General features: G+C 73.5%; 53 protein-coding genes (2 of these 53 cut by a window edge). 29 read left to right on the top strand and 24 right to left on the bottom strand.

Translation table 11 applies throughout. The features are described 5' to 3' along the window. The 4 genes in view from GA0070214_RS04720 to GA0070214_RS04705 are tightly spaced (at most 47 nt apart) and all read right to left on the bottom strand, a layout consistent with a single transcriptional unit that may run on beyond the window. Positions 1-171, bottom strand: partial view of a P1 family peptidase gene (locus GA0070214_RS04720; RefSeq protein ID WP_208602635.1) — the 5' portion only. 879 nt of this gene lie to the left of the window's left edge; the window shows 171 of its 1,050 coding nt (coding positions 1-171); it begins with the start codon at positions 169-171; the stop codon falls past the left edge of the window. Further along, the gene (locus GA0070214_RS04715) at positions 168-1,736 is read right to left on the bottom strand and encodes an amidohydrolase (protein ID WP_091259331.1); all 1,569 of its coding nucleotides are present in this window, start codon (positions 1,734-1,736) and stop codon (positions 168-170) included. The genes GA0070214_RS04720 and GA0070214_RS04715 overlap by 4 nt, the downstream gene beginning before the upstream one ends. 47 nt (positions 1,737-1,783) lie before the next feature. Beyond that, positions 1,784-2,251, bottom strand: coding sequence for a hypothetical protein (locus GA0070214_RS04710; protein WP_091259329.1), 468 nt, complete (start codon positions 2,249-2,251; stop codon positions 1,784-1,786). After that, positions 2,244-3,563, bottom strand: coding sequence for a molybdopterin-dependent oxidoreductase (locus tag GA0070214_RS04705; protein WP_091259326.1), 1,320 nt, complete (start codon positions 3,561-3,563; stop codon positions 2,244-2,246). The genes GA0070214_RS04710 and GA0070214_RS04705 overlap by 8 nt, the downstream gene beginning before the upstream one ends. Positions 3,564-3,754: 191 nt before the next feature. Here GA0070214_RS04705 and GA0070214_RS04700 point away from each other — a divergent pair, with 191 nt between their 5' ends. Continuing rightward, positions 3,755-4,816 (top strand): NAD-dependent epimerase/dehydratase family protein, encoded by a 1,062-nt coding sequence (locus GA0070214_RS04700; RefSeq protein ID WP_091259324.1) that lies wholly within the window; start codon positions 3,755-3,757, stop codon positions 4,814-4,816. Positions 4,817-4,900: 84 nt separating this feature from the next. Here the strand turns inward: GA0070214_RS04700 and GA0070214_RS04695 are convergent, their stop codons facing one another. After that, the gene (locus GA0070214_RS04695) at positions 4,901-6,352 is read right to left on the bottom strand and encodes a hypothetical protein (RefSeq protein ID WP_091259322.1); all 1,452 of its coding nucleotides are present in this window, start codon (positions 6,350-6,352) and stop codon (positions 4,901-4,903) included. Positions 6,353-6,497: 145 nt separating this feature from the next. Here GA0070214_RS04695 and GA0070214_RS04690 point away from each other — a divergent pair, with 145 nt between their 5' ends. Genes GA0070214_RS04690 through GA0070214_RS04680 form a run of 3 tightly spaced genes read left to right on the top strand, consistent with a single transcriptional unit; the run spans position 6,498 to position 8,481 of the window. Then, positions 6,498-7,172: a glycosyltransferase family 2 protein gene (locus GA0070214_RS04690; protein WP_091259320.1), complete on the top strand. Its 675-nt coding sequence runs from the start codon at positions 6,498-6,500 to the stop codon at positions 7,170-7,172. Continuing rightward, a complete protein-coding gene (locus tag GA0070214_RS04685; RefSeq protein WP_091259318.1) occupies positions 7,169-7,855 on the top strand; it encodes a TIGR04282 family arsenosugar biosynthesis glycosyltransferase in 687 nt (228 codons plus the stop codon). Before GA0070214_RS04690 ends, GA0070214_RS04685 begins: the two co-directional genes overlap by 4 nt. Then, positions 7,852-8,481 (top strand): methyltransferase domain-containing protein, encoded by a 630-nt coding sequence (locus tag GA0070214_RS04680; RefSeq protein WP_091259315.1) that lies wholly within the window; start codon positions 7,852-7,854, stop codon positions 8,479-8,481. The genes GA0070214_RS04685 and GA0070214_RS04680 overlap by 4 nt, the downstream gene beginning before the upstream one ends. Positions 8,482-8,532: 51 nt before the next feature. Here the strand turns inward: GA0070214_RS04680 and GA0070214_RS04675 are convergent, their stop codons facing one another. The 4 genes from GA0070214_RS04675 to GA0070214_RS04660 form a co-directional block, all read right to left on the bottom strand. Then, entirely contained in the window at positions 8,533-9,558 is a 1,026-nt protein-coding gene (locus GA0070214_RS04675; RefSeq protein ID WP_091259313.1) for a sensor histidine kinase, read from the bottom strand. Continuing rightward, the gene (locus GA0070214_RS04670; protein WP_091259311.1) at positions 9,551-10,249 is read right to left on the bottom strand and encodes a response regulator transcription factor; all 699 of its coding nucleotides are present in this window, start codon (positions 10,247-10,249) and stop codon (positions 9,551-9,553) included. The genes GA0070214_RS04675 and GA0070214_RS04670 overlap by 8 nt, the downstream gene beginning before the upstream one ends. Before the next feature lie 102 nt (positions 10,250-10,351). After that, positions 10,352-11,014, bottom strand: a complete 663-nt coding sequence (locus GA0070214_RS04665) for a response regulator (protein WP_091259310.1) — start codon at positions 11,012-11,014, stop codon at positions 10,352-10,354. 43 nt (positions 11,015-11,057) lie between these two features. Further along, on the bottom strand, positions 11,058-12,188 hold the full coding sequence (locus GA0070214_RS04660) for a sensor histidine kinase (RefSeq protein ID WP_244167542.1): 1,131 nt from the start codon (positions 12,186-12,188) through the stop codon (positions 11,058-11,060). Positions 12,189-12,331: 143 nt separating this feature from the next. Between GA0070214_RS04660 and GA0070214_RS04655 the strand changes: the two genes are divergently transcribed. From GA0070214_RS04655 to GA0070214_RS04645, 3 genes are read left to right on the top strand one after another with little or no spacing between them, the layout of a single operon-like run. After that, positions 12,332-13,321, top strand: coding sequence for a carboxymuconolactone decarboxylase family protein (locus GA0070214_RS04655; protein ID WP_091259306.1), 990 nt, complete (start codon positions 12,332-12,334; stop codon positions 13,319-13,321). Positions 13,322-13,330: 9 nt separating this feature from the next. Next, positions 13,331-13,783: a DUF6220 domain-containing protein gene (locus tag GA0070214_RS04650; RefSeq protein ID WP_091259304.1), complete on the top strand. Its 453-nt coding sequence runs from the start codon at positions 13,331-13,333 to the stop codon at positions 13,781-13,783. Further along, complete coding sequence (locus GA0070214_RS04645) at positions 13,780-15,519, top strand: multicopper oxidase family protein (RefSeq protein ID WP_091259302.1); 1,740 nt, start codon at positions 13,780-13,782, stop codon at positions 15,517-15,519. Before GA0070214_RS04650 ends, GA0070214_RS04645 begins: the two co-directional genes overlap by 4 nt. 33 nt (positions 15,520-15,552) lie before the next feature. Here the strand turns inward: GA0070214_RS04645 and GA0070214_RS04640 are convergent, their stop codons facing one another. From GA0070214_RS04640 to GA0070214_RS04615, 6 genes are all read right to left on the bottom strand, one after another. Further along, on the bottom strand, positions 15,553-16,053 hold the full coding sequence (locus GA0070214_RS04640) for a MauE/DoxX family redox-associated membrane protein (protein ID WP_167364192.1): 501 nt from the start codon (positions 16,051-16,053) through the stop codon (positions 15,553-15,555). A gap of 4 nt (positions 16,054-16,057) precedes the next feature. Next, complete coding sequence (locus GA0070214_RS04635) at positions 16,058-16,369, bottom strand: S24/S26 family peptidase (protein ID WP_091259298.1); 312 nt, start codon at positions 16,367-16,369, stop codon at positions 16,058-16,060. Further along, positions 16,366-18,144 carry an ABC transporter ATP-binding protein gene (locus GA0070214_RS04630; RefSeq protein ID WP_091259296.1) on the bottom strand — a complete coding sequence of 593 codons (1,779 nt, stop codon included), beginning with the start codon at positions 18,142-18,144 and terminating at the stop codon, positions 16,366-16,368. The genes GA0070214_RS04635 and GA0070214_RS04630 overlap by 4 nt, the downstream gene beginning before the upstream one ends. Positions 18,145-18,146: 2 nt before the next feature. After that, on the bottom strand, positions 18,147-18,629 hold the full coding sequence (locus GA0070214_RS04625) for a thioredoxin domain-containing protein (RefSeq protein WP_091259294.1): 483 nt from the start codon (positions 18,627-18,629) through the stop codon (positions 18,147-18,149). 72 nt (positions 18,630-18,701) lie between these two features. Further along, positions 18,702-18,941, bottom strand: a complete 240-nt coding sequence (locus GA0070214_RS04620; protein WP_091259292.1) for a hypothetical protein — start codon at positions 18,939-18,941, stop codon at positions 18,702-18,704. Between the two features lie 69 nt (positions 18,942-19,010). Further along, positions 19,011-21,932 carry an AfsR/SARP family transcriptional regulator gene (locus GA0070214_RS04615; RefSeq protein ID WP_091259290.1) on the bottom strand — a complete coding sequence of 974 codons (2,922 nt, stop codon included), beginning with the start codon at positions 21,930-21,932 and terminating at the stop codon, positions 19,011-19,013. Between the two features lie 364 nt (positions 21,933-22,296). On the opposite strand from GA0070214_RS04615, the gene GA0070214_RS04610 reads away from it, so the two are divergent. The 9 genes from GA0070214_RS04610 (at position 22,297) to araA (ending at position 34,282) form a co-directional block, all read left to right on the top strand. After that, positions 22,297-23,820, top strand: coding sequence for a non-reducing end alpha-L-arabinofuranosidase family hydrolase (locus tag GA0070214_RS04610; protein ID WP_091259288.1), 1,524 nt, complete (start codon positions 22,297-22,299; stop codon positions 23,818-23,820). A gap of 321 nt (positions 23,821-24,141) precedes the next feature. Further along, positions 24,142-25,128 (top strand): LacI family DNA-binding transcriptional regulator, encoded by a 987-nt coding sequence (locus tag GA0070214_RS04605; RefSeq protein ID WP_208602634.1) that lies wholly within the window; start codon positions 24,142-24,144, stop codon positions 25,126-25,128. Positions 25,129-25,560: 432 nt separating this feature from the next. After that, entirely contained in the window at positions 25,561-27,243 is a 1,683-nt protein-coding gene (gene araB, locus GA0070214_RS04600) for a ribulokinase (RefSeq protein ID WP_091259892.1), read from the top strand. After that, positions 27,240-27,920, top strand: a complete 681-nt coding sequence (locus GA0070214_RS04595; protein WP_091259286.1) for an L-ribulose-5-phosphate 4-epimerase — start codon at positions 27,240-27,242, stop codon at positions 27,918-27,920. The genes araB and GA0070214_RS04595 overlap by 4 nt, the downstream gene beginning before the upstream one ends. A gap of 140 nt (positions 27,921-28,060) precedes the next feature. After that, positions 28,061-29,053, top strand: coding sequence for an ABC transporter substrate-binding protein (locus GA0070214_RS04590; protein WP_091259284.1), 993 nt, complete (start codon positions 28,061-28,063; stop codon positions 29,051-29,053). 108 nt (positions 29,054-29,161) lie between these two features. Next, complete coding sequence (locus GA0070214_RS04585; protein WP_091259282.1) at positions 29,162-30,703, top strand: sugar ABC transporter ATP-binding protein; 1,542 nt, start codon at positions 29,162-29,164, stop codon at positions 30,701-30,703. Then, the gene (locus GA0070214_RS04580; protein ID WP_091259281.1) at positions 30,700-31,767 is read left to right on the top strand and encodes an ABC transporter permease; all 1,068 of its coding nucleotides are present in this window, start codon (positions 30,700-30,702) and stop codon (positions 31,765-31,767) included. The genes GA0070214_RS04585 and GA0070214_RS04580 overlap by 4 nt, the downstream gene beginning before the upstream one ends. Next, entirely contained in the window at positions 31,764-32,753 is a 990-nt protein-coding gene (gene yjfF, locus GA0070214_RS04575; protein WP_091259280.1) for a galactofuranose ABC transporter, permease protein YjfF, read from the top strand. The genes GA0070214_RS04580 and yjfF overlap by 4 nt, the downstream gene beginning before the upstream one ends. Positions 32,754-32,779: 26 nt before the next feature. Continuing rightward, positions 32,780-34,282 carry an L-arabinose isomerase gene (araA, locus tag GA0070214_RS04570; RefSeq protein WP_091259279.1) on the top strand — a complete coding sequence of 501 codons (1,503 nt, stop codon included), beginning with the start codon at positions 32,780-32,782 and terminating at the stop codon, positions 34,280-34,282. 52 nt (positions 34,283-34,334) lie between these two features. Here araA and GA0070214_RS04565 read toward each other — a convergent pair whose 3' ends face one another. Both GA0070214_RS04565 and GA0070214_RS04560 read right to left on the bottom strand, forming a co-directional pair. After that, positions 34,335-35,108 carry an inositol monophosphatase family protein gene (locus tag GA0070214_RS04565; protein ID WP_091259278.1) on the bottom strand — a complete coding sequence of 258 codons (774 nt, stop codon included), beginning with the start codon at positions 35,106-35,108 and terminating at the stop codon, positions 34,335-34,337. A gap of 37 nt (positions 35,109-35,145) precedes the next feature. Next, positions 35,146-36,120, bottom strand: coding sequence for an SDR family NAD(P)-dependent oxidoreductase (locus GA0070214_RS04560; protein ID WP_091259277.1), 975 nt, complete (start codon positions 36,118-36,120; stop codon positions 35,146-35,148). A gap of 83 nt (positions 36,121-36,203) precedes the next feature. Between GA0070214_RS04560 and GA0070214_RS04555 the strand changes: the two genes are divergently transcribed. Further along, entirely contained in the window at positions 36,204-37,121 is a 918-nt protein-coding gene (locus tag GA0070214_RS04555; protein WP_091259276.1) for an AraC family transcriptional regulator, read from the top strand. 7 nt (positions 37,122-37,128) lie between these two features. On the opposite strand, the gene GA0070214_RS04550 is transcribed toward GA0070214_RS04555, so the two are convergent. Further along, positions 37,129-38,742, bottom strand: a complete 1,614-nt coding sequence (locus GA0070214_RS04550; protein ID WP_244167541.1) for an FAD-binding oxidoreductase — start codon at positions 38,740-38,742, stop codon at positions 37,129-37,131. 42 nt (positions 38,743-38,784) lie between these two features. Between GA0070214_RS04550 and GA0070214_RS04545 the strand changes: the two genes are divergently transcribed. Further along, on the top strand, positions 38,785-39,246 hold the full coding sequence (locus GA0070214_RS04545) for a YdeI/OmpD-associated family protein (protein WP_091259272.1): 462 nt from the start codon (positions 38,785-38,787) through the stop codon (positions 39,244-39,246). Between the two features lie 79 nt (positions 39,247-39,325). Here the strand turns inward: GA0070214_RS04545 and GA0070214_RS04540 are convergent, their stop codons facing one another. Beyond that, positions 39,326-40,519, bottom strand: a complete 1,194-nt coding sequence (locus GA0070214_RS04540) for an endo-1,4-beta-xylanase (protein WP_091259270.1) — start codon at positions 40,517-40,519, stop codon at positions 39,326-39,328. Between the two features lie 227 nt (positions 40,520-40,746). Here GA0070214_RS04540 and GA0070214_RS04535 point away from each other — a divergent pair, with 227 nt between their 5' ends. Further along, the gene (locus GA0070214_RS04535; protein WP_425255508.1) at positions 40,747-41,784 is read left to right on the top strand and encodes a LacI family DNA-binding transcriptional regulator; all 1,038 of its coding nucleotides are present in this window, start codon (positions 40,747-40,749) and stop codon (positions 41,782-41,784) included. A 39-nt stretch (positions 41,785-41,823) separates the two neighbouring features. On the opposite strand, the gene GA0070214_RS04530 is transcribed toward GA0070214_RS04535, so the two are convergent. Then, on the bottom strand, positions 41,824-42,828 hold the full coding sequence (locus GA0070214_RS04530) for a LacI family DNA-binding transcriptional regulator (protein ID WP_091259267.1): 1,005 nt from the start codon (positions 42,826-42,828) through the stop codon (positions 41,824-41,826). A gap of 142 nt (positions 42,829-42,970) precedes the next feature. Here GA0070214_RS04530 and GA0070214_RS04525 point away from each other — a divergent pair, with 142 nt between their 5' ends. The 6 genes from GA0070214_RS04525 to GA0070214_RS04500 all read left to right on the top strand — a co-directional run bounded on the left by GA0070214_RS04525 (position 42,971) and on the right by GA0070214_RS04500 (position 50,875). Continuing rightward, a complete protein-coding gene (locus tag GA0070214_RS04525) occupies positions 42,971-44,281 on the top strand; it encodes an extracellular solute-binding protein (protein ID WP_091259265.1) in 1,311 nt (436 codons plus the stop codon). Continuing rightward, the gene (locus GA0070214_RS04520) at positions 44,278-45,276 is read left to right on the top strand and encodes a carbohydrate ABC transporter permease (RefSeq protein ID WP_091259263.1); all 999 of its coding nucleotides are present in this window, start codon (positions 44,278-44,280) and stop codon (positions 45,274-45,276) included. The genes GA0070214_RS04525 and GA0070214_RS04520 overlap by 4 nt, the downstream gene beginning before the upstream one ends. Continuing rightward, positions 45,273-46,139, top strand: a complete 867-nt coding sequence (locus GA0070214_RS04515; protein WP_091259890.1) for a carbohydrate ABC transporter permease — start codon at positions 45,273-45,275, stop codon at positions 46,137-46,139. Before GA0070214_RS04520 ends, GA0070214_RS04515 begins: the two co-directional genes overlap by 4 nt. Before the next feature lie 39 nt (positions 46,140-46,178). Further along, positions 46,179-48,503: a beta-xylosidase/alpha-l-arabinosidase gene (locus GA0070214_RS04510; RefSeq protein ID WP_091259260.1), complete on the top strand. Its 2,325-nt coding sequence runs from the start codon at positions 46,179-46,181 to the stop codon at positions 48,501-48,503. Between the two features lie 381 nt (positions 48,504-48,884). Continuing rightward, entirely contained in the window at positions 48,885-49,883 is a 999-nt protein-coding gene (locus GA0070214_RS04505) for a glycoside hydrolase family 11 protein (RefSeq protein ID WP_091259258.1), read from the top strand. An 86-nt stretch (positions 49,884-49,969) separates the two neighbouring features. Further along, positions 49,970-50,875, top strand: coding sequence for an alpha/beta fold hydrolase (locus GA0070214_RS04500; protein WP_091259256.1), 906 nt, complete (start codon positions 49,970-49,972; stop codon positions 50,873-50,875). 7 nt (positions 50,876-50,882) lie between these two features. Here GA0070214_RS04500 and GA0070214_RS31725 read toward each other — a convergent pair whose 3' ends face one another. Together GA0070214_RS31725 and GA0070214_RS04495 are read right to left on the bottom strand one after the other, a co-directional pair. Then, entirely contained in the window at positions 50,883-51,041 is a 159-nt protein-coding gene (locus tag GA0070214_RS31725; RefSeq protein ID WP_167364191.1) for a hypothetical protein, read from the bottom strand. Between the two features lie 88 nt (positions 51,042-51,129). Beyond that, positions 51,130-51,894, bottom strand: coding sequence for an SDR family oxidoreductase (locus tag GA0070214_RS04495; protein ID WP_091259254.1), 765 nt, complete (start codon positions 51,892-51,894; stop codon positions 51,130-51,132). Positions 51,895-52,100: 206 nt separating this feature from the next. On the opposite strand from GA0070214_RS04495, the gene GA0070214_RS04490 reads away from it, so the two are divergent. Then, a complete protein-coding gene (locus GA0070214_RS04490) occupies positions 52,101-52,715 on the top strand; it encodes a dihydrofolate reductase family protein (protein WP_091259252.1) in 615 nt (204 codons plus the stop codon). An 8-nt stretch (positions 52,716-52,723) separates the two neighbouring features. Here the strand turns inward: GA0070214_RS04490 and GA0070214_RS04485 are convergent, their stop codons facing one another. Then, positions 52,724-53,164, bottom strand: a complete 441-nt coding sequence (locus GA0070214_RS04485; protein ID WP_091259250.1) for an OsmC family protein — start codon at positions 53,162-53,164, stop codon at positions 52,724-52,726. 64 nt (positions 53,165-53,228) lie between these two features. Here GA0070214_RS04485 and GA0070214_RS04480 point away from each other — a divergent pair, with 64 nt between their 5' ends. The 3 genes from GA0070214_RS04480 to GA0070214_RS04470 all read left to right on the top strand — a co-directional run bounded on the left by GA0070214_RS04480 (position 53,229) and on the right by GA0070214_RS04470 (position 55,786). Then, the gene (locus tag GA0070214_RS04480) at positions 53,229-54,290 is read left to right on the top strand and encodes an FAD-dependent oxidoreductase (protein ID WP_091259249.1); all 1,062 of its coding nucleotides are present in this window, start codon (positions 53,229-53,231) and stop codon (positions 54,288-54,290) included. A 301-nt stretch (positions 54,291-54,591) separates the two neighbouring features. Beyond that, positions 54,592-55,041, top strand: coding sequence for an iron chaperone (locus GA0070214_RS04475; protein ID WP_091259246.1), 450 nt, complete (start codon positions 54,592-54,594; stop codon positions 55,039-55,041). A 67-nt stretch (positions 55,042-55,108) separates the two neighbouring features. Next, positions 55,109-55,786 (top strand): TMEM175 family protein, encoded by a 678-nt coding sequence (locus GA0070214_RS04470; RefSeq protein WP_091259244.1) that lies wholly within the window; start codon positions 55,109-55,111, stop codon positions 55,784-55,786. Here GA0070214_RS04470 and GA0070214_RS04465 read toward each other — a convergent pair. Further along, positions 55,737-56,174, bottom strand: the end of a protein-coding gene (locus tag GA0070214_RS04465; protein WP_091259242.1) for an ArsR/SmtB family transcription factor. It continues 579 nt past the right edge of the window; only the last 438 of its 1,017 coding nucleotides appear in the window; its start codon lies off the right edge, out of view; its stop codon occupies positions 55,737-55,739. The two genes, GA0070214_RS04470 and GA0070214_RS04465, sit on opposite strands and share 50 nt — an antisense overlap.

The following is a 56,174-nucleotide window of genomic DNA, read 5'->3' as shown; positions in this document are numbered from 1 at the left end:
GAGTTGCGCCGGCACCACCGCGGTGACGCCGGTGTGCAGGTCGGCGCCGTCGTCGACGGTGGTGTGCCCCACGAGCACGCCGGCGACGTCGGTGATCGCGTTGTGCCGTCCGATCGGCAGCGGCCCGACGACGACACCGAGGTCGCGGGCGCGCCGGCCCGGCTGCGTCACGACTGCTGCCAGCGGATCTCGCCGCCGACGACGGTCGTGAGGACCGCGGTGCGCAGGACCGCCTCCGGCGACTCCCGGTAGGGGTCGGTGTCGACCGCGATGAAGTCGGCGAGCTTGCCGGGCGCGAGGGTGCCCTTGTGGTCCTGCTCGCCGGCCGCGGCGGCGGCGCCCAGGGTGTGGGCGCTGATCGCCTCGGCCATGCTCAGCCGCTGGCCGGGCTGCCAGCCGCCGGCCGGCGTGCCGTCGGGGCGCGCTCGCGTCACCGCGGCGTACAGCGCGGCGAAGGGGTTGGGGTCTTCGACGGGGGCGTCGGAGCCGAACGCCAGCGTGACGCCGGCGTCGAGCATGCCGCGCCAGGCGTAGGAGGCCAGGTCGTGGCCGGCCAGCAGGGAGTCGACCAGGTCGATGTCGCTGGTGCAGTGCACCGGCTGCATCGAGGCGACGATGCCCAGGGTCGCCATCCGGGCCAGGTCGGCGGGGCGCAGGTGCTGGGCGTGCTCGATGCGGTGCCGCAGCCCCGGTGTGCGGCCGGCCGCCTCGTAGGCGTCGATGACCAGGTGGTTGGCCCGGTCGCCGATGGCGTGCGTGGCCACCGCGATGCCGGCACCCGCCGCGCGGGTGAACATCTCGACCAGATCCTCGTACGGGGTGACCGCGATGCCCACGTTGCCGTGCTCGCCGGCGAAGGGCCGGCTCATGTGGCAGGTGTGCGAGCCGAGCGCCCCGTCGCTGAAGATCTTCACAGGCCCGGTGCGGATCCAGTCGTCGCCCTGCCCGGTGCGTCGGCCCTCGGCGACGGCCGCCTCCAGGTGCGCCATCGGGATGGCCTTGTGGACGCGCAACTTCAGCTCACCCGCGTCGCGCAGCGCGAGGTAGGCGGCCCGGCAGTCCTCCCCGTCGATGTCGTGCACGCTGGTCAGGCCCAGCCCGAGCAATGCCTCCTGCCCGGTGCGCAGCAGGTCGCGCAGGTCGGGGGAGACCATGAGGTCGCGCAGCCGGTCCGAGGCCGTCTCGCGCAGGATGCCGGTCGGCCCGCCGCTCGCGTCCCGCACGATCTCGCCGCCCACCGGATCGGGAGTGCTCGCGTCGATCCCGGCCAGCCGCAGGGCCGCGGAGTTGGCCCACACCGTGTGGCCGTCCACGCTCGGCAGCGCGACCGGCAGGTCGGGACAGACCGAGTCCAGGGCGTACCGGTCCGGCTGCGCCGGCGGATCCCAGGTGTTGCTGTTCCACCGGCCGCCGAACAGCCAGGCGCCCGGCCGCAGCCGCACCGCGTGGGCGGCCACCATGGCGAGGGCCTCGTCCAGGCTGCGCGCCCCGCGCAGGTCGACGGCGCCCCGGCTCTGCGCGTACTGCGCGGTGTGGATGTGGGCGTCGTAGAGCCCGGGGAGCACGGCGGCGCCCTCCAGGTCGATCAGGTCCGCTCCCCGGCCCGCGGCCTCGCGCACCTCCGCCTCCCCGCCGACGGCCAGCAGGCGGTCGCCGTCCACGGCCATGGCCTCGGCCACCGGGTTGCGACGGTCTCCCGTGTGGATGGCGGCGTTGCGGTACACGCGGATGCTCATGCGGCTCTCACGGTCTCGAGGGGCGATGGCCCCACACAGTAAACCGATCAACCGGCGGGCCGCGAGGGTCGCCGGCGGTGGGCCAGCCGGCGGGCGGCGTAGAGCAGCGCGCTCACGCCGAAGAGCACGCCGCTGACGGCCAGCCACCGGCCCAGCAGCACCCGGGGCTCCAGGCCGGTCGCCGCCAGGTAGGTGCCGTCACCGAGCCCGAGGATCCCGGGAAGGTAGACCAGGAACAGCAGGCCGGCGCCGAGCGCCGGGACCCGGACGTGGTTCAGCGGCGACGGGACGCCACCCCGGCCGAGGGCACCGCGCAGCACCCGGTCGAGCGACGCGTACACGGGGAAGAGGACCAGATCGTGCGCGATCACCGCGCCGAGGAACCAGAGCAGCATCCGGCCGGCCGACGCCCCGCCGGCCAGCCGCAGTGCGATCCAGCCGGTGACCGCGAAGCAGCCGGCCAGGAGCAGCAGGTGCCAGGGCGCCGCGCCGTAGGCACGCCGGAACCTAGCCATCGAACGCGATCTCCGCCACCCACTTCGTGCAGTGCACGCCGGGCAGCGCCGGCACGATGATCCGTGCCGGATAGCCGTGGTCCAGGCTCAGGTCGACGCCGTTGACCCGCAGGGCGAGCAGCGCGTCCGGGTCGGTCACCTGGCCGCCGTGCAGGACGGCCTCGCGGAACAGCCCGGCGCGCTCCAGCGACCGGACCCGGGCGGTGGTCGGATCGACCGGCCCGACAAGGTCGGCCAGGTCGCGCAGCCGGACCCCGGTCCAGGTCTGCGTGGTGGACCACCCCTCCACGCAGGCGACCGGCAGGACGGCCGTGTGCTGCGCCAGGGCGAGCAGCCGGGCCCGGTCCAGGGCGACCGTGCGATCGCCCGCGCGCAGGGTGAGCCGCCAGCCCGGCCCGGTCTGCTCGGGCGTGACCCCGGCCGCCGCGGCGCTGCGGTTGACCGGGAAGCCGGTCGGCCCGTCGCCGATCCGCCGGCCGCGCGGCAGCAGCAGCGCGGTGCGGCGCAGCGCGTCGACGCTCTGCCCGACGGTGAGCGCCGCCAGCAGCAGTGCGCCGCCGCCGACCAGGGCGAGCACCCCGCGCCGGCTCATCGTTGCCGGCCCGGGCCGCCGGGCCACCAGGCCGTCGGGATCCGCCGGCTCCGGCCGGGTCCGCTCCAGCGGGGTACGCGCGAAGCCCGGCCCGCGCAGCGCGGTGACCATCCGGGGCAACTTGATCACCACGTGGACGACCAGTGCCGCCGTGAAGATCCAGGCGCCGTACCAGTGCGCGGTGTAGAAGTCGAAGCCGAACAGGTAGGCGTACTGGATGTTGAGCAGCCCGGTGGCCGTCTGGAAGAGGATGCCGCCGACCAGCAGCAGCAGCGACAGCCGCTCCAGCAGTTGCGCGGCCGAGCGGGCCGGCGGCCAGTCGAAGAGCTTGGGCACCACCGACCAGAGCTTGCCCAGCACCACCGGCACCAGCATGATCCCGAGCGTCACGTGCAGCCCCTGGGTCACCCGGAACAGCCAGGCGGGCCGGGTCGGCCAGTCGAACACCGGCGGGTGCAGCCAGCCCACGTCCCGGGGCAACGCCTGGCCGAGTCGGGGACCGTAGGCGATCCAGTCGAGCAGCCCGGTCACGATCACCAGGGGCAGGGTGGCCAGCAGAACGGCGCCGAACACCGAGGTCAGCCACGGTCCGCGGACCGGGCTGCGCCAGGCCCGGTCGACGGCGTCGACCCCGGGCGGCCGGTGCCGGGCCAGCCCGGCCCACAGGGCCGCCGGTGCGGCCGACGGCGCGTCGTCCGGTGGGGGTGGGCTGGCGGGCACGTCTCCTCCTGATCAGCGGTCCGGGGCCACCCCGTTCCCGGTGGTCCCCTCAGCAGGACGCTAGACGCCGGGACCGCCCACCGGTCCGTTTCGCGGCATTACCGAACCCTTACCGCCGCCGTCCCTTACGGACCGCTGACGTCCGCCGCGAACCGCCCGACCGGGGCCGCCCGGTGCCCTAGCCTGGCCGAATGCGGGTACTGGTCACCGGCGCCGCCGGTTTCATCGGATCGCAGATCGCCGACCTGCTGGCCGCCGAGGGCCACGAGCCGGTCTGCCTCGACGCGCTGCTGCCCCAGGCGCACGGCGGCACGCTGCCCGAGTGGGCGCGCCGGCACGACCCGGTGGTGGGCGACGTCCGCGACGCCGCGTTGCTGGACCGGCTGCTGTCGGGGGTGGACGCGGTCTGCCACCAGGCCGCCATGGTGGGGCACGGGCTGGACCCCTCCGACGCCCCCGCGTACGCCGGCCACAACGACCACGGCACGGCGGTGCTGCTGGCCGCCATGCACCGGGCCGGGGTGTCGCGGCTGGTGCTGGCCAGCTCGATGGTGGTCTACGGCGAGGGCCGCTACACGTGCGCCCGGCACGGCGTGGTCCGCCCCGCCCCGCGCCGGGCCGCCGACCTGGCCGCCGGCCGGTACGACCCCACCTGCCCCGCCTGCGGCGGCACCCTCGACCCGGCCCTGGTCCCCGAGGACGCCCCGCTGGAGCCGCGCAGCACGTACGCGGCCAGCAAGCTCGCCCAGGAGCACTACGCGGCGGCCTGGGCACGGCAGACCGGGGGCGGGGTGTGGGCGCTGCGCTACCACAACGTCTACGGCCCCCGGATGCCCCGCGACACCCCGTACGCCGGGGTCGCCTCGCTGTTCCGTTCGGCGCTGGCCGGCGGCCGGCCGCCGCTGGTGTACGAGGACGGCGGCCAGCGCCGCGACTTCGTGCACGTCACCGACGTCGCCCGGGCCAACCTGCTGGCGCTCACCGCGCCCATCCCGGACGGTCTGGTCCCGGTGAACGTCTGCTCCGGCGAGCCGCACACCGTCGGCGACCTGGCCGCCGCGCTGGCCCGCGCGATGGACGGGCCCGCGCCGGAGGTGGTCGGCGGCGCCCGGGCGGCGGATGTCCGGCACGTGGTGGCCGATCCCACCCGGGCCCGCGACCTGCTCGGCTACACCGCCCGGGTGGCCTTCGCCGACGGCGTGACCGCCTTCGCCAGCGACCCCCTCCGCGAACCCGCCGCCCTGCCCGCCTGACCCGCCCGTCCGCTGCCGTCGATCATGAGGTTGGGCGGCGATCCGCCAACCTCATGATCGCCCGGGCGGCCGAGGCGCGCGTGGTCAGGAGACCGTGAAGAGCAGGTGGTTGACGGCCAGCGCGGTGACGGCCTGGGCGGCCAGCCACCAGCGGCGGGTCGGCGCGGGCAGGTGTGCCACGGCGGCCAGGAGCCAGACCGCGAACGGCAGCCAGATCCGTTCCACCTCGGCCTTGCTCATCCCGGACAGGTCGGCGGCGGCCACGGCCAGCGCCGCGGCGGCCGGCAGCAGCACGGTCGGCCCGAGCGCGGACCACGGCCGGGCGAGCCGGACGGTGACGCCGAGCCCGTCGTCCGGCCGGCCGGGCACCTGGTCATCGCGGGGGCCGTCCGGCGCGGCGCCGGGTGACCGCCAGGCGGCCCGAGCCGCGAGCGCCGTGCGGCGCAGCGCCGGACCGAGCACCGGCCCGGCGGAGAGCAGCAGCGCCGCCAGGTTCGCCCAGACCCAGTACCCGTACGGGCGCTCGGCCGCCCAGCCCTGGTAGTACCGCTCGACCACCCGGTCGTACCCCTCCCACCAGCGGAAGCCGGCCAGGACGAAGAGCGCCGTGACGCCGGCGACGCCGGCCGTCGCGGCGAGCAGCGCAGCTCGCCGGCGGTCGCGGCGCAACGCCAGCACGGCCAGCGCCAGGACCCCGACCAGCACGAACCCGTACGACAGGTGCAGCGCGAAGCCGAGCAGCAGCCCGCCGGCCAGCGCGGCGAGCGGCCCGCGTACCGCCAGCAGGGCCAGCCCGGCGGCGACCACGCCGGTGAAGACCGCGTCGCCGGAGGCGCCCAGCCAGACCGCGCCGGGCAGCAGCACGAGGAACGGCAGCACCGCCCGGGCCGCCTCGGCGGCGCCCAGCGCGCGCAGGGTGACCGGCACCGAGACCGCGGCGGTCGCGCCGACCAGCACGCAGCAGAGCGCCGCGGCGGCGCCGCCGCCCAGGCCGATCCGGTCCAGCCAGACGAAGACCAGCAGGGCGCCCGGCGGGTGCCCGGCCGTGTGGGTGGACCAGGAGTCCGGCTGGAAGTCGAGGATCCGGTCGGTGAAGCCGCTCAGCATCCCGGGAATGTCGCGGACGCCGGGCACCTCGTGCAGGTACTCCGCCTGCACGGTGAGCCGGCGGGCCAGCCCGGCCGACCAGCCGTCGACCAGGGCCAGCGACAGCGTCCAGGCCACGGCGGCCAGCCAGCCGGAGGCCAGCAGCGGACCCCAGCGGGCCGTCCGCGCCCAGCGCAGGCCCGGCCCGAGGACCAGCACCGCGACCAGCACCGCCAGCGGCGTGCCCCACCCGGCGTGCGGCCGCCAGGTGGCGTAGAGCGGCGCGGCGTCCGCGTGCAGCCCCGCACCGCGCCGGTTGAGCACCAGCCCGGCGGCGACCGCGGCGGCCAGCAGCACCGCCTCGACGCCCAGCGCGACCAGGTCGCCCCGGTGGCCGGGAGTGGTCCGCCGCGGGCCGGGAACGCGGGGCAGGGTGGCTGCGGGTCTCATGACGACCGGACGGTACGGCCCGCCGGTGCCCCGCGTGGGTGGATCCGGCGGAGCGTCACCGGATGGTAAGAAATGCCTGCTCGGTAAGGGTTCCGTAAGCACGATCGGGGCCTGGCGCGGCCGGGACCGGCCTAGCGTCGGCGGCATGCCGACACAGATCGACGTGGTGCTGCCGTGCCTCGACGAGGCCGCCGCCCTGCCCGGCGTGCTGACCGCGCTGCCGCCCGGCTACCGGGCGATCGTGGTGGACAACGGGTCCCGGGACGGCTCGCCGGAGGTCGCCGCACGGCACGGCGCGCGGGTGGTGCGCGAGCCCCGCCGGGGCTACGGGGCGGCCGTGCACGCCGGCCTGGAACACGCCGAGACCGAGCTGGTCTGCGTGCTCGACGCCGACGGCTCGTTCGACCCGGGTGAGCTGCCCGCCCTGGTCGCCCCGGTGGCGGCCGGCGCGGCGGACCTGGCGGTGGGCCGGCGCCGTCCGGTGTCGGCCGGTGTCTGGCCGTGGCACGCCCGGGCCGGCACGGCGCTGGTCGCCGCGCTGCTCCGGCAGCGCGGGGTGCCGCTGCGGGACCTCAGCCCCATCCGGGTGGCCCGGCGGGACGCCCTGCTCGCCCTCGGGGTCACCGACCGGGCCTTCGGCTACCCCCTCGAACTGATGATCCGGGCCGCCGCGGCCGGCTGGCGCATCCACGAGCGCGACGTCCGCTACGCCCCGCGCGCCGCCGGGACCCGCTCCAAGGTCTCCGGCTCGGTCCGCGGCACGGTCCGCGCCACCCGGGACTTCCTGGCGGTGCTGCGCAGCGTGGAGGGTCCACGGTGACCGTCCTGCTGGTGGTGGCCAAGGCCCCCGTGCCCGGTGCGGTCAAGACCCGGCTCTGCCCGCCCGCCGAGCCCGCGCAGGCGGCCCGCGTCGCCGCGGCCGCGCTGCGCGACACCCTCGACGCCGTCACCGCCACCCCGGGGGTCGTCCCGGTGCTGGCGCTGGCCGGCCGGCTCGCCGACGCCGAGGACGGCGCGGACCTCGCCGCCGCGGTCGCCGGCTGGCCGGTGCTGCCGCAGCGCGGCGACGATCTCGCCGACCGGCTCGCGCACGCGCACGCCGACGTGGCCGACGCGTACCCGGGGCGGCCGGTGTTCCAGATCGGCATGGACACCCCGCAGCTCACGGCGGCGCTTCTGGCCGCCGCCGTCCGCCGGCTCGGCGCGACCGGGACCGACGCGGTGCTCGGCCCGGCCGCGGACGGCGGCTGGTGGGCGCTGGGCCTGCGCGATCCCCGGCACGCCACGGCGCTGCGCGGGCTGCCGATGTCCACCGCCGACACCGGTCGGCGTACCCGGGTGGCGCTGGCCGGGCGCGGCCTGCGGATCGGGACGCTGCCGGTGCTGCGCGACGTGGACGAGTGGGCCGACGCGCTCGCGGTGAGCGACCTGGTCCCGACCGGCCGCTTCGCCGGGGAGGTCGCCGCCGTGCGGCGGGCCCGGCCGGTCGGCGGCCGGCGGTGAGCACCGACGCGTTCGCCGGCGCGCTCCGGCACGGCGACGCCACCGTGCACTGGCTGGTGCACGCCGATGGGACCCGCCGCCGGTTGCCGGTGGACCGGTGGCACGGGCCGGCCGAGCCGGCGACCGCCACGGTCGTGTCCCGCTGTGCCGGCCCGACGCTGGACCTGGGCTGCGGACCGGGCCGGCTCACCGTGGCGCTGGCCCGGGCCGGGCTGGTCACGGTGGGAGTCGACGTCTCGGCCCGGGCGGTGGCGCTGACCCGCGCCCGGGGCGCCGTCGCGGTCCAGGCCGACCTCTTCCGTCCGCTGCCCGCCGAGGGCCGGTGGCAGCACGTCGTGCTGCTGGACGGCAACATCGGCATCGGCGGTGATCCGCGCCGGCTGCTGCGCCGGTGCCGGGAGCTGCTCCGCGCGGACGGCAGCGTCCTGGTGGAGCTGGACCCGCCCGGCAGCGGCGCCTGGCAGGGCCGGGCCCGCGTGGTGTCGGGACGCCACCGGGGGCCGAGTTTCGGCTGGGCGCGGCTGGACACCCGGGCGGTGCACCGGACGGCCTCCGCCGCCGGCCTCGCCGTCCGCGAGGTGTTTCCCGCCGACGACCGCTGGTTCGCCGAGCTGATCCGGCCGTAGCGGCCTGCGCCGCACGGGTCCGCGTCACCGCGCGGGGCCCGGGCCTCCCGGTCACGCCGCCGACGGCAGCCGCACGACGAACCGGCAGCCGTCGGCGACGTTGCACACCTCGACCCGGCCGCCGTGCGCCTCGACCAGGCCGCGCACGATCGCCAACCCCAGCCCGCCGGAGCCCTCCCCGTCGCCGTTGTCCCGCCGGGGAGTGCGGGCCCGCTCCCCGCGGAACGCGACGTCGAACACCCGGGGCAGGTCGCGCTCGGGAATCCCGCCGCAGGTGTCCGCCACGGCCAGCCAGGCGGTGTCGGCGTCCCGGCCGGCGTCCACCCGGACGGTGCCGTCCTCCGGGGTGTAGCGGATCGCGTTGAGCAGCAGGTTCCCCACCACCCGGGCCAGCTCCGGCTCGCTGGCGGTCACCGTGGGCCAGCCCGACTCCGGGGCGAGGAGCCGGATCCGGCGCGCGGCGGCCAGCGGCGCGGTGCCGGCCAGCGCGTCGGACACCACGTCGCCGAGCGGCACCGCGGACAGCGACAGCCGCAGCGCGCCGGCGTTGATCCGGGACAGCTCGAACAGGTCGTCGACCAGCCGGGTCATCCGGTCGGTCTCCACCCGGATCCGGTGGTGGTACTCGGCCACCGTCGCCGGGTCGCCCACCACCCCGTCCTCCAGCGCCTCGGCCATCGCCCGCAGCCCGGCGAGGGGGGTGCGCAGGTCGTGGGAGACCCAGGCGACGAGGTCCCGGCGGCCCTTCTCGATCCGGCGCTCCCGCTCCCGCGCCTGGTCGGCCCAGACCGCCGCGGCGGCCAGCCGGCGGCCGAACAGCCACCCGACCGCGAGGCTCACCACCGCCGCGGCGGCGAGCGTGGTCAGCACCACCTCGAGGTCGTGCGGGGAGAGGAACATCGCCTCGGCGACCACCGCCACCCCGGCCGCCACGGCGCCGACCGTCATGGCGAGCAGCACGGAGATGTGCACGGTGATCGACCGGCCGCGCAGCTGCCGCAGCGCCACGGCGCCGGCCACCCCGACGGCGAGCGCCGCGACCAGGGCCGCCCCGAAGATCAGCGCCAGGTCACGCACGGGCGGGCTCGTACCGGTAGCCGACGCCCCAGACGGTGACGATGCGGCGGGGATCGGCCGGGTCGGCCTCGATCTTCTCCCGCAGCCGCCGCACGTGGACCGTCACCGTCGACTGGTCGCCGAAGCTCCACCCCCAGACCCGCTCCAGCAGCTCGGCCCGGCGGAACGCCCGCGCCGGGTGCCGCATGAGGTGCACCAGCAGGTCGAACTCCCGCAGCGTCAGGGTCAGCTCCCGGCCGTGCAGGCGGGCCACCCGGGGCCCGGTCGCCACTTCCAGGCCGTCGTCGGCGAGCAGTTCCGGCGGTGGCGCGCCGGCCGGGTCGCCGCCCGCCCGGCGCAGCACCGAGCGGACCCGGAGCACCAGTTCGCGGGGGGAGAACGGCTTGCTCAGGTAGTCGTCCGCGCCCAGTTGCAGGCCGAGGACCCGGTCGGCCTCGTCACCGCGGGCGGTGAGCATGACGATGGGTACGCCGTCGGGCCGCTGCCGCAGCCGCCGGCAGACCTCCAGCCCGTCGAGCACCGGGAGCATGAGGTCGAGCACCACGAGGTGGGGTGGTCGCCGGGCCACGGCCGCCAGTGCCTCGGCCCCGTCGCCGACGTGCGCGACCTCGTAGCCCGCGTGCTCCAGGTAGCGGCAGACCACGTCGGCGACCGTGCGGTCGTCGTCGACCACCAGCACCCGCTGCGCCACGGCGCACCTCCCCGTACCCGGAGGCCAGCGTAGCCACGGGTGGGATGGCGATCCATTGCCGATTCCTTACGGATCTGGACGCATGGCCCGGGAAGGGCTCGGTCAGCGGCGACGCGGTGTGACCAGCCCCGACTCGTACGCCCACACGACCAGTTGGGCGCGGTCGCGGCAGTGCAGCTTCATCATCGCCCGGTTGACGTGGGTCTTCGCGGTCAGCGGGCTGATGACCAGGCGTTCGGCGATCTCGTCGTTGCTCAGCCCCCGCGCGACGAGCTCGACCATCTCCTGCTCGCGTGCGGTCAGCACGTCGCGCCCGGCCGCCGGGTCGGCCGGCGGCGGCCCGGCGACGAACTCGCTGATGAGCGTGCGCGTGACCACCGGGGCGAGGAGCGCGTCGCCGCGCGCCACGACGGCGACGGCCCGCAGCAGGTCGGCGGGATCGGCGTCCTTGAGGAGGAACCCGCTGGCGCCCGCGCGGAGCGCGGCGAAGACGTAGGAGTCGAGCCCGTAGTTGGTGAGGATGAGGACGCGGACCGTGGCGAGGTCGGGGTCGGCGGCGACCCGACGGGTGGCTTCGATGCCGTCGAGCCCCGGCATCTGCACGTCCATCAGCACGACGTCCGGCCGCAGGCGTCGCGCCAGCTCGACGGCGGAGGCGCCGTCGGTGGCCTCGCCGACGACCTCGAGGTCGTCCTCGGCGTCGAGCAGGGCGCGGAACCCGGCCCGCATGAGCGCCTGGTCGTCGGCGATGACCACCCGGGTCATGCCGTGCCGCCCTGAGCTGCCGGGACGTCGCGCAAGCGCGCGGTCATGCCGCGCCGTCCAGCGGGAACGTGGCCCGTACCGCGAACCCGCCGCCGTCGCGGGCGGCGGCGTGCAGCGCGCCGCCCAGCCCGGTGACCCGTTCCCGCATGCCGCGCAGGCCCACGCCCGGCGTCACCGGCCGGACCGACGACGCCTGACCGTCGTCGGTCACCGACACGGTCAGCTGCGCCGGGTCGTACGCGACGTGGATCTGCGCCGTGGCGGGACCGGCGTGCCGGGCCACGTTGGTCAGGGCCTCCTGGACGACGCGGTAGCCGGCCTGGTCGACCTCCTCGGGCAGGTCCCGGGGTTGACCGGTGACGGTCACGTCCACGGGCACGCCGGCCGCCCGGGTCCGCTCGGCGAGCTCGCCCAGCCGGGCCAGGCCGACGCCGTCGGAGTCGGAGGGTGCGCGCAGGACGGCCAGGGTGGCCCGCAGCTCCCGCATGGCGGCGCCGCTCGCCTCCTGGATCGCCAGCAGCACGTCCGACGGTTCCTCGCCCTGCTTGCGGGCCAGGTGCACGGCGATCCCGGCCTGCACCTTGATGACAGAAATGCTGTGCGTCAGCGAGTCGTGCAGGTCCCGGGCGATGCGCAGGCGCTCCTCCCCGGCGCGGCGCAACGCCATCTCCTCGCGGGTGCGTTCGGCCTCGATCGCCCGCTGCTCGACCTGTTCCAGGTACGCGCGGCGCTGCCGCGCCACGAGCCCGGCCACGTTGGCCGCGAAGAACCAGCCCAGCAGCAGGGCGGACCGCTCGACGATCTGCTGGCCGGGCCGGCCGGCGGGCGCGACCGAGATGTCGCGGGCCAGGAAGCCGCCGAGGAAGACGACACTCGCCAGGGCGGAGACCGCCCGGTGCCCCCGCCACGCGGCGACGTAGACGGTGGCGAGGACGGGGAACGCGGCGGACACCCCGGCGTGCACGCGGACGTGGAGGGCCAGCATGGTGGCGGTCACCACGGCCAACGCCACCACCGGGTACCGCCGGCACACCGCCAGGGCCGCCGCCGTGGCGAGGACCAGGGCGACGTCGACCGGTCGTACCGGTGCGGCGTCCGGCGCGATCGCGGCGTTGGCGAGGAGGAGGCCGCCGAGGGCGAGGCCGCCGAGGGCGTACGGCATGTCGCGGCGCATGATCGGACTGTAGAACGGCCGCCGGTGCGGCAGCATCCCCCGTCCGCGGTAGCCGGGACGTACTGCGGACGCGGTATGGGCGCTGGGCAGGTGCCTGCGGTGGCACGACGCTTTCCCGGACCGCCGCGACGAGCATCGAGCCCATGACATACCGCTTCTTCACTCCCGTTCCCGCCCGGTCGGCGACCGGGCGCACCGCGGAGGTCTACCGGCAGGCGCGGGCCGATTTCCTCGGGCCGGTGCCCACCTTGCAGGCGCTCTCGGCCGTGCCGGAGGTGCTGGCCGCGACCTGGGCGCTGATGCGCGAGGCGCTGCTCGCCGGGGACGCGTCCCGGGTGGACCGCGAGCTGGTCGCGTCGGCGGTGTCCGGGGCCAACCGCTGCCGGTTCTGCGTCGACGCCCACGTGATGCTGCTGCACGCCCTCGGCGAGCACGAGCTGGCCGAGGTCGTCGCCCGGGGCGGCACGCCGGCGGACCCGGGCCATGCCGAGCTCACCGCCTGGGCCGAGGCCAGCCGCAGCCCCGTGGCCGCCGACTGGGACAGCCCGTACGGGCCCGAGGTCACCGGCACCCTGCTCGCCTTCCACTTCATCAACCGCGTCGTCTCGGCGCTTCTCGACCCGGACCTGCTGCCCGGTGGCCTGCAGCGCGCGCCCGTGGTGCGGTCGGTCGGGGGCCGCCTCTACGCCCGGGCGGCCCGGGAGCGGAAGGAGCCGGGCCGCAGCCTGCCGCTGCTCGGCACCGGCACGGTCGCGCCGCCCGCCTGGGCGGGGGACAGCCCGGTCGGCGTCGCCTACGTGGCGTTGCGGGACGCCGCGCTGCGCGGCGGCGACCTGCTGGGCGACCTGGCCCGCAACACCGTCACGGCCACCGTGCGCTGGGAGGACGGACGGCACCCGGAGCGGCCCGCGGACTGGGCCGCCGAACTGATCCGGGACCTGCCCGGCGCGGACCGGGTCGGGACGCGGATCGCGCTGCTGGCGGCGTTCGCACCCAGCGCGATCCGCCCGGGCGACGTCGCCCTCTGGCGGCTCTCCCACCCGGCCGACGCCGACCTGGTGCGGCTGGTCGCCTACGGCGCCATCGCGGCCACCGACCACGTCGCCCAGGCCCTGACCCCGTCCCGTCTCTAGGAGATCGCCATGCGCAAGGCCCTCGTCATCGTCAGCACCCTGTCGCTCGTCGCGTTCGCCCTGCAGTTCGTCTTCGCCGCCGTGGGCGCCTTCACGAAACCCGCGGGCGACGGCGCGTTCGCCCTGCACCGCGTCACCGGCAGCGCCGTCATCCCCGCACTCACCCTGCTCACCATCCTGCTCGCCGTGCTCGCGAAGGCGCCGGGCCGGCTCGTCGGGATGGCGGCCCTGCCGCTCGCCCTCGTCGTCGGACAGGCGCTCCTCGCCATGCTCGCGAACGCGGCCACCGACGCCGCGGGCGCCAGCACCCCGTTCGGTCTCATCATCGCCGGGCTGCACGCGGTCAACGGGATCGTGGCGGTGCACGTCGTGCTCGGCGTGGTGCGGGCGGCCCGCGAGCTGGCCCGGCCGGCGCCGGCCGCCGCCGCCCCCGTGACCGTCCGGGAAGCGGAGCCGGCGTGACGACGGGCTCGGTGCTCGCGGCCGACCTCGTGCTCGCGGTCCTCACGGCCGCCGGATGGCTGGGTGCCGGGGCGGCCTCGGCCGCCCGGCGCCGCCCGCTCGTCCTCGGGCTGGCCGCCGTCGCGCTGCTCACCACCCTCGCCCGCGGGATCACGATCACCGCGCTGACCCGCGCCGGCTGGTGGTTCGCGGCGGAGAAGGTCCTCATCGCCGCACCGCTCTCGCTCGCGGGGGTGGTCGTCGCCGGGTCGCGGCTGCTGCGCGCCGGGCGCGACATCCGCGCCGTCGCGGTCCCGCTCCTCTTCGCGGGGTACGCCTCCGGTGGCGCCCTGCTCGTGACGGTCCTGCACGGCTATCCGGCGTCGGCGGGCACGGGCCTCCTCACCCTCGCCGGTGTCCTCGCGGCGACCGCGGTCTCCTGGCGGGTCCTCGCCGCGCGCCCGTCCGGGGCGGTGTCCCGGGCCGCCCTCGCGACGGCGGCCGCGGCGCTGGTGACCGGAACCGGGCTGGCCGCCGCACCGGGCGCCGCTCCCGGCGTACCCCATGATCATGGAGCGGGGGAGGTGCGGACGGTGGGCGAACCGACCCGGCGGTTCACCCTGACGGCGGCTGCCGCCACGGTGCGTCTGGGCGGCCGTGACGTCGCGGCGTGGGCGTTCAACGGGCAGGTTCCCGGCCCGGAGCTGACCGCCACGGTCGGCGACGTGCTGGAGGTGACGCTGCGCAACCGGGACATCGAACGCGGCGTCACGCTGCACTGGCACGGGTACGACGTGCCGAACGGCCAGGACGGGGTGCCCGGCGTGACGCAGGAGGCGGTGCTGCCCGGACAGGAGTTCGTCTACCGGTTCCGGGCCGACCAGGCCGGGACGTACTGGTACCACACCCATGCCGTGTCCGACGTCGGCGTGCGGAAGGGCCTCTACGGGATGCTCGTGGTGCATCCGGCGCCGGTGGCCGGCGTCGACGTCACGGTGCCCGTGCACACCCTGTCCGGCCTGCCGCTGCCCGCGCCGCGCACGGAACCGGTCGCGGCCGGTGCGCCCGTGCGGCTGCGGCTGGTCAACACCGACAGCACCACCCACCGGTACGCGCTGGCCGGGACGCCGTTCCGGGTCGCCGCGATCGACGGAGGCGACCTGCGGGGCCCGACACCGATCGCGGACACCGCCGTGCTGATCCCGGCCGGGGGGCGCTACGACCTGGTGTTCACGGCACCCGCCACGCCGGTGGCGCTGCTCGTCGACGGGCGGGCGGTCTGGTCGACCGGGCCGGTGCCGGCGGCGACCGACCGGTGGCCGGTGCTGGATCCGCTCACCTACGGCACCGGCGCACCGGCCCCGTGGTCCCGGTTCGACAAGGAGTTCACCCTCGTCCTCGACCGCGGCCTCGACCTGCGCGGCCTGCTGCCCCGCTACGCCCACACCGTCAACGGCGCGGCCGACCCGGACATCCCGCCGCAGGTCGTCCGCACCGGCGACGTCGTGGCGTTCACGATCGTGAACCGCGCGCAGTACGTGCATCCGTGGCACCTGCACGGGCATCACGTGCTGGTGCTGTCCCGCAACGGGCAGCCGGCCACGGGGAGTCCGTTGTGGCTGGACTCGTTCGACGTGCGCCCCGGCGACGTCTGGAAGGTCGCGTTCCGGGCCGACAACCCGGGGGTGTGGGCGAACCACTGCCACAACCTGGCGCACGCCGACGCCGGGATGACCCTGCATCTCATGTACTCGTGACCCGCCGTCACCGCGCGGATCGCCCGCCCGGGCTCACGCCCGGGCGGACCCGCCGAACAGGTAGCGCAGGTCGTCCAGCATGACGACCAGCACGCCGGCGAGCAGCGCGACGGCGGCGGCCAGGATCGCTCCGCCCGGGCGGACCGGTCCGGCCGGAGCGAGCGCGCCGGCGACGGCGCAGCCGATGAGGGCGAGGTTGCGCCACACGTGGTGCCGGCCCAGCGGCGCGGCGGTGCGGCCGAAACAGCGGCAGGTGCCGCCGCCGCGCCGCAGGTTCGTGGCGACGGCCACGGTGAAGGCGAGCAGGAGGGCGGCCGCGCAGAGGAAACCGGCCGGCGGGAACACCGCCAGCAGGACGACGGCGGCGAACTCGGCGGCGACCACGGCCGCCGCGAGCGGGCCGGCCGGCCGGTAGCCCAGGTCGCGCACCGAGCGCGTGAACTCGCGGTAGGCGGCGCGGCCGGACACCTTGCCGGCCGCCGCCGCCAGCAGCACCGTGCCGAGCAGCACCCGGCATCCGATCTCGACGTACACGACGTCATCGCCTCCATCTGGCCACGCCGAGGACCGCCGCGCGGGGCACCGCTCCGAAGTGCCGCGAGTCCTGGCTGCGAGCGTTGTCACCGCGTACCGTCACGGCGCCGTCGGGCTCGATCCGGTGCACGCGTTTGACCATCCACGTCAGCTCCGCGTCGGGGACGACGTCCCGGGCCCGGAAGACGACGAGGTCACCGGCGGCCGGTGTCCGCCCGACGCGGACGATGAGCCGGTCGCCGTCCCGCAGCGTCGGCGCCATGCTGTGCCCGCGGACGACCACCAGGCGCCAGCGGCGGCGCAGCCAGCCGGTCATGACGCCGCCAGCTGGTAGCCGCCGGCCTGGAGGCGGAACAGCCGCGCGTACTCGCCGTCGGCCGTCATCAGCTCGTCGTGCGCGCCCGACTCGATGACGCGCCCGCCGTCCAGCACGACGATGCGACGCGCGTCGCGCAGGGTGCTGAGCCGGTGGGAGATCAGGAGCCCGGTACGGCCGTGGCGGATCCGCGCCAGCGAGTCGTGCACCCGGGTCTCGGCGTCGGCGTCGAGACCGGAGCTGGGCTCGTCCAGGACGAGCAGGTCGGCGTCGGCGCGCATCAGGGACCGGGCGAGCGCGACCCGCTGCCACTGCCCGCCGGAGAGCGTCACACCGGGCTCGCCGTCCTGGTCGGCGAAGGTGCGGCTGAGCAGCGTGTCGTACCCGTGGGGGAGGGCGCGGAGGCGGTCGTGGATCTCGGCGCGCGTGGCGGCCTCCTCGACCTGCTCCGGCGTGTGCGGCAGCCGGCCGATGCCGACGTTCTCCGCCGCGGTCAGGTCGTAGCACATGAAGTCCTGGAACACCGCGCCCATCCGCCGGCGCAGCGTCTCGACCCGCAGCTCGCGCAGGTCCACGCCGTCCCACGTGATCCGGCCGCGGTCGGGGTCGTAGAACCGGCAGAGCAGCTTCACGAGGGTGCTCTTGCCGGCCCCGTTGAGCCCGACGAGCCCGACGGCCTCACCGGCCTCGATGGTGAGGTCGACGCCCCGGAGGATCCAGGGCCCGTCCTCGTCGTAGCGGAACCAGACGTCCTCGAACCGGATGGCGCTGCGCAGCGGCGGCGCCGGCCGGGTCCCGTCGGCCAGGTCGGCGGGAGTGTCGAGAACGGCGACGTAGTGCCGGAACAGCCGCATGGCCGTGCCGGCCTCGCCGAGCTGACCGGCGATGCCGGCCAGGCCGCTGTGTGCCGCGGCGAGCGCGGCCAGCAGGAGGGTGAGGTCGCCGAGGCTGAGGCGGCCGCGGACCGCGGCGTTCACGGCGACCACCGTCGCGGCGAGTGTCGCGGCGACACCGGCCAGCGCCCAGCAGGTCTGCACCGCCGTGGCGTGCCGCGCGGCGGCCAGCTCGATCCGGGCGGCGGCCCGCACCGCGCCCGTGAGCCGGTCGTGGAAGAACCGGCCGAGGTGGTAGAGGCGCACCTCCCGGGCGGCGCGCAGGTCGGTCAGCACGGTCTGGAACAGGAACCGGGCCCGGAACAGGCCGGCGCTGTCCTCGACGGCCCGCGCCGCCCGCCGGGACAGCCGCAGCTGGATGAGGAACTCGGGCACGGCCACGGCGAGCAGGAGCAGGCCGGCCGGCGGCCAGAGGGACGTCAGGATCGCGGCGAAGCCCCCCACCGTGAGGACGTTCTGGGCCACGTTGACCGCGAACATGACGACCACGTACGGCGTCTGGTCGGCGGCCTGCTGAGCCAGGGCCAGCCGGTCGCGCAGCGCCGGCTGCTCGAAGGGGCCGAGGCCGAGGAAGCTGTTCAGTTTCCGGTACAGCCGTACCTCGGCGGCGATCGTGATGGCGTGCTGCAGCGCCGTGGTGAAGTAGCCGGACAGGCGGTTGGCGATCGCCGCCAGGGCTCCCAGGGCGGCGATCGCCACGGCGTACCAGGTCGCCGTCGACGGGCTGGCCGAGCGGCCCCGGCCGACCTCGTCGAACAGGAGCTTCGTGAACCACGCGACGCCCAGCGGCGGCGCCGCGCCGACGAGGACGAGGGCGACCATGGCGGTGAGCGCCTTCGGGTCGGCGCAACCCAGCCGCAGGGCGGCACGCAGCGTGGCCACGATCAGGCCAGGACCGGCAGCTGGTGACCGGCGTCGACGACGACGCCGTCGACGACCGACAGCACGGCGGGGAAGCCCTTCACCTGGAAGTCCCGCTCGGCGAGCCGTTCGGAGATCGTCGCCGTCTCGAAGCCGGTCAGGCGTGGCGCCATCGCCGCGGTCTCCTCCGGCGTGCCGATCATGAGGACGAGGGTGTCGGCGCGGTAGCGGTCCGCGTCGGCGGTGAGGTCGTCCAGGAGGGTCTGGCACGGCGGGCAGGTCGGGGTCAGCATGACCACCGTGCGCCGGCCGGCGGTCAGATCGGCGTGCGCGAAGCCGCCGACCGCCAGGCCCGCAGCGGGCAGCACCTCGGGGACGGGCTCGCCGTCGTGGGCGTGGCCGGCCTGCGCCTCGCGCAGCCGCCGGGCCAGAGCCAGGGTCAGGACGAGGTTGAGCACGGCGATCGCGCCGACGACGGCGAGAGCGGCGTAGGCGAAACCCGGCATGGGAACTCCTCGGCGAGTCTGGGGTGGGACGGGGGCCGCGCCGGCGGGCGCGGCCCCCGGGGGACGATCAGGTCAGCAGACGCCGGCCTTCTTGACGTAGCAGAGCGAGCGCGACGTCGAGGTCACGCAGGCGCCGGTGCAGTTGTAGTAGCCCTGCCGGTAACGGCGGAAGTAGACGCCGCCCGAGCAGTAGCCGTCGGACGCGACGCACGCACACGCCTGGCCGTTCTCCGGCACGCAGGCCCCGGCCTCCTCGCGGCCGAGCACCCTGGCGAGCATGGCGTCGCCGACTCGGTTGATGATCCTGGTCATGGGCAGACCTCCTTGTGAGGGGTGGTTGCCCGTCACTGTGCCGGTCGCCGCTGCGCCCGCCCTGCGCTTCTACTGCGCACCCGCTGCGGGCCGCCGGCACGCCAGCCATCCGCGCAGGTCATCGGCGTACGCGGCATCGAAGTGCTCGAAGATCCGCAGCGCCTCCTCGCCGAGCGGGACGGCCCGGTCGGGGCGCCCCGCCGCGTCGTGCGCCCGGGCCAGCAGACTCAGCGAGTTCGCCAGCGGGAACGGCTGCCCGATGCCGCGCAACATCGCCACCGAGCCCTCCAGCTCGATCACCGCCTGACCGGCGTCCCCCTCTTCGAGCAGCAGCTTCCCGAGCAGCCGGCGGGAGATCGCCTCGCCCCACGCGTGGCGCATCTCGCGGAACGCCGGCGCCGTACGGGTCAGCAGCCGTCGGGCCGAGTCGCCGTCGCCCGCGGCGAGGTGCGTCGCGGCCAGCGCCTGTTCGGCGGTGGTCACGCTCATCCGGTCACCCAGCCGGCCCGCCGCGGCCACCGCCCGCCGCAGGTGATCCAGGGCCTCTGGCCACCGCTCGGCGTGCCGGTGCAGCAGCCCGATGCTCTCCAGCGCGAGCGCCTCGCCCCACCGGTCGCCGTGGTCGGTGAAGACCCGCAGGGCCGCGGCGCAGGCGGCGTGGGCGAACGGGGAGGTGAGCTGGTACTGCCCGTACTGCATGCCGAGGGCCAGCAGCACGTGCCCGCCCACCGGGCCGACCGGCCAGTGCGCCGCGCACAGCCGCACCATCAGCAGCAGCGCGGCGTCCGCCTCCCGCACGCGGCCGAGCTGACGGCAGCACAGCGAGTAGCCCTGCAGCGCGACGAGCCGGTACGCCACCAGCGGCCCGTCGCTGTCCCGGTGCGCGGCGCGCAGCAGCGGCACGGCCTCGGCGTGCCGGTCCAGCATCCGGTAGGCCGTGCCCAGGTGGAGCCGGAGCGCCGCCCGGGTCGGCGCCGGCAGGTCGGCGTGGCGGTCGAGCACGCCGCGCAGGCAGTCGACGTACTCGGGCAGGTGCTGGCTGCGCATCATCGCGAAGTTGCCCATCGTGCAGGCGAGGCGTCCGGCCAGGTCGGCCGCGTCCAGCTCCAGCAGGTCCCGCACCGCCGCGACCAGGTTCTCCCGTTCCGCCTCGAACCAGTCGACGGCGTCCCAGGCGTCGACCGCCGGGTCCGTGTCCGCCCCGGGCAGGGCCTTGCAGGGCAGTGCCGCCGCGGCACGTTCGGCGTGCGCGTGCAGCCGTGCGTACCAGGCGAGCACCTGCCGGGTGGTGACGTCGGTGCGCTCGCGGGCGTGCAGCCGGACGAGGTCGTGCATCCGTACCCGCCCGCCCGGCTCGGCGGTCAGCAGATGGGCCCGGCACAGCTGTTCCAGCAGCGGCTCGGTGGTCTCGTCCCACATTCCGAAGCTGCGCAGCGTCGTACGGCTGAGCACCGCGAGCAGCCGAGCGGCGGGCGGGGGCAGCCGCTCGAACCCGACGGTGAAGCTCGTGCGCACGTCGAGGCCGTCGAGCGACAGTTCGTCGAGGCGGCGTCGCTCGTCGCACAGCCGCTCGCGCAGCCGTGCCACGGTCATGGCCTCCCGCTCGGCCAACCGCACGCCGGCGATGCGCAACGCCAGCGGCAGGCGACCGCACAGCTCCACGACGTCGGCGGCCGCCGCGGCCTCCCGGTTGATCCGTTCGGCGCCGGCGAGCCCGGCCAGCAACTCCAGGCCGTCGTCGACCGGCAGCACGTCGAGCGGGACGACCGCGGTGCCCGGGAGCCCGGGCAGCGCGGCCGTGCTGGTGATGAGCGCGCTGCTGCCGCCGGGTGGCAGCAGGGGGCGCACCTGCGCGGCATCCGCCGCACTGTCCAGCATCACCAGCATGGGCTCGTCGGCGAGCACGGACCGGTACAGCGCCGCGCGTTCCTCGGCCGCGACCGGGATGGCCGCACCGGCCACGCCGAGGGCGCGCAGGAAGGCGCCGAGCACCGCGCCGGGCCGCGCCGGGTCCGCCGTGTTGCCGCGCAGGTCCGCGTACAGGCATCCGGCGGGAAAGCGGTGGCGGCTCTCGTGCGCCGCGCGCAGCGCCAGCGTGGTCTTGCCCGTTCCCGCGAGGCCGGTCACCACGACGACCTGGGCCGCCCCGGTGGCCGGCGGGTTGCGTCCCAGCAGCGACAGGAGCAGCCCGAGCTCCTTGTCCCGCCCGACGAAGTCGCCGGTGACGCCGGGCAGCTGGTTGGGCCGCACCCAGGCTCGCCGGGAGGCCTCCTGCTCGGCGCCCAGGATCTCCCGGTGCAGCTGCCGCAGCTCCGGCCCCGGGTCGATGCCGTGCTCCTCGGCGAGCACCCGGGCCCCGGCCCGGTACACGGCGAGCGCCTCCGCCTGCCGGCCGCTGCGGTGCAGCGCCGTCATGAGCTGGCCGCGCAACCGCTCCCGCAGGGGCCGGTCACGCACCAGCGTGGTCAGCTCCGGCACGAGTTCGTGATGCAGGCCGAGCGACAGCAGCGCGTCGACGCGCACCTCGACCGCGTGCTCGCGCAGCTCACGAAGCCGGTCGCGCTCCACGCCGACCAGGGCCGCGCCGACGTCGACGAAGGCGTCGTCGCGCCACCGCGCCAGCGCCCGGTCGAGCAGCTCCACGGCGCGTCGGGCGTCGGTGGCGGTGGTGGCGGCCTGCAGGTCGGCGGCGAACTCCGCGGCGTCGACGACCACCGCGGCGTTCAGCTGGTAGCCGGGTGCGCTGGTGAGGATCAGCTCCGGCGTCGTGGCGCGCCGGATCGAGGCGACGATCGCCTGGACCCGGTTGCGCGCCCCGGTGGGCGGGTGCTCCGGCCACAGGCCGTCGATCAGACGCTCGACGGAGACGATGCGTCCACGATGGGCCGCCAGGCTCGCGACGAAGGCCCGTTCCAGCGGGGCGAGCGGCACGGCCACCCCGTCGACGCTGAGCTCGGTCCGCCCGAGGATGCCGATCCGATACCCACGCACCGCGCAAAGCTAGCGCGCGCAGTGCGACGAGGGTGCCGGGCACCGGCGGCTGCTCTGTCGACGGCTCCCGGTGCCGTGGTGCTGATCGCGCGAGGAGCCTCGGGATGTTAGCGCCAACATTACCGACCTGTTTCCGAAACACGGCGACTTGACTACCGGAATGTTATCGCTCACAGTCGATGGCTAAGGGCGGCGACGCCAGTGGCTTACCGGGCAGGCCCGCGCCGTCCGACCCTGGTTCAGGCGGGCCGGCACTCGCAGGCGAGCTGTCAGCGCTGACAGCCCGGCGTGTACGCCCCCGCCCTTCGTCGCGGTACGCCCATCGTCGGCGGACCGTTCAGCTCTTGGTCACAGGAGGAGGATCATGTCTGCCTTTGGTAGGGCTCACCCGATCGCGCCGCCGTCGCGGCGGCGTGGATGGTTGCCGCGGCTGGTCGCCGCCGGCGTGGCAGCGGTGGTGGTCGGCGGTGCCGCCGCGGTGGCGCTGTCCACACCGGCCGCCGCGGCGACGGTCGACACGAGCGCGTGGTACGTGTTGGTCAACCGCAACAGCGGCAAGGCCCTGGACGTGTACAACCTGGCCACGAATGACGGTGCTCGCATCGTGCAGTGGACCCGGAACAACGGCAACCAGCAGCAGTGGCAGTTCGTGGACTCGGGCGGCGGCTACTACCGGTTGCGGTCGCGGCTGTCCGGCAAGGTGCTGGACGTCTACAACTGGTCGACCGCCAACGGCGCCAACATCGTGCAGTGGTCCGACGGCAACCAGGCCAACCAGCAGTTCCGGCTGGCCGACTCGGACAGCGGTTACGTCCGGTTGATCAACCGGAACAGCAACAAGGTGGTGGAGGTGCAGGGCGCCTCGACCGCCGACGGCGGGAGCATCGTGCAGTACGACGACTGGAACGGCGGCAACCAGCAGTGGCAGCTCGTCCGCGTCGACGGCGGGAGCAACCCCACCACGCCGCCGCCGGGCGGCTCGTGCACTCTGCCGTCGACGTACCGCTGGTCGTCGACGGGCGTGCTGGCGAACCCGAGGTCGGGTTGGGTCTCGCTGAAGGACTTCACCAACGTCGTGCACAACGGCCGGCACCTCGTCTACGCCACGACGCACGACACCGGAACGTCGTGGGGCTCGATGAATTTCAGCCCGTTCACGAACTGGTCCGACATGGCCTCGGCCGGCCAGAACGCGATGCCCTTCTCCGCCGTCGCGCCGACGCTGTTCTACTTCGCCCCGAAGAACATCTGGGTGCTCGCCTACCAGTGGGGCGGGACCGCGTTCTCCTACCGGACGTCCAGCGACCCCACCAACGTGAACGGGTGGTCGTCGCAGCAGACCCTCTTCACCGGAAGCATCTCCGGCTCCGGCACGGGACCGATCGACCAGACGCTCATCGGTGACAGCCAGAACATGTATCTGTTCTTCGCCGGGGACAACGGCAAGATCTACCGGGCCAGCATGCCGATCGGGAACTTCCCGGGCAACTTCGGCTCGAACTACACCACGATCATGAGTGACTCGACCAACAACCTCTTCGAAGGGGTCCAGGTCTACAAGGTCCAGGGCCAGAACCAGTACCTCATGCTCGTCGAGGCGATCGGCTCGCAGGGGCGCTACTTCCGCTCGTTCACGGCCACCAGCCTGGGCGGTTCGTGGACGCCGCAGGCGGCGACCGAGGGCAATCCCTTCGCGGGCAAGGCCAACAGCGGCGCCACCTGGACCAACGACATCAGCCACGGTGATCTCGTGCGCAGCAACCCCGATCAGACCATGACCGTCGACCCGTGCAATCTGCAGTTGCTGTACCAGGGCCGGGCCACCAACTCCGGCGGGGACTACGGCCTCCTGCCGTACCGCCCGGGTGTGCTGACGTTGCAGCGCTAGGGGAGTGACGCAGGTCCGGCCCGGGGCGGCCTTCTGAGGGCCCGCGGGGCGGGATGCGTGGAACGGGAGCGGGCGGGCTCGGCGCGAGGCGAGCCCGCCCGCTCGCGCCCCCGCCGCGTCGGCCACCGGGGCGGGCCGTGCCTCGGCGGGTGGGAACGCGGTCCGGGCGTACACTGGCGCTGGCCTTGCGCGGGGCCGCCCCGGATGCTCAGCCGGGGTGAGCGCAGGGCGGCGGATGGCGCATCCCGCGGCTCCGGCGTCGACCGCCGGGCGCGGTCGGGGGCTTGGCGGGGGAGGGTGGGTGCCGTGCGGGGTCCCGCGATGACGGATGTGGCCCGCCTTGCCGGGGTCTCCCACCAGACCGTGTCGCGGGTGCTGAACGGGCACCCCAACGTCCGCGAGCAGACCCGGCTGCGGGTGCAGGCGGCGATCGCCGAGTTGGGCTACCGGCCGAACCGGGCCGCTCGCGCCCTGGTGACCGGCCGCTCGCAGGTCATCGGCGTGGTCGCGCAGAACACCACCCTCTACGGCCCGGCGTCGTTGCTGGCGGCGCTGGAGCAGACCGCCGCCGAGGAGGGCTTCGCGGTCAGCGTGGGCAGTGTCCGGGACCTGGACCAGGTGTCCATCTCCGAGGCGGTCGAGCGGCACCTGGCGCACCGGGTGGCGGGCATCGTCGTCATCGCGCCCGTCGAGTCGGCCGGTGAGGCGCTGGAGCACCTGCCGAAGGACGTCCCCCTGGTGACGGTCGACGGCGACCCCGGCCGCCCGGTGCCGCTGGTGACGGTCGACCAGGTGGCGGGTGCGCGGGAGGCCACCCGGCACCTGCTGGAGGCCGGCCACCGCACGGTGTGGCACGTGTCGGGGCCCGCCGACTGGTTCGACAGCGCCGGGCGGATCGAGGGCTGGCGGGAGGCGTTGCAGGCCGCGGGCGCCGAGGTGCCGCCGCTGGTGCCGGCCGACTGGTCGGCGGCCTCGGGCTACCGGTGCGGGCAGATGCTGGCGCGGATGCCCGAGGTGACGGCGGTCTTCACGGCCAACGACCACCTGGCGCTGGGCGTGCTGCGGGCCCTGCACGAGTACGGCCGCAAGGTGCCGGACGAGATCAGTGTGGTGGGCTTCGACGACGTGCCGGAGGCGGCGTACTTCATCCCGCCGCTGACCACCGTCCGGCCGGACTTCGCCGCGGTGGCCCGGGCGAGCCTGGACCTGCTGCTCGCGCAGTTCGAATCCGGCGCGGTCGGCGAGCTCCGGCAGACCATCGCACCGACCCTGATCACCCGGCAGAGCGTCGCCGCGCCGCCTCGGTGACCGCCGGCCCGGTCGGCGCCTGAACCGGGCAACCACGGGTTGTGACCGTTCACAGGTTGGCGGCCCGATGGTGCGCGGCAGCGCCCGCGGCGAGGACGTCGTCGCGGCGGTGGACGGCGCGGCGCGGCCGCGGACCGGCCTGAGCGGCTCGGCCGGCTGCGGCGTCGACGTGTCGCGGCCTGCCGCAGTGGGGAGCTCGCGGGTTAGCGCTAACAGCGTTCCGCGGCGCCCCTTCACCAGCGACCGTCTCAGAAGGACCGAGACGATGCATCGATATTGGTGAACGTTAACACGCGTTCGCCCCGCTTGATCGACCCGCTCGGCACGGCCCGCGGGGTCGATGACCGCGCCGTTACGGGACTGTTGCGATCGCGTCTTGACCGACGCCGATGTGAGCGCTAACAATGTGAGCCACGGCACGGGGAGGTGGAGATGGCGGATGTGCACGGACCGGGGGACCGGTACGTCGTCGGGATCGACTTCGGCACGCTGTCGGGCCGGGCGCTGGTGGTCCGCGTCGGTGACGGCGCGGAGCTCGGCACCGCGGTCCACGAGTACCGGCACGGCGTCATCGACGCGGCGCTCCCGGGCGGGACGCCGCTCCCGCCGGACTGGGCGTTGCAGGACCCGGAGGACTACCGGGACGTGCTGCGGCACGCCGTGCCGGCCGCCGTGGCCGCCGCCGGGATCGACCCGGCCCGCGTCATCGGGGTCGCCACCGACTTCACGGCCTGCACCGTCCTCCCCACGCTGGCCGACGGCACCCCGCTCTGCGAGGTGCCCGAGCTGCGGAGCCGGCCGCACGCCTGGGTGAAGCTGTGGAAGCACCACGCCGCGCAGCCGCACGCCGACCGGATCAACGCCCTCGCGCACGAGCGCCGTGAACCCTGGCTCCACCGGTACGGCGGGAAGATCTCCGCCGAGTGGCAGTTCGCCAAGGGCCTGCAGCTCCTCGACGAGGACCCGGAGATCTACCGGCACGCCGCGCGGTTCGTCGAGGCGGCCGACTGGATCGTCTGGCAGCTCTGCGGGGTGGAGACGCGCAACATCTGCACCGCCGGCTACAAGGGCATCCGCCAGGACGGGCGGTACCCGTCCCGGGACTTCCTGGCGGCGCTCGACCCGGGGTTCGCCGGCTTCGTCGCCAAGCTGGACGGGCCGCTGCTTCCCCTGGGCGCCCGCGCCGGCGCCCTCACCGCGCAGGCGGCCGGGTGGACCGGGCTGCCCGAGGGCATCGCGGTGGCCGCCGGCAACGTGGACGCTCACGTCACCGCCGCCGCCGCCCGGGCGCTGGCGCCCGGCCATCTGGTCGCCATCATGGGCACCTCCACCTGTCACGTGGTCAACGGCACCGAGCTGGCCGAGGTGCCCGGCATGTGCGGCGTCGTCGAGGGTGGACTCAGCCCCGGGGCCTGGGGCTACGAGGCCGGCCAGAGCGGCGTCGGCGACATCTTCGGCTGGTTCGTCGACCACGCCGCACCGGCGGGCGTCGACTCGCACGAGCGGCTCTGCGAGCTGGCCGCGGCGCAGCCGGTCGGCGCCCACGGGCTGATCGCGCTGGACTGGTGGAACGGCAACCGGTCCCTGCTGGTCAACCACGACCTGAGCGGTCTCATCCTGGGGCTGACGCTGGCCACCCGGCCGGCGGACGTCTACCGCGCGCTCCTGGAGTCGACCGCCTACGGCACCCGCATGATCATCGAGGCGTTCGCCGCGGCGGGGGTGCCGATCAGAGAGCTGGTGGTGGCCGGCGGCCTGACCGCCAACCCGCTGCTCATGCAGATCTACAGCGACGTCACCAACCGGCCGTTGAGCCTCATCGGTTCGGCGCAGGGGCCGGCCCTGGGCTCGGCGATCCACGCGGCGGTCGCGGCCGGCGCGTACCCGGACGTCCACGCGGCCTCCGCGGCGATGGGCCGGGTGGACCGCGACGCCTACCGGCCGGACCCCGGGCGGGCGCGGGCCTACGACGCGCTCTACGCCGAGTACCGGTCCCTGCACGACCACTTCGGACGCGGCGGCGACGACGTCATGTCCCGCCTGCGCGCGATCCGCAACGCCGCCGTCGAGCGATCGGCGGCACCGGTCGACACGCCCCTGGAGGTGGTCGCATGAGCGCCGAGATCCGGCGGCTGCGGGAGAACGTCGCCCGGCTGCACGCCGAACTCACCCGCTACGGGCTGGTCGCCTGGACGGCCGGCAACGTCTCGGCCCGGGTCCCCGGCCAGAACCTGATGGTGATCAAGCCGAGCGGGGTCGACTACGACGACCTCGCCCCGGAGAACATGGTCGTGTGCGATCTCGACGGCGTCGTCGTCGAGGGTGACTTCGCGCCGTCGAGCGACACCGCCGCCCACGCCTACGTCTACCGCGCCCTGCCCGAGGTGGGCGGAGTGGTGCACACCCACAGCGCGTACGCGACCGCCTGGGCGGCCCGCGGCGAGCCGATCCCGTGCCACCTCACCGCCCAGGCCGACGAGTTCGGCGGTGAGATACCGGTCGGCCCGTTCGCCCTGATCGGCGGCGACGACATCGGCAAGGGGATCGTGGCGACCCTCGCCGGGCACCGTTCGCCGGCCGTGCTCATGCGCAACCACGGCGTGTTCACCATCGGCCGCGACGCGCGCGCCGCGGTGAAGGCCGCGGTCATGTGCGAGGACATCGCCCGCACGGCGCACCTGGCCCGGGCACTCGGCGCGCCGCTGCCGATCGCGCCGGCCGACGTCGACGCCCTGTACGACCGCTACCAGAACGTCTACGGACAGCGACCCCCCGCACCGGCGAGCCCCTGACGGCCGCCCCGATCGCGCGGCCGCTCCCCGGACCGTCCGCGTCGCACCAACCCGCAGCACCACCACCAGCGCAGGTCGTGCACCACGGGGGTGCGCGGCATTCGAGAACGCTTACCCCGAGGAGATTTGCGGTGAAGAGAATGAGGACATACCCGCCGTCCCGCAAGGTCATCGCGGTGCTCGCCGCCGCGCTGCTCGCCACCGGCGTGGCGGCCTGCGGCAACAGCGACACGGGCGGCAGCGGCGGCGACGACGGCACGATCACGCTTGGGTTCTCCCAGGTCGGCGCCGAGAGCGGATGGCGTACGGCGAACACCACGTCGATCAAGGAGGCCGCCACGGAGGCCGGGATCGACCTGAAGTTCGACGACGCGCAGCAGAAGCAGGAGAACCAGATCAAGGCCATCCGCAACTTCATCCAGCAGAAGGTCGATGTCATCGCCTTCTCGCCGGTGGTGGAGTCCGGGTGGGACACCGTCCTCAAGGAGGCCAAGGACGCGAAGATCCCGGTGATCCTCACCGACCGGTCCGTCGACTCGGCCGACAAGTCCCTCTACAAGACCTTCCTGGGCTCGGACTTCGTGAAGGAGGGCCGGCTCGCCGGGGAGTGGCTGGTGCAGAAGGAGCAGTCGGCCACCGGCCCGGTCAACATCGTCGAGCTGCAGGGCACGACCGGTTCGGCGCCGGCCAACGACCGGAAGAAGGGCTTCGCCGAGGCGATCGCCGCCAACCCGAACCTCAAGATCGTCGCCTCCCAGTCCGGTGACTTCACCCGCGCCGGCGGCAAGCAGGTGATGGAGCAGTTCCTGAAGGCCAACCCGAAGATCGACGTGCTGTTCGCCCACAACGACGACATGGGCCTGGGCGCGCTGGAGGCGATCACCGCGGCCGGCAAGGTTCCCGGCAAGGACATCACCATCATCACCGTGGACGCGGTCAAGGACGGCATGCAGGCCCTCGCCGACGGCAAGTTCAACTTCATCGCCGAGTGCAGCCCGCTGCTCGGTCCCCAGCTCATGGACCTGGTCAAGAAGGTGCACGCCGGCGAGTCGGTGCCGGCCCGGATCGAGACCCAGGAGACCACCTTCACCCAGGAGCAGGCGAAGGAAGCACTGCCGAACCGCAAGTACTGACCGGACGGCGGGACGCGGACCCCGCATCCGGAGCGGCGGCCGGGCCCGAGGCCCGGCCGCCGCGCCCACACCGCGCACCGCCTCGACGACCAGGAAAGGCCCGGCGGCATGACAGGTAGCCAGCCAGTGCTGACAATGACCGGGATCAGCAAGTCCTTCCCGGGGGTACGGGCGCTCGACGGCGTGGACTTCCGCCTCCTCCCGGGCGAGGTGCACGCCCTCATGGGCGAGAACGGCGCCGGCAAGTCGACCCTCATCAAGGTGCTGACGGGCGTCTACCGCACCGACCACGGCGCCGTCACGCTCGGCGGTGCGGAGGTGTCCTTCAGCGGCCCGATGCAGGCCACGGCCGCCGGGGTGAGCACCGTCTACCAGGAGGTCAACCTCTGCACCAACCTCTCGGTGGCGGAGAACATCTTCATCGGCCGGGAACCGCGCCGGCTCGGCGCGGTGCGGTGGGCGGAGATGCGCCGGCGAGCCCGCGCCCTCCTCGCCCGGCTCGACCTCGACATCGACGTCAACGCCCAGCTCGGCACCTATTCGCTGGCCGTGCAGCAGATGGTGGCGATCGCCCGTGCCATCGACGTCGAGGCCCGGGTGCTGGTCCTCGACGAGCCCACCTCCAGCCTCGACGCGGGCGAGGTCGCACAGCTGTTCCGGGTCATGCGGCAGCTGCGCGACGACGGCCTCGCCATCCTGTTCGTCACCCACTTCCTCGACCAGGTCTACGAGATCGCCGACCGGATCACCGTGCTGCGCAACGGCCGGCTCGTCGGCGAGTACCCGACGAGCGAGCTTCCGCAGCTCGGCCTGGTGGAGAAGATGATCGGCAAGGAGCTGCGGGCGCTGGAGCGACTGGACGAGCAGTCCCGGCACGACGCGGCCGCGCCGGTGGAGGGCGCACCGCTGCTGGACGTCCGCGAGCTGGGCCGCCGCTCGGCGGTGGCACGCTTCGACCTCACCATCCACGAGGGAGAGGTGGTCGGCCTCGCCGGTCTGCTCGGCTCGGGCCGTACCGAGGTCGCCCGGCTGCTGTTCGGCGCCGACCGCGCCGACCACGGCAGCGTCCGGGTGCACGGCACACCCACGTCGCTGCGTAACCCGGTGGCCGCCATCGGCCACGGCATCGGCTTCTGCTCGGAAAACCGGCGGGCCGAGGGCATCGTCGGCGAGCTGTCCGTCCGGGAGAACATCATCCTCGCCCTGCAGGCGGCCCGGGGCTGGCTCCGGCCCGTTCCCCGCCGCCGGCAGGACGAGCTGGTCGACCGGTACGTGCGGGCCTTGAGCATCCGGCCGGCGGACCCGGACATCCCGGTGGGCAACCTCTCCGGCGGTAACCAGCAGAAGGTCCTGCTGGCGCGCTGGCTCATCACCGAGCCGCGCCTGCTGATCCTCGACGAGCCCACGCGGGGCATCGACATCGGGGCCAAGACCGAGATCCAGCGGCTGGTCGCCCAGCTCTCCGACGGCGGCATGGCGGTGCTGTTCGTCTCCGCCGAGCTGGAGGAGGTGCTCCGCCTCAGCCACCGGATCGCCGTGATGCGCGACCGGGAGATGGTCGCGCAGCTCACCAACGACCAGAGCGTCGACGCCGACCGCATCATGCAGACCATCGCCGCCGGCGCGGGGCACGAGGAGGTGCCGTCATGAGCGACCCGAAGGCCTACCGGGCGCTGACGACCCACCGGCTGTTCTGGCCGGTCGTCGTCCTCGTCGGGATGCTGGCCGCCAACACCGTCTACCGGCCCGGCTTCCTGTCGGTGCAGATGCGCGACGGGCACCTCTACGGCAGCCTCGTCGACATCCTCCGGCTCAGCGCGCCGCTGATCCTGGTGGCGCTCGGCATGACGCTGGTGATCGCCACCGGGGGCATCGACCTCTCGGTCGGCTCGCTCTGCGCGATCAGCGGCGCCATCGCCTGCCTCTACATCAGCCGGCAGCCCGACCAGAACAGCGTCGGCGGGGTGCTCACCGCGCTGGCCCTCGGGCTGGGCGTGGCCCTGGTGCTCGGCGCCTGGAACGGCGTGCTCGTCGCGGTCATCGGCATCCAGCCGATCATCGCCACCCTCATCCTCATGGTCGCCGGCCGGGGCCTCGCCCAGCTCATCACCGAGGGGCAGATCCTGACCATCAACTCCGGCCCGTACAAGGCGATCGGCGTCGGCCACCTGCTGACCCTGCCGCTGGCCATCTTCCTCGCGCTCGCGGCGGCCCTGCTGGTCGCCGCGGTGACCCGGCGGACCGCCCTCGGCCTGATCATCGAGTCCGTCGGCGGCAACGCCCAGGCCAGCCGCCTGGCCGGCATCCGGTCCGGGCGGATCACGTTCCTCGTCTACGTGATCAGCGCGGCCTGCGCCGCGGTCGCCGGATTCATGATGACCGCCAACGTGTCCAGTGCCGACGGCAACGCCGCGGGCCTCTGGGTCGAACTGGACGCGATCCTCGCCGTGGTCATCGGCGGCACCTCGCTCGCCGGGGGCCGGTTCTCCCTCGGCGGCACGATCCTCGGCGCGCTGCTCATCCAGACCCTCACCACCACGGTGTACGCCATGAACATCTCGCCCCAGACCTCCCTGCTGTTCAAGGCCGTCGTGGTCATCGCGGTCTGCCTCATCCAGGCGCCCGGATTCCGCGCCCGCTTCACCCGGCGCCGAGCCCCGGCGGCCGGGCCCACCCCCGTCAGCGAGCAGCCGAAGGAGCAGGTGCCGGCATGACCACGCTCTCCCTGCTGGCCGCGCGTACCCGGTCGCGCCTGCCCCGGCGACACGTCCCGGTCCTGGCCACCCTCGTCCTGCTGCTGGTCCTGTACGGCGTCGGCGTCTCCCAGTACCGCGCGTTCTCGAACATCCAGGTCGTCTTCAACGTCTTCATCGACAACGGGTTCCTGCTCGTGGTCGCCGTCGGGATGACGTTCGTGATCCTCACCGGTGGGATCGACCTCTCCGTCGGCTCGGTCGTCGCCATGACCGCGATGGTGTCGGCGTTCCTGCTGCGCGAGGGGCTGCCGGCGGCGTTGGTGCTGATCATCGCGTTGCTCATCGGGCCGACGCTCGGCTTCCTCATGGGTTGCGTGATCCACTTCTTCGACATCCAGCCGTTCATCGTCACCCTTGCGGGGATGTTCTTCGCCCGCGGCATGTGCACCTTCATCAGCGGCTCGTCCATCCCGATCACCGACGGGTTCTGGACCCGGATGTCCCAGCAACGGATCGGCAACCCCAGCGGCAACTTCGTCTCGATCAGCGTGCTCATCGCCTTCGCGGTGGTCGCCGTGGCCGCGTACACGCTGGCCTACACCCGGCTGGGCCGCAACGTGTACGCCATCGGCGGCAACTCGCAGTCCGCGCTGCTCATGGGGTTGCCGGTGGGGCGTACCCGGATCGCCGTCTACACCATCAGCGGCCTCTGCGCGGCGATCGGCGGCATCCTGCTGTCCTTCTACACGCTGTCCGGCGCCCCGCTGATCGGCGTCGGCATGGAACTCGACGTCATCGCCGCCGTCGTCATCGGCGGGACCGTCCTCACCGGGGGCTCCGGCTACGTCTTCGGCACCGTGCTCGGGGTGCTGGTCCTCGGGGTCATCCAGACCCTGATCACGTTCGACGGCAGTCTCAACTCGTGGTGGACCAAGATCGTGATCGGCGGCCTGCTCTTCGCGTTCATCCTGCTCCAGCGCCTGATCGGAATCCGCTACAAGTGACCGGCCATCTCGCGGAAGGCAATCCCATGGCAACGCACGCTGCGCCTGAGATCTGGTTCCTGACCGGCAGTCAGGCCATGTACGGCGACGACACCCTCCGCCAGGTGGCCGACCAGTCGCGGCAGATCGCGGCCGCGCTCGACAGCTCGCCGCACATCCCCGCCCGGGTCGTCTGGAAACCGGTCCTGACCACCAGCGGCGACATCCTGCGGGTCTGCCGGGACGCCGCCGCGCACGGGGCCGTCGGGGTGATCGCCTGGATGCACACCTTCTCACCGGCGAAGATGTGGATCGCCGGCCTGGACGCCCTGCAGACGCCGCTGCTGCACCTGCACACCCAGGCCAACGTCCTGCTGCCGTGGGACGAGATCGACATGGACTTCATGAACCTCAACCAGGCGGCGCACGGCGACCGGGAGTTCGGGTTCATCCAGACCCGCCTCGGGGTGGCCCGCAAGACCGTCGCCGGGCACGTCAGCGACCCGCGCGTGGTGTCCCGGGTGGGCGCCTGGGCGCGGGCGGCGATCGGCTGGTCGGCCATGCGGTCGCTGCGGCTGGCCCGCTTCGGCGACAACATGCGCGACGTGGCGGTGACCGAGGGCGACAAGGTGGAGGCGGAGCTGCGCTTCGGGGTCTCCGTGAACACCTACGGCGTCAACGACCTCGTCGAGGTCGTCGGCGAGGTCACCGACGCGCGGGTGGACGACCTGGTCAAGGAGTACGACGACAGCTACCGCATGGTGCCCGAGCTGCGCCCCGGCGGCGACCGCCACCAGTCCCTGCGCTACGCCGCCCGGCTGGAGCTCGGCCTGCGTGCCTTCCTCGAAGCCGGTGGGTTCCGTGCCTTCACCACCAACTTCGAGGACCTGGGCGGGCTGCGCCAGCTGCCCGGCATCGCCGTGCAGCGCCTCATGGCCGACGGCTACGGCTTCGGCGGTGAGGGCGACTGGAAGACCTCGGTCCTGGTGCACACCCTCAAGGCCATGGCGGTCGGGGTCGACGGCGGCACCTCGTTCATGGAGGACTACACCTACGACCTCACGCCGGGCCGGGAACTGGTCCTCGGCGCGCACATGCTCGAAGTGTGCCCGAGCATCGCCGCGGGCACCCCGTCCGTCGAGATCCACCCGCTGAGCATCGGCGGGCGGGAGGACCCCGTCCGGCTGGTGTTCGACGCCGCGCCCGGTCCCGCCGTCGTGCTGGGCCTGGCCGACATGGGCGAGCGGTTCCGGCTCGTCGCCAACGAGGTCGACGTGGTGGCGCCGCCGCACCCGCTGCGCCGGCTGCCGGTCGCCCGGGCCGTCTGGCGCCCCCGCCCGCACCTGGCCGGCTCGGCCGAGGCGTGGATCACCGCCGGCGCCCCGCACCACACCGTGCTCTCGCAGGCGGTGGGGGTGGAGGAGCTGCACGACCTGGCCGCGATGAGCCGCACCGAGCTGGTCGTCATCGACGCCGACACGAACCCGCGCCGCTTCGCCGACGAGATCCGCTGGAATCAGGCGTACTACCGGCTCGCCCGGGGGTTCTGACCCGGCGACGGAACATCGCGCGGGTGTGCCGGCGGCGGGATGTTCGCGGCGCTCATGGCCCGGCGAGCCGGGCGAGCACCTTCTTGTGCAGGAGGCCGTTGGTCACGACGGCTGTTCCGCGCGTGGCGTCGACGCGACCGTCCAGGTCGCTGAAACGGCCGCCGGCCTCCTGCACGATGACCTGGCTCGCGGCCAGGTCCCAGACGTGCCCGGTGGGGTCGAGAGCGACGTCCAACTTCCCCTCCGCCACTGCCATCTGGGCCAGGAAGCCGCCCGATCCGAACGTCCACCGCACGTCCGACACCAGCCCGACCAAGGGACCCAGCAAGCCGCGGCGATTCCACACGTCCAGTTCGGCGAAGCTCAGGTGCGCCTCGGCGACCTCATCCACCGCCGACACCTGGATCCGATTCCCATCGGCGAACGCGCCGCCACCGTGGGAAGCCCACCACCTCCGCCTCAGTGTCGGGGCACTGACCACACCGACCACCGGTTGGCCGTCCTCGAGAAGCGCGATCAAGGTGCCGTAGTGCGCCAGGCCACGAGCGAAGTTGTTCGTGTGGTCGATGGGATCGATGGCCCAGCAGCGTCCCTGTCCGATCTGGTCGCCGTGCAGTTCCTCCGCCACGACGGCGTCCTCCGGCCGGCGCTCGGCCAGCACCGCGGCGAGCGCCCGTTCCGTCTCCAGATCGGCTTCCGTCACCAGGCTCCGGTCGGGCTTGACGGTGACGACCGAGCCCGCGCGGAAGTGCGCCGTGGTGATCCGGTCGGCCTGTTCCGCGAGTTCCAGGGCAAGGCTCAGGTCCTGCTCGTACCAGCTGGCCACCGTCGGAGGCTATCGCCACGGCCGCCCCGCAGTGCGATCAGCTCCGGCGGGCGGCGAGAGTCTCCTCGGCGTACGACCAGAGCCGGTCGGCGGCGGCCGGGTCCACGGCGTGCTCGGCCACCCCGGTCATCGGCTCCGGACCACCCGGGACCACCTCCGCCTCCTGGTTGTCCTCGAAGTAGCGGCCGGTGCTGCCGTCGACCAGCGGCGACGCGGCCAGCAGCACCGTGGTGGCGGCACCCTGGGCCGGGGTCTTGTAGTGGTCCGGCACCGCCAGGGTGCCCGTCTCGTCGGTCGTCACGCCGAAGGAGCGGAGCGTGTCCTCGCTCAGGTGGCGCTGCAGGTTGGTGATGATGACGCCCGGGGCCAGTGCGTTGGCGGTGATCCCGTCGGCGGCCCAGCGGCGGGCGATGCCGACGGCCAGGAGGACGTCGGCGGTCTTCGACTGGCTGTACGCGGTCCACGGGTCGTACGGGCGGCGGGCGAAGTGCGGGTCGTCGAAGCCGATGCCGGCGCGCAGCTGTGCCCCGGAGCTGACCACCACGACCCGGGCGGAGCCGGCGGACCGGAGGCTGTCGCGCAGGCCCCGGGCGAGCGCGAAGTGGCCGAGGTAGTTGGTGGCCAGCTGCAGTTCCCAGCCTTCCGGGGTCAGCTCGCGGTGCGGCACTGCCATGATCCCGGCGTTCGCGATGAGGGCGTGCAGCGGTCCGGTCCACCCGGCCACGAAGGCGTCGACGGAGTCGAGGTCGGCCAGGTCGAGCGCGGCCGCCCGGACCGAGCCCGGCCCGGGACCGGCGAACTCGGCCACGAGATCGCCCGCGCGGGCGGGGTCGCGGGTCGCCACGGTGACCTCCGCGCCGGCGCGGGCGAGGGCGCGCACGGTCTCCAGGCCGATGCCGGAGGCGCCCCCGGTGACGATCATGCGGCGCCCCGTGAGGTCGAGGCCGGCGATGATCTCGTCGGCGGTGGTGCGCGCGGTGAAGGGTGTGGTCAGGCGTGTGCTCTCGGTCATGACGGCAACGCTACGACCGCTGGCCTGGACGGCCTATAGTTTGACGTCTGCATTAGTTTAGCGAGCGTCCGAGGAGGGTGCGCGTGGACCCGTTGGAGGACGTCCTCTCCCTGATCGGGGCGACGAGCCGCCTGTCCGCCGGCCTGGCGGCCGGAGGGCGGTGGGCGGTCCGGTTCGACCCGCCCGCCGGGGTGAAGTTCAACGTCGTACGCCGGGGCACCTGCTGGCTCCGGGTGGACGGGGTGGCGGATCCCCTCCGGCTCCGGGAGGGTGACTGCTTCCTGCTGACCCGGCCGGTCGCGTTCACCCTGGCCAGCGACCTGAGCCTGCCGACCGAGCCGGCGGGCCCCCTGTTCGTCGCGGCCGTCGACGGCGTGGCCCGCGCCGGGGACGGCGACGAGGTGTTCCTCATCGGGGGCGCGTTCACGTTCACCGACCGCGCTCAGGCGCTGCTGCTGGACGGCCTGCCGCCGGTCCTCCACGTGGCGGCCGGGACACCCGAGGCCGCGACCGTGCGACGGGCGGTCGAGGAGATCGACGCGGAACTGCAGCGGAACGCGGCGGGCGCCCGGCTCGTCGCCGAGCACCTCGCCGTCGTCATGCTGGTGCGGATCCTGCGCCTCTACCTTGCGGGGGACGCCGGCCGTACGTCCTCGGGCTGGTTGGCGGGCCTGACCGATCCCACCGTAGCGACCGTCCTGCGACGTATGCACGCCCGGCCCGCTCATCCGTGGACGGTCGCCGAACTGGCGCGTACCGCGGCCGTGGCCCGGTCCACGCTGGCGGCCCGGTTCAAGCAGGTGGTCGGCCAGGGCCCGCTGGAGTACCTCACCGCGTGGCGCATCGAGCTGGCCGCCGACCGCATCCGCCGCGGTGACGGCACCGTCGCCACCATCGCCCGGGATGTGGGGTACGGCTCGGAAAGCGCCTTCAGCGTCGCCTTCAAGCGCACCATCGGTCTCTCGCCGCGCGCCTATCGCGCGGTGGCCCGGGCCGAGTAAGCGCGGCTCAGTCCACGAGCACGCCGGGGTTGAGGATCCCCTGGGGATCGAGTGCGGTCTTGGCGGCGCGCAGGGCCAGAGCGAACGGTTCGGGGCGCTGCCGGTCGTAGCCGGGGCGGTGGTCGCGGCCGACGGCGTGGTGGTGGGTGATGGTGGCGTGCTGGCGGTGGAGGACGTCGGTCGCGACCTCCTTGAGGTGGTCCCAGACGGCGACCTCGTCGCCGGGCCGGCCTCCGGCCAGCACCGTGAAGTAGGGCGCCGCTCCGTCGGGATAGACGTGCGTGAGGCGGCAGTTGACGGTGGCGGGATGTCCGGTGGCCGCGCGAGCGGCGGCGCCGACCTCGGCACGGACCGCGTCGATCAGGGCGGGGAGCCGGGTCCAGGTGGCGGCCGTCTCGAAGGTCTCGACGACGGCTCCCATCCGGGCGAGGCCGTCGCGCAGGTACGGCATCCGGAGGAACGCCGAGCGCCAGGCGCCGACCGCCTCGTCGCCCCGGCGCTCCGAGCCGGCGGAGGGCCGGCCCCCGTGCGCGCGGGCCAGGTCCAGCGCCTGGGCGAGCGGGGCGTCCACCGGTACGGCGGCCGACTCGAAGCCGAGCACGAGCACGGACGAGCCGTCCCCGGCGGCGCCGGACAGGGCGGCCTCACCGGGGTCGAGCAGCCGGCAGTTGGCGGGGGAGAGGCCGGACTGGGCGATCGCACGGACCGCGCGCAGTGCGGCGGCGAAGTCGGCGAACCGGACCGACGCGGAGGCCCGGTGGTGGGGGCGGTCCTGCAGCCGCATCCACGCCTCGGTGATGACGCCCAGGGTGCCCTCGGAACCGAGGAACAGCCGGTCCGGAGACGGTCCGGCGCCGGACGCGGGCACCTGCCACGACGTGCCGGCGCCGGCCGGGGTGACCAACCGCAGGGCCTGGACGAAGTCGTCGATGTGCGTGTGGACGGTCGCGTAGTGACCGCCGGCCCGGGTGGCGAGCCAGCCGCCGAGCGTGGAGAACTCGAAACTCTGCGGGAAGTGCCGCAGCGTCAGGCCGTGCGGCCGGAGCTGGTCCTCCAGTGCCGGGCCGAGGACGCCGGCCTGGATGCGGGCGGCGCGGCTCTCGGTGTCGACCTCGCACACCCGGTCCATCGCGGTCAGGTCGAGCGACAGCACCGCCCGGTGTGCGTCGCCGCGGTACTCCACGCCCCCGGTCACCGAGGAGCCCCCGCCGTAGGGGATGACCGCCACGCCACGGCCGCCGGCCCACTCCAGGAGGTCGGCCACGTCTTGGTCGTCCGCCGGCCGGGCGACCAGATCGGGTATCCGCCCGGGACGGCCGCGCAGGGCTCGGATCACATCCCGGTACGCCTTGCCCATGGCGTGCGCGGCGCGCGCCTCCGGGTCGTCGGTGACGAGGTGCGCGAGACTCCGCGGCGGCTCGACGGCGGGCCGGGCGATCCGCAGGTCGGCGACCCGGGGGACGGGCAGCGGGCGCGCGAGCGTGCCGGGGAGGAGTGCGCCCAGCGCCGCGCACTCGGCGTCGTCGGGATGTGCGTCCGCCCAGCCCCAGCCCCACCAGGAGCGGGCGCGGGCGGTGCGGCTCGCGGTTGCCGTGTCGGCCAGGGCCATGTCGGTATCCATCCGATCACCGAACCTACCGATTGGTAATACTACGATGACGTCATGGCCGAGACTCTCACCGTGACGTTGACGTTGGAACAGCGCGGTCCGGCGGGCGCGTTCGTGCTGACCGACGAGCAGGTGTCCGTCGTGGGGGAGGGTCGCCGGACGTTCCCGGTGCGGGTGCACGTCAACGGGGTGACGCTGCCGCTGCGGCTGGCCCGGATGGGCGGCGAGAACCTGATCGGGCTGTCCCGCGCGGCGCGGGAGCAGGCCGGGGTGAGCATCGGGTCGACGTACGAGGTGGCCGTCGCCGCCGACGCGGAGCCCCGTACCGTCGAGGTGCCCGAGGACCTGGCCGCCGCTCTCGCCGGCGACGCCCCGGCGCGGACGGCGTTCGAGGCGCTGGCCCCCTCGCACCGCAAGGAGTTCGTCCGCTGGGTCGGCGAGGCCAAGCGGGAGGCCACCCGGGCGCAGCGCGTCACGAAGACGATCGAGATGCTCCGCGCCGGCCAGCACCGCTGAAGGGCGATCCTCCCGACGGCCCCAGCACCCGGCCGGGCGGGGCCGGTCGACCGACCGGCTCCGCCCGGACCCGCTGCGCCTAGCGGCGCGGCCGCTGCGGCACGCGCGGCAGGACGTACGGCGGGCCACTGTAGACGAGGTCGGCCCTCATCTCCTGGTACGCCCGCTTGGGCTGGTAGTTCTCGTCGTAGATGGTCGCCAGGCCCTCCGGCGGGTCGGAGAACCAGCCGGGCACCCAGGAGTGCTTGTCGGTGAATCCCCAGACGGTGAACGACAGGCAGTGCCGCTCGGCCAGGCAGGCCCGCAGCAGCACGCTGAAGTTCGCCGCGGAGGCCTGCAGGCGCGGGTTGATCTCGTTCGAGTCGCCGGCCCGGACCCCCTCGGTGAGCTGGCTGCGCACGTCGACCTCGGTGAACGCCGTGGCCAGCCCCAGCCCGGCGAACTTCCGCAGCGCCTCGGCGACCTGGAAGGTGTCGAAGTTGCCGTACTGGGTGCCGAGGTGGCCCTGGCTGCCGATGCCGTCGATCGGCACGCGCTGGGCCAGCAGGCTCCTGGCCATGTCGTACACGAACTGGGTCTTGTCGTTCGCGGGGTCGCGCGAGCCGAAGGCCTCGATGTTGTAGTCGTTGTAGAACAGCAGCGCATGCGGGTCGGCCGCGCGGGCCCACCGGAAGGCGTCGGCGATGTAGCCGGGGCCGAGGTGCTCGGCCCAGAACCCCTTGTAGTGCAGGGTCGACGGGGTGTCCCAGGGGTCGCTGACCGCCTCGTTGACCACGTCCCACTGCCAGATCCGGCCCTTGAAGTGGGTGACCACGGCGGTGATGTGCTCACGCAGGATGTCGCGCAGCTCGGTGTCGCTGATGGAGCCGTCGGCCACACCGCTGGTCAACCAGCCGGGCAGCTGGTTGTGCCAGACCAGGACGTGCCCGCGTACCCGCTGGTTGTTCTGTTTGGCGAAGGCGAGGAGCCGGTCGGCGGGCTCCCAGTTGTAGGTGCCGCGGGTCGGCTCCAGGCTCTCCCACTTCATCACGTTCTCCGCGGTGACGGTGGAGAATTCCGACGCCGCGAGCTGGCGGTACCGCGGGTCCGCCGGGTCGTCGAGGGCGGCCATGTCGACGGCCGTGCCGATGGCCAGGCCGTGGCGCTGCGCGAGGTTGCGCAGGCTCTGGTCGGCGGGGTCGTAGGGGCGGCCGGCCGCGGCCGGGACGCTGCTGAGGGTGGCGGCGGTGGCCACGGCGACCGCGCCGGCGGCTATCCATCGTCGCAGTTTCATGAGCTTTTCCTCCAGGCCGAGAGGGCATGAGGTACGCGGCAGGTGCGCAGCCGAAACTTCCGAGCAAGGTTCCGGTAACTGGGCCGGAACAATACGGTCGTCGATTCCCACCCGTCAACCGTGGCGGAGCCTTGACCCGGAACGCGGCGGGTCCTACGGTGCCCACAAGCGATCGAAAGGGCTCGAAAGTACCGGCCATCCAGTCGAAAGCCCTCGGGGGTCGAGTGATGACGAGGGGGAGACCGGTGACCACGGACGATTCCCGGAAAGTCACCATCGCGGCGATCGCGCGGCTGGCCGGCGTCTCGGTACCGACGGTGTCGCGGGTTGTCAACGGCCGCTCCGACGTCGCCCCGCAGACCCGGGAGCGGGTCGAGGAGTTGCTGACCCGGCACGGCTACCGCCGCCGCAGGCCGAGCATGCGGCCCAGCTCCGGCCTGATCGACCTGGTGTTCAACGACCTGGACAGCCCGTGGGCCGTCGAGATCATCCGTGGGGTCGAGGACGTCGCGCACGCGGCCGGCATCGGCACCGTGGTCTCGGCGATCCACCGGCGCAGCTCGTCGGCCCGGCAGTGGCTGGACAACCTGCGCACCCGCTCCACCCAGGGGGTCATCTTCGTGACCTCCACCCTGGAGCCGCCGCTGCAGGCCGAGCTGCGCCGTCTCAACATCCCCGTCGTCATCGTCGACCCCGCCGGGGTGCCCCCGCAGGAGGCGCCCACCGTCGGCGCGACCAACTGGGCGGGCAGCCTGCGCGCGACCGAGTACCTGCTCGGTCTCGGCCACCGGCGGATCGGCTTCATCGCGGGGCCGCCGCAGCTGATGTGCAGCCGGGCGCGCCTCGACGGCTACCGGACCGCGCTGGAGAGCGCCGGCCTCGGCGTCGCCGAGGAGCTGATCCGCCCGGGCAACTTCTATCACGAGGCCGGGTTCGCCGCAGGGAACCAACTGCTGCGCCTGCCGGAGCCGCCCACCGCGATCTTCGCCGCGAGCGATCAGATGGCCCTCGGCGTCTACGAAGCCGTGCGACGGCGCGGCCTGCGGGTGCCCGACGACATCAGCGTCGTCGGGTTCGACGACCTGCCGGAGGTCGAGTGGTGCGCCCCGCCGCTGACCACCGTCCGGCAGCCCCTCGCCAAGATGGGCCTGCTGGCCGCTCGCACGGTCCTGCGCCTGGCACAGGGTGAGCGGATCGAGAGCCCGCGGGTGGAGCTGGCCACCGAGCTCGTGGTCCGCGACAGCGCGGCCCCGCCGGCCACCTGACCCTCCGCAGCGTCCGGCCCGCACGACGGGGTGGCGGCGTCACCGGTAGGGCCGGCACGAGGCCCGGACGACCAGCTCGGTGGGCAGCCGGATGTGCGTGTCGCGTTCGACGCCGGCGATCAGGTCGATGAGCAGGCGCAACGCCTCGGCGCCCATGCGCTGCAGCGGTTGCATGATCGTGGTCAGCGGGGGGTTCACCAGCGCCGACTCCGGGACGTTGTCGAAACCGATCACGGACAGGTCGTCGGGCACCGTGAGGCCCATGCTCCGGGCGACGTCCATCGTCGAGATCGCCGAGAGGTCGTTTCCCGCGAAGATCGCCGTCGGCCGGTCCGGGAGCGCGAGCAGTTCCGCGGCCGTACTGGCGGCGCTCTCGACCCGGAAGCCGCCGACGCGCACGATCCGCTCGTCCACCGGCACGTCGGCGTCGGCCATGGCCCTGCGGAAGCCGGCCTCGCGCAGGCGCGCCGACTCCAGGTCGGGGCGTCCGCTGATGTGCCCGATGCGGCGGTGGCCGAGCGACAGCAGGTAGTTGGTGGCGAGCACGGCGCCGGCGAAGTTGTCCGAGTCGACCGTCGGCAGGCCGGAGGGACCGGTGTGGGGGTCGACGGCCACGACGTGGAAGCCGTCCTTGGTCTCGATCACGGTCGGCGTGACGATCACGGCGCCGTCGATAAGGGTCCCGGACAGGCGGGCCAGCGAGCGCCGTTCCCAGCCTATGGCGGCGCCCTCGCCGTCGCCGCTGGAGTAGGCCAGCAGCTGGTAACCGCTGCCGGCGACCTCCCGGGACGCTCCCTTGAGCAGTTCGGTCGAGAACGGCTCGAACTCGGCGACCAGGATGCCGAGCACGTTCGTGCGGTGGCTGCGCAGGCTCTGCGCCCCGAGGCTGGCCTCGTAGCCCAGCTCGTGGATGACCTGCTGGACGCGCTCCACGGTCGCCTGGGCCACGCCGTACCGACCATTGACCACCTTCGATACCGTTGCCACCGAGACGCCGGCGGTACGTGCCACGTCCGACATCTTGACGCGCTCCGGGAACACCACGCCGACGATGATAGAGCGGGTGCGCGGAACCCCGTCAGGGAAGATTCGAAAACGTTATCGATACCGATTGACACCCTGTTACGGGGCTGTAAAACTCCCCCGCAGGCCGAGTACCGCGACTGCCTGATGGAGGAGAACATCGATGGCGACGAAGCGCCGTGCAGGTGCCGCCCTGGCACTTCTTGTGACAAGTGCTCTCGTCGTCGCTGGTTGCAACAGCGGCGGCGAGGACGAGGCGTCCAGTGAGGGCGAGCTGTACAAGAACCCGGTGACCCTGACCTGGTGGCACAACGCGCCCCAGGACGGGCCCGGAAAGACCTACTGGGAGAAGGTCGCCAAGGACTTCTCCGCGCTCCACCCGACCGTCAAGATCGAGATCGAGGCGATCGAGACCAACCAGCTGCAGCGCACCCGCATCCCCGCCGCGCTGCTGAGCAACGACCCGCCGGACGTCTTCATGTCGTGGGGTGGCGGCGAGATGGTCGAGCAGGTCGAGGCCGACTACCTCAAGGACATCACCGACCAGGTCAAGACCGAGGTTGCCAACATCGGCAGCGCGGCCGAGATCTGGCAGGTGGACGGCAAGCAGTACGGCCTGCCGTTCCGGATGGGCATCGAGGGCATCTGGTACAACAAGGACATGTTCGCACAGGCGGGCATCAGCGCTCCGCCGACCACGTTCGACGAGCTCAACGCCGCGGTCACGAAGCTCAAGGCCATCAACGTCACCCCGATCGCCGTGGGCGCCGGTGACAAGTGGCCCGCCGCGCACTGGTGGTACAACTTCGCGCTGCGCGCCTGCTCGGTCGACACTCTGAAGAAGGCGTCCAAGGACAAGGTCTTCGACGACCCGTGCTTCGTGAAGGCCGGCCAGGACCTGAAGACCTTCATCGACACCAAGCCGTTCCAGAACAACTTCATCGCCACGCCGGGCCAGAACGACCCGACCAGCGCCAATGGCCTGCTCGCCAACGGCAAGGCCGCGATGGAGCTGATGGGCGACTGGAACCGGGGCACGCTGGACAACGTCGCCACGGACAAGGCGAAGCTCGCCAAGTTCCTCGGCTGGTTCCCCGTGCCGGCGATCTCCGGCTCCGCCGGTGACCCGAAGGCGGCGCTCGGTGGCGGCGACGGGTTCGCCTGCTCCAAGAAGGCCCCGGCCGAGTGCGTCGAGTTCCTCAAGTACATCGCGAGCCCCGAGGTGCAGAAGGGCTACGCCGAGACCGGCACCGGCCTGCCTGTCGTCAAGGGCGCGGAGGCCGGCATCACGGACCCCGCGCTGAAGTCCATCCTGCAGGCCACGTCGGAGGCGAGCTACGTCCAGCTCTGGCTGGACACGGCCTACGGCAGCACCGTCGGCACCGCCATGAACGACGGGATCGTCGGCATCTTCTCGGGCAAGGGAACGCCGGAGCAGGTCGTCGCGGGGATGAAGGCAGCCGCGAGCAAGTGACCTCCACCGACCAAACCCGGTTCCCCGCCGGCGGCGTCTCCGCGCCGCCGGCGGGTCGCCGGCCCGCCGGGCGCCCGTCGTCCCGACGGGCCGAGACTCGCCGCAAGTGGTACGAGATCATCGGGCTCACGACGCCGGCGCTCGTGGTCTACGTGATGTTCGTGCTGGTGCCGATGGGCTTCGCGGTCTACTACAGCCTGTTCCGGTGGCGTGGCGTCGGACCCCCCACCGAGTACGTCGGCTTCAAGAACTACACCCTCGCCTTCCAGGACCCGATCTTCCTCGACGCGTTGCGCAACAACGCCGTCATCGTGTTCGGTTCGCTGCTGATCCAGGGCCCGGTCGCCCTGGGCATCGCGCTGCTGCTCAACCGCCGCTTCCGCGGGCGCGCCGTGTTCCGCCTGCTGGTGTTCGTGCCCTACGTGCTCGCCGAGGTCACCGTCGGCATCATGTGGAAGCTGATCCTGGCCGAGGGCGGCACGGTCGACGCGCTGCTGCGGTCCCTGGGACTGGGCGGCCTGGTGCAGGCGTGGCTCGCCGACCTCGACGTCGTCATCTGGACGCTGCTCTTCGTCCTCACCTGGAAGTACGTCGGTTTCGCGATCATCCTCCTGCTCGCCGGCCTGTCGAACGTGCCGCACGAGCTGACCGAGGCCGCCGCGATCGACGGCGCGAGCTGGTGGCAGACCCAGCGCCACGTCACCCTCCCGCTGCTCGGCCCGACGATCCGGATCTGGATGTTCCTGTCGATGATCGGTTCGCTGCAGGTCTTCGACGTGATCTGGGTGACCTCGGTGCCGGCGGTCCGGTCGCTCGGGGCCTCGGGAACCATGGCGACGTACATGGTGGACAACGGGTTCTTCGCCCGGTTGTGGGGCTACGGCAACGCGGTGGCCGTGATCCTCTTCGTCATCTCGTTCGTCGCGGCGCTGCTGTTCCAGCGCTTCCTCCTCCGCCGGGACATCGAGGGCGCCATCACCAAGGGGGCGAACTGACCGTGGCCACGAACCCCGTCCACTCCCCGTCCGCCGGGCGCCGGCCGGTGTCGTGGGGCACCCCGCTGACGTACGCGCTGGCGCTCGCGGTCGCGGCCGTGTCGATCGCGCCGATCCTCTACGTGATCGTCGGTGGCTTCCGCACCACCCCCCAGATCGTCGCCGACCCGGGCGGCCTGCCCGACCCGTGGGTCTTCGACAACTACACCCGGGTGCTGACGCAGAGCAAGTTCTGGCAGCAGGCCTTCAACAGCGGGGTGATCGCCCTCGGCACCACGCTCGGCGTCGTGGTGCTCGGCATGGCTGCCGCCTTCGTGCTGGCCCGGTACACCTTCCGGGGCCGTGAGGGCCTCTACACCTTCTTCACGCTCGGCCTGCTCTTCCCGGCCGGGGCGGCGATCCTGCCGCTCTACCTGATGCTGCGCGACCTGGACCTGATCAACTCCTACTACGCGGTGATCCTCCCGCAGGTCGCCTTCCAGTTGCCGCTGACGATCGTGATCCTGCGACCCTTCCTGTCGGCCATTCCCCGCGAGCTGGAGGATGCGGCCGCCATCGACGGCGCGGGCCGGCTCGGCTTCCTCTGGCGCATCGCGCTGCCGCTGTCGCGGCCCGCGCTCGTCACCGTCGGCGTCCTGGCGTTCGTGGCGAGCTGGAACTCGTTCCTGCTGCCGCTGCTCGTCCTCGGCGATGTCGACCTGCACACCCTGCCGCTCGGGGTGCAGAACTTCTCGAGCCAGTTCTCCACCGACACCGCGGGTGTCCTCGCCTTCACGTCGCTGGCGATGCTGCCCGCACTGTTCTTCTTCACGCTCGCGGAGAAGCAGATCGTCGGTGGCCTGCAGGGCGCGGTCAAGGGCTGAGCGACAGCGGTAACAAGCACAACCAACGAAAGGCACAGCATGACTGAGGTCCACGCGGTCGTGGCCGGGCCGGCACCGGCCCAGGCGACTCCCGACCACGACCGGCCGGACGGGCGCGCCGGCGAGGCGCGCGTACGTGAGCTGCTCGGCCGGATGACGATCGAGGAGAAGATCGCGCAGCTCGTCGGCTTCTGGGAGAAGGAGGACGGCGAGGCGGTCGCACCCCTGCAGGGCGAGTTCGGCGACGCCGTCAAGCTCGAGGACTTCGCCCGGCACGGACTCGGCCACCTCACCCGGGCCTACGGCACCCGCCCGGTCGACACCGCCGAACGGGCGGCCTGGCTGTGGAAGTTCCAGCGGGACCTGGTGACGGGCACCCGGCTGGGTATCCCGGCGCTCGTCCACGAGGAGTGCCTCACCGGCCTCTCGGCGTGGAAGGCGGCCACCTTCCCCACGCCGCTGGGCTGGGGCGCCGCGTTCGACCCCGAGCTGGTCAGCGAGATGGCCGCGGCCATCGGGGCCTCGATGCGGGCGCTCGGCATCCACCAGGGTCTCGCCCCGGTGCTCGACGTGATCCAGGACCCGCGCTGGGGCCGGGTCGACGAGTGCATCGCCGAGGACCCCTACCTCGTCGGCACCATCGGCACGGCGTACGTGCGCGGCCTTCAGTCGGAGGGCGTGCACGCCGCGCTGAAGCACTTCGCCGGCTATTCCGCGTCGCGCGCCGGGCGCAACTTCGGTCCGGTGCACGCCGGCCCCCGGGAGCTCGCGGACGTGCTGTTCCTCCCGTTCGAGATGGCGATCCTCGACGGGAACGCCCGCAGCGTCATGCACTCCTACACCGAGATCGACGGCGTGCCGGTCGCCGCCGATCCGGCGATGCTGACCGGCGTGCTGCGGGACCGGTGGGGCTTCGACGGCACGGTGGTGTCCGACTACTTCGGAGTCGCCTTCCTGAACCTGCTGCACCACGTCGCGGCCGACAACGCGGAGGCGGCCGTGCAGGCGCTTGCCGCGGGTGTCGACGTCGAGCTCCCGACGGGCGACGCCTATCTGACCCTGCGGGAGAGTGTGCGGGCCGGCAAGGTCGACGAGGCGCTCATCGACCGGGCGGTGCTGCGGGTCCTGCGCGAGAAGCTGGACCTCGGGCTGCTCGACGCCACGTTCACGGACGAGCCGCCGCAGGGGGTCGACCTCGACTCGCCGGAGCACCGGTCGATCGCCCGCCGCCTCGCCGAGGAGTCGGTCGTCCTCGTCGCCAACCGGGAGGTCCTGCCCCTGCCCGCGGGCCGCCGCGTGGCGGTCATCGGGCCGAACGCGGACCGGCAGGCCGCCCTCTTCGGGTGCTACTCCTTCCTCAACCACGTGCTCGTCCAGCACCCCGGCGTGGACACCGGCATCGAGGTGCCGACCGTCCTCGACGCGGTGCGGGTCGAGTTCGGATCCGATCTCGTCACCTGGGCGAGCGGCTGCGACGTCGACACCGACGACCGGTCCGGCTTTGCGGAGGCCGTCGCCACGGCATCCGCCGCGGACGTCGCCGTGCTGGTCGTCGGTGACCACGCCGGCCTCTTCGGGCGCGGCACGGTCGGCGAGGGCTGCGACCGGGAGGACCTGGAGCTGCCCGGCGTCCAGCGCGAGCTCGTGGAGGCCGTGCTGGCCACGGGCACGCCGGTCGTCCTCGTGCTGCTCACCGGCAGGCCGTACGCGGTCGGCTGGGCGCTGTCGGGCTGCGCCGCGGTGGTGCAGGCGTTCTTCCCCGGCGAGGAGGGGGCCGGAGCGATCGCGGGCGTGCTCTCCGGGCGGGTGAACCCGTCGGCCAGGCTGCCGGTCAGCCTGCCCCGCTCGGCGGGAGCGCAGCCGTACTCGTACCTGCACCCCACGCTGGGGGAGGGCGGCGAGGTGACCAACCTGCCGGCGACGCCCGCGGCGGAGTTCGGCCACGGCCTCTCCTACACGACGTTCGAACACGCCGGCCTGACCGTGCCCGCCACGGTGCCGACCGACGGGGCGCTGCACGTGACGGTCCGCGTCACGAACACCGGCGGGGTCGCCGGCGACGACGTGGTCCAGCTCTACGGCCGCGACCTGGTGGCCCCGGTGACCCGGCCGGTGGCACAGCTGCTCGGATACCGGCGGGTCCACCTGGAGCCGGGCCAGTCGGTCACCGTCGAGCTGACGGTCCCCACCACTCGCCTGGCCTTCTCCGACCGCACGCTCACCCGCGTCGTGGAGCCCGGCGACGTCGAACTGTGGGTCGGCACGAGCGCGCGGCGAGACACCGAGGCGTCGACCACCCTGGTCGGTGTCACCGTGCCGGTCACCAACGACTCGCCACGGTGGACGACGTCCGAGATCAGGTGAGGCCGGTCCGCCGGGCGTCCCCGTGGCCGCCCGGCGGACCGGCACCCGCCTGCGGGACCCGGTCTGCCCGCCGACGGTGCTCCTCCGGCTGACCCGACACGTTCCGAAACTTCCGGATTCCCGTCCCGGCACCCGATCCTCGATGGTCGGAACCGGGCCCGTCGCCGACGGCTCCTACTCGGTAAAGCGGACTGCTGAACAGCGCCGATGCAGATTCAAGGTTCCTCCTGGAGGGGGATCGGCTTCCACAACATTTCCGGAAGTCGTTGACAACGCGGCGACGCGCCACCGATGCTGTCGCCATCGACACTCTTCCATGACCGTCGATGCGAACCGCCCCGCATGCGCTCCTCCGCCACCGTCCAGAGAGGAAGCACGTCCATGACCGACACCCCCGTCCAACCGCGGACCCGCAGCCGCGGACGCCTCCGGATGCTCCTGGGCGGCGCCTGCGCCGCCGCCCTGGTGACCGCCGGCGCCACCGCCCTCCTGTCCAGCCCGGCGCAGGCCCAGACCGTGACCTCGAACTCCACCGGGACGCACAACGGCTACTTCTATTCCTTCTGGAAGGACAGTGGCAACGTCTCCATGACCATGGGTAACGGCGGCCAGTACAGCACCCAGTGGAGCAGCATCAACAACTTCGTCGCCGGCAAGGGCTGGAACCCCGGCGCCCGCCGGACCGTCACCTACTCGGGCAGCTTCAATCCGTCCGGCAACGCCTACCTGACCCTCTACGGCTGGACGCGGAATCCCCTCGTCGAGTACTACATCGTCGACAGCTGGGGCACCTACCGGCCGCCGGGCGGCCAGGGATTCATGGGCACGGTCACCAGCGACGGCGGCACCTACGACATCTACCGGACGCAGCGGGTCAACGCGCCCTCCATCGAGGGCACCCGGACCTTCTACCAGTACTGGAGCGTCCGGCAGTCGAAGCGGGTGGGCGGCACCATCACCGCCGGCAACCACTTCGACGCGTGGGCCCGCTACGGGATGAACCTGGGCAGCCACGACTACCAGATCCTGGCCACGGAGGGCTACCAGAGCAGCGGCAGCTCCAACATCACGGTGGGCGGCACCGCCAACCCCACCACGCCACCGCCCGGTGGTGGCGGCGGCTGCACGGTCAGCGTCAGCCGCGCCGACGAGTGGAGCGACCGGTTCAACGTGAACTTCTCGGTCAGCGGCAGCAGCAACTGGGTCGTCACCATCCGCACGAACGGCGGTCAGACGCTGCAGAACAGCTGGAACGCCTCGATCAGCGGCACCAGCGGCACGCTCACGGCACGGCCCAACGGCAACGGCAACAACTTCGGCATCACGCTCTACAAGAACGGCAACTCCACCACGCCCACCGCGAGCTGCGCGACCGGCTGACCCGGAGACGCGGGTGGGGTGCCGCCGGGTGGGCCGGCACCCCACCCGCCGCCGTTTGCCCAGCGATCGGGTGGGTAGCCCGCGCCATGGCAGCCGTCCCGGTCGCGCACCGCAGCGTCGACGTGGACGGGATCCGGACGTTCTACCGGGAGGCCGGCGGCGCCGACGCTCCGGTCGTCCTCCTGCCGCACGGGTACCCGTCGTCGTCGTTCCAGTTCCGCCACCTGATGCCCGCACTGGGCGACCGTTGGCGGCTGCTCGCCCCCGACCTGCCCGGATTCGGCTACACCCGGGCGGACGAGGGCGCGTTCGCCTACACCTTCGACGCGTACGCCGACTTCCTGCGCCGGTTCACCGAAGTCGTCGGCCTGCGCCGCTACGCCGTCTATCTCCAGGACTACGGCTCGCAGTTCGGGCTGCGCCTGGCGATGAGCGCACCGGACCGGGTCGCCGCGCTGGTCATCCAGAACGGCGACATCTATCCCGACCAGCACGGGCCGAGGTACGCCCCGCTCAAGCGGATGTGGGCCGAGCCGTACGAGCAGGCGCTGGCGACGGTGGCGCCGAACGTCTCGGAACGGGGCTTCCGCGACGAGTTCGTGGGTGACCTGCCGGAGGAGCTCGCCGGCCGGGTCAGCCCCGACCTGTGGACCCTGTCCTGGGCGCAGGTGGGCCGGCCGCCCGGCCCGCGGAACCTCGCCCGGCTGCTCGCCGACCAACGCACCACCGTCGACTGGTTTCCACGCCAGCAGGCGTACCTGCGCCGGCACCGGCCGCCCACGCTCATCGTCTGGGGGCCGCACGACGGCTACATGCCCGAGGGCGCGGCGCGCGCGTACCTCCGGGACCTTCCCGACGCGGAGCTGCACCTGCTCGGCGGGGGCCACTGGCTGCTGGAGACCCACCTCGACGAGGTGGTGGCGCTGATGCGCGACTTCCTGGGCCGCGTCCACCGCCGTGGCCACCCCGACGACGGGGTGGCCACCGCGTGAGCGCACGTCAGCGTCTGGCCTCCTGCTTGGCCATCTCGGGCCGCTCGCCCCGGCCGACCTTCCGCAGCGCATCGCGGAGCTGCTTCTCGCTCATCTTGGAGTTGCCTTCGATGCCCGCGTTGTGGGCCTGTTGGCGAAGTTCGTGCAGTTGAGTCCGGTCGCCCATGTGGGCCTCCCCGTGGTGCGGTGGCGCGGGCGGCCCCGCGCCCTGTCGCCTCTCGTCTTCCCGGGCCCTCCGGGGGCAAACGCCGTCGCTACCGGGCCCGGGACCGCTCCGCCTCCTGGCCAGCCAGCCAGTCGTCGAAGGTCGTCGGCGCCGTCCGGGCGTCCGGTCCCGGCAGCAACACGTTGCCCGCCATGTCCGGGCCGAGGATCGCCTCCCACGTGGGGACGAGTCGCATCTCGCGTCCGAGCGCCCGGTGGGTCCGGCGGGCCATGTCGACGAGATCCTGACGGTCCGGGCCGGCCACGTCCCGGTGGCGTCCCTGCGGCGGGCCGCCGGCCACCTCGGCGAGCACCTCGGCGACGTCGGCCGGCGCGATCGGCTGCACGAGCAACGGCGCGAGGTAGGCCGTGCCGTTCCGCTCCGTCCAGGTGGCCACGGTCGCGGCGAAGTCGAAGAACTGGGTGACGGGGACGATGGTCCACGGCACGTCCCCGGCCGAGACGAGGCGCTCCTGTTCCCGCTTCCCCGAGTAGTGCGCGGTGCCGGCGATGCGGTGCACCTCCACGATGGAGAGCAGGACGTGATGGCGGACTCCCGCGTCCCGCTCGGCGCGCAGCAGGTTCGTCGTGGCGGCGGCGAAGTAGGCCACGGTGGCCTCGCGGTCGGCCGGCGGCGCGCTGACCGCGTCGACGACGACGTCGACCCCGGCCAGCGCCTCGTCCAGCCCGCTGCCGGCCACCAGGTCGACACCGTGGGACCGGCTCATCGGGACCGGATCGTGGCCGTGCCGGCGCAGGGCGGTCACGGTCAGCGACCCGATGTTGCCGGACGCGCCGGCGACGGCCACCCGCATGTCTGGCTCCTGTCTCCGCTCCGGTACGCGGCGCGCCCACGCGCCGGGAACCAGGGTAGGGGAGGCCGGCGTGGCCCAGGCCCGGAATCGGCTCCCCGGCCCGGCCGATGGGAGCTTCCCGGCGTGTACGGGGCGGTGGCCGGCCGGCGATTTTGCGATGCTGCGACGGTCGACCTGTCGACACCCCCGACTCGAAGGGACCTGCGATGGCAAAGGTGATCTCCACGCTGTTCATCTCGGCCGACGGTGTGGCCGAGATCGACCCCGACTGGCACTTCCCGTACTTCGACGAGAACATGGGCCGCGCCGTCACCGAGGACTACGACAGCGCCGACGTGCTGCTCATCGGCCGGGTGACCTACGACAGCTTCGCCGGGGCCTGGCCCGACCGCGAGGCCGCGGGCGGGGACGACGCCCCGTTCGCCAAGCAACTCGGTGACACGCGCAAGGTGGTCGCGTCGCGCCAGCCGCTGGAGTTCTCCTGGCGCAACTCGGAGCTGATCGAGGGCGATCTCGTCGAGGCGGTCGCCGCGCTCAGGGCCGACCCCGGCAGCAAGGGCGTTCTCATCCCGGGCTCGATCTCCGTGGTGCAGCAGCTGCTCGCCGCCGGGCTGGTCGACGAGCTGCGCTTGCTGGTGCATCCGGTGGCCGCCCGCAAGGGCCGCAGGCTGTTCGACGACGGCGACACGCCGTACCACTTCGGGGTGGCGGCCACGGAGGCGTTCCCGACGGGCGTGGTCCGGGTGATCTACACGCCGGCCGCGGCACCCGGGAAGGTCGGCTACGCCGACGTCACGGACCAGGTGCCGGGAGCGAAGTAGCCGGAGGCTCAGTCCGCGCCGGAGCCCGTGTCGACGATCTCGACGGGAGTGCCGGTTTCGACGGTGCGCGAGACGGTGCAGAGCCGGTCGTGCGACTGCCGCAGCGACCGGGGCAGCGCCTCGCGCGCGCTGTCGCCGTCGGCCCCCGCCGGGAACGTGACGGCGAACTCGACCCGGAGGTTCCGCATCCGGTTCCCACCGGTCTCGTCCCGGATCTTGTCGCCGGTGACCGTGACGGAGAACTGGCCGGGCTCGGCGCGGCGGCTCGTGATGAGGTCCACGTCGACCGCGGTGCACCCGCCGATGGCGGCCAGGAGCAGCTCCACCGGCGTGAAGTCGCCGTCGTCGCCCGTACCCATCGACATCGACCCGCCGCGGGCGTTCCGCACGACGTAGCGTCCCACGCTGGTGCGCTCGATCTCCACCGAGCGGAAGGTGTCGGCACTCATGACCGGCACGCTACCGCTGTGAGATCCGTCGCCGGCGGGAAGGGCCCGCCGAGCGCGCGACGTTGTGTGGCACGTGCCGGAGACGGATGTGGTGGTTGTCGGAGCCGGGCAGGCGGGCCTGTCCAGCGCGTACCACCTGCGCTCCGCCGGCCTCGACTTCGCCGTCCTGGACGCCGACGCGGCGCCCGGCGGGGCCTGGCGGCACCGCTGGCCGACGCTGCGCATGGCGACCGTGCACGGCATCTTCGACCTGCCCGGAATGCACTTCACGCCGCCACCGCCGGACGAGCCGGCCGCCGAGGCGGTGCCGGCCTACTTCGCCGCCTTCGAGCGGGAGTTCGACCTCGACGTGCGGCGGCCCGTCGCCGTCACGGCGGTCCGCGACGCCGACGACGGGCGGCTCCTCGTCGAAACCGACAAGGGCACCTGGACCACCCGCGCACTGATCAACGCGACGGGAACGTGGACCAGGCCGTTCGTGCCGTACTACCCCGGACAGGAGACGTTCCGCGGGCGCCAGCTGCACACCGCCCACTACCGGGGACCGGCGGAGTTCGCCGGGAAGCGCGTGGTGGTCGTCGGGGGCGGCGCGTCAGCCGTCCAGCTCCTGACCGAGATCGCCGACGTCGCCGCGACGACGACGTGGGTGACCCGCCGCCCGCCGGTGTTCCGGGAGGGGCCGTTCACGTCGGACTACGGGCGCGAGGTCGTCGCCAAGGTGGACGCGCGCGTCCGCGCCGGCCTGCCCCCGGGCAGCATCGCCAGCGCGACCGAGCTGGCGTGGACGCCGCAGCTGATCGGGGCCCGGGACCGCGGCCTCCTCCGACGCCGGCCGATGTTCGACCGGATCCTTCCCGACGGCGTCCGGTGGCGCGACGGCACGGCACAGGACGTGGATGTGATCTTCTGGTGCACCGGCTTCCGGCCGGCGCTGGACCATCTGGCCCCGCTGCGACTGCGCGGGCCCCGGGGCGGCATCGTCATGGACGGCACCCGGGTGGTCGCCGACCCCCGGATCCACCTGGTCGGCTACGGGCCGTCCGCGAGCACGGTTGGCGCGAACCGCGCCGGGCGGGCGGCCGTCCGCGAACTGCGCGCGCTGCTGGCGGCGCCCGCGCCGGCCTGACCCGACCCCCGCCGAGGCGGTCGGCGCCGCTGCTCAGCCCTCGTCCGGGACCGGCCGGTCGTGGTCCTCGCCGGCGGGGATGAGCCGGTCCGGTGCGAACCGGGGCCGGTAGCACAGCCGCAGCGCGTGCTGCGTACCGTCTTCACCACCGCGACCGGCAGCGTCGCCCTCGCCGGGCACCGCCGTACGTCCCGCACATCCGATCAGGAATCAAGAAGCCCGTAGCGGACGATCGCGCCTAGCCTTCTTCCAGGCGGCCGGCAGCACGCCGGGCCGTGAACGGAGAAGAGGGAGCACGAGGATGTCCGCGAAGAACGCCAGCACCGTGTCCGACGGCTTCAGCGCCGAGGAGCGCGCCGCCATGAAGGAGCGCGCCGCCGAGCTGCGCGCCGAGGGCAAGAAGGGCGCCAAGAAGGCCGACGACCTGCAGGCGGTCCTCGACCGGATCGCGCAGATGGCGCCGGACGACCGGGCGCTGGCCGAGCGGGTACACGCGACGGTGACCGCGGCCGCCCCGGAGCTGGCGCCGAAGACCTGGTACGGGATGCCCGCCTACGCGAACGCGGCCGGCAAGATCGTCGTCTTCTTCCAGGACTCGGGCAAGTTCAACTACCGCTACTCGACCCTGGGCTTCCAGGACACGGCCAACCTCGACGACGGCGACCTGTGGCCGGTGTCGTACGCGCTCCGGACGTGGAGCCCGGTGGTGGAGAAGCAGGTCACCGAGCTGGTGAAGGCTGCCGTCTCCTGACCGGACACGGCGGGCCTTTCCGGGCGTTCGTGCCCGCCCGCCGCGGCGTCGCTGTTAGCGTGCGGCAGTGCCCGCAGGTCCCGACAACGCCCGGCCGGGAGGCCCGGCGCGCCGACCGGCCGACACCGGCCGGCTGGCCGCGTTCAGCGACGGTGTCTTCGCCATCGTCATCACCCTGCTGGTGCTCGATCTGCGGGTGCCGGAATACCACGAGGGCGAGCTGCTGGCGTCGCTCGGCCGGGAGGGCCCGTCCTACCTCGCGTTCGTGGTGTCGTTCGTCTACGTCGGCGTCCTCTGGCTGAACCACCACGCGCTGCTCCGGCTGGTCCGCGGCACCAGCCTCGCGCTCAACTGGATCAACATCGCGATCCTCTTCGGCGTGGTGATCATCCCGTTCCCGACCGCGGTCCTGGCGTCGGCGCTCGTCGACGGCGACGCCGGCGACCTGCGGGTGGCCGTCGTCATGTACGCGTTCGCCGCGGCGCTGATGTCGGCGCCCTGGCTGGTGTGCTTCCGCTATCTGCGCCGGCACCCGGAGCTGCGCGCGGAGGGCGTCGACCAGGACCACGTCCGCGCGCAGGAGATCCGGCCGATCACCGGTCTCGTGCTCTACGGGCTGACCGGGCTGGTGGCGCTGGTCGTGAGCCCGATCCTCGGGCTTGTCGGCATCATCGTAATGATCATCTTCCACGGCGTCACCAGTGAGGGTCTCCCGCGCTGGCGGAGGTGGGCAGCGCGCCGGTGAGCAGCGCGCTGCCCAGGGCGGTGCGGCGGTACCGGATCTCGTGACCGTGGCGCTCGCCCACCACCATCCCGGCGTCGCGGAGCACGGTCAGGTGCTGGGAGACGGTGCCGGCCGCCAGGGCGTGCCGGTGGGCGAGGACGGTGGTGCTGACCGGCTCGGTCAGGCCCGCCAGCAGGATGGCGCGGCTGCGCCCGATGAGACGGCCGGCGGCGGCCAGCTCCGGCGCCCGCGTCGACTGCCACAGGGTGCCCAGGCCGCGGGCCGGATAGATCACGGTGGGCTGCCACGGCTCGTCGAGGATCACCAGGACCTGGTCGAACTTGAACGCGCTCGGGATCAGCAGCAGGCCCTCGCCGGCGAGCCGGCGGTCCTCGTGGTCGCCGCGGTC

It is taken from the genome of Micromonospora chaiyaphumensis, assembly GCF_900091435.1.
Lineage (GTDB): Bacteria > Actinomycetota > Actinomycetes > Mycobacteriales > Micromonosporaceae > Micromonospora > Micromonospora chaiyaphumensis.
The sequence above is the reverse complement of the archived record's forward strand: the minus strand, read 5'-3'. Positions and strand labels throughout refer to the sequence as shown.

Excerpts from the sequence above, each read along its gene's own strand:
- GA0070214_RS04715 (WP_091259331.1), bottom strand. The coding sequence starts at position 1,736 with ATGAGCATCCGCGTGTACCGCAACGCCGCCATCCACACGGGAGACCGT.
- GA0070214_RS04710 (WP_091259329.1), bottom strand. The coding sequence starts at position 2,251 with ATGGCTAGGTTCCGGCGTGCCTACGGCGCGGCGCCCTGGCACCTGCTG.
- GA0070214_RS04700 (WP_091259324.1), top strand. The coding sequence starts at position 3,755 with ATGCGGGTACTGGTCACCGGCGCCGCCGGTTTCATCGGATCGCAGATC.
- GA0070214_RS04695 (WP_091259322.1), bottom strand. The coding sequence starts at position 6,352 with ATGAGACCCGCAGCCACCCTGCCCCGCGTTCCCGGCCCGCGGCGGACC.
- GA0070214_RS04690 (WP_091259320.1), top strand. The coding sequence starts at position 6,498 with ATGCCGACACAGATCGACGTGGTGCTGCCGTGCCTCGACGAGGCCGCC.
- GA0070214_RS04665 (WP_091259310.1), bottom strand. The coding sequence starts at position 11,014 with ATGACCCGGGTGGTCATCGCCGACGACCAGGCGCTCATGCGGGCCGGG.
- GA0070214_RS04660 (WP_244167542.1), bottom strand. The coding sequence starts at position 12,188 with ATGCGCCGCGACATGCCGTACGCCCTCGGCGGCCTCGCCCTCGGCGGC.
- GA0070214_RS04655 (WP_091259306.1), top strand. The coding sequence starts at position 12,332 with ATGACATACCGCTTCTTCACTCCCGTTCCCGCCCGGTCGGCGACCGGG.
- GA0070214_RS04650 (WP_091259304.1), top strand. The coding sequence starts at position 13,331 with ATGCGCAAGGCCCTCGTCATCGTCAGCACCCTGTCGCTCGTCGCGTTC.
- GA0070214_RS04635 (WP_091259298.1), bottom strand. The coding sequence starts at position 16,369 with ATGACCGGCTGGCTGCGCCGCCGCTGGCGCCTGGTGGTCGTCCGCGGG.
- GA0070214_RS04625 (WP_091259294.1), bottom strand. The coding sequence starts at position 18,629 with ATGCCGGGTTTCGCCTACGCCGCTCTCGCCGTCGTCGGCGCGATCGCC.
- GA0070214_RS04620 (WP_091259292.1), bottom strand. The coding sequence starts at position 18,941 with ATGACCAGGATCATCAACCGAGTCGGCGACGCCATGCTCGCCAGGGTG.
- GA0070214_RS04610 (WP_091259288.1), top strand. The coding sequence starts at position 22,297 with ATGTCTGCCTTTGGTAGGGCTCACCCGATCGCGCCGCCGTCGCGGCGG.
- GA0070214_RS04605 (WP_208602634.1), top strand. The coding sequence starts at position 24,142 with ATGACGGATGTGGCCCGCCTTGCCGGGGTCTCCCACCAGACCGTGTCG.
- araB (WP_091259892.1), top strand. The coding sequence starts at position 25,561 with ATGGCGGATGTGCACGGACCGGGGGACCGGTACGTCGTCGGGATCGAC.
- GA0070214_RS04595 (WP_091259286.1), top strand. The coding sequence starts at position 27,240 with ATGAGCGCCGAGATCCGGCGGCTGCGGGAGAACGTCGCCCGGCTGCAC.
- GA0070214_RS04590 (WP_091259284.1), top strand. The coding sequence starts at position 28,061 with ATGAGGACATACCCGCCGTCCCGCAAGGTCATCGCGGTGCTCGCCGCC.
- GA0070214_RS04585 (WP_091259282.1), top strand. The coding sequence starts at position 29,162 with ATGACAGGTAGCCAGCCAGTGCTGACAATGACCGGGATCAGCAAGTCC.
- GA0070214_RS04580 (WP_091259281.1), top strand. The coding sequence starts at position 30,700 with ATGAGCGACCCGAAGGCCTACCGGGCGCTGACGACCCACCGGCTGTTC.
- yjfF (WP_091259280.1), top strand. The coding sequence starts at position 31,764 with ATGACCACGCTCTCCCTGCTGGCCGCGCGTACCCGGTCGCGCCTGCCC.
- araA (WP_091259279.1), top strand. The coding sequence starts at position 32,780 with ATGGCAACGCACGCTGCGCCTGAGATCTGGTTCCTGACCGGCAGTCAG.
- GA0070214_RS04560 (WP_091259277.1), bottom strand. The coding sequence starts at position 36,120 with ATGACCGAGAGCACACGCCTGACCACACCCTTCACCGCGCGCACCACC.
- GA0070214_RS04550 (WP_244167541.1), bottom strand. The coding sequence starts at position 38,742 with ATGGATACCGACATGGCCCTGGCCGACACGGCAACCGCGAGCCGCACC.
- GA0070214_RS04545 (WP_091259272.1), top strand. The coding sequence starts at position 38,785 with ATGGCCGAGACTCTCACCGTGACGTTGACGTTGGAACAGCGCGGTCCG.
- GA0070214_RS04540 (WP_091259270.1), bottom strand. The coding sequence starts at position 40,519 with ATGAAACTGCGACGATGGATAGCCGCCGGCGCGGTCGCCGTGGCCACC.
- GA0070214_RS04535 (WP_425255508.1), top strand. The coding sequence starts at position 40,747 with ATGACGAGGGGGAGACCGGTGACCACGGACGATTCCCGGAAAGTCACC.
- GA0070214_RS04525 (WP_091259265.1), top strand. The coding sequence starts at position 42,971 with ATGGCGACGAAGCGCCGTGCAGGTGCCGCCCTGGCACTTCTTGTGACA.
- GA0070214_RS04510 (WP_091259260.1), top strand. The coding sequence starts at position 46,179 with ATGACTGAGGTCCACGCGGTCGTGGCCGGGCCGGCACCGGCCCAGGCG.
- GA0070214_RS04505 (WP_091259258.1), top strand. The coding sequence starts at position 48,885 with ATGACCGACACCCCCGTCCAACCGCGGACCCGCAGCCGCGGACGCCTC.
- GA0070214_RS04500 (WP_091259256.1), top strand. The coding sequence starts at position 49,970 with ATGGCAGCCGTCCCGGTCGCGCACCGCAGCGTCGACGTGGACGGGATC.
- GA0070214_RS31725 (WP_167364191.1), bottom strand. The coding sequence starts at position 51,041 with ATGGGCGACCGGACTCAACTGCACGAACTTCGCCAACAGGCCCACAAC.
- GA0070214_RS04495 (WP_091259254.1), bottom strand. The coding sequence starts at position 51,894 with ATGCGGGTGGCCGTCGCCGGCGCGTCCGGCAACATCGGGTCGCTGACC.
- GA0070214_RS04490 (WP_091259252.1), top strand. The coding sequence starts at position 52,101 with ATGGCAAAGGTGATCTCCACGCTGTTCATCTCGGCCGACGGTGTGGCC.
- GA0070214_RS04485 (WP_091259250.1), bottom strand. The coding sequence starts at position 53,164 with ATGAGTGCCGACACCTTCCGCTCGGTGGAGATCGAGCGCACCAGCGTG.
- GA0070214_RS04475 (WP_091259246.1), top strand. The coding sequence starts at position 54,592 with ATGTCCGCGAAGAACGCCAGCACCGTGTCCGACGGCTTCAGCGCCGAG.